The sequence below is a fragment of the Shinella sp. M27 genome, from assembly GCF_049199905.1.
GTDB lineage: Bacteria > Pseudomonadota > Alphaproteobacteria > Rhizobiales > Rhizobiaceae > Shinella.
Window position 1 is genome coordinate 59005 of sequence record NZ_JBLZPK010000003.1, and the last position, 57671, is coordinate 116675.

Annotated in this window: 48 protein-coding genes and 2 pseudogenes (1 of these 50 running past the window's edge); 29 read left to right on the top strand and 21 right to left on the bottom strand. The window is 63.0% G+C overall.

Annotation, left to right across the window (positions count from 1 at the left end; translation table 11 throughout):
• Positions 1-170: 170 nt before the first annotated feature.
• From gfa to ACOZK4_RS00770, 10 genes and pseudogenes are all read right to left on the bottom strand, one after another.
• Positions 171-743 carry an S-(hydroxymethyl)glutathione synthase gene (gene gfa, locus ACOZK4_RS00725; RefSeq protein WP_421589899.1) on the bottom strand — a complete coding sequence of 191 codons (573 nt, stop codon included), beginning with the start codon at positions 741-743 and terminating at the stop codon, positions 171-173.
• A gap of 116 nt (positions 744-859) precedes the next feature.
• Positions 860-1987: an S-(hydroxymethyl)glutathione dehydrogenase/class III alcohol dehydrogenase gene (locus tag ACOZK4_RS00730; RefSeq protein ID WP_421589900.1), complete on the bottom strand. Its 1128-nt coding sequence runs from the start codon at positions 1985-1987 to the stop codon at positions 860-862.
• Between the two features lie 41 nt (positions 1988-2028).
• Positions 2029-2715: an ABC transporter permease gene (locus tag ACOZK4_RS00735; RefSeq protein ID WP_421589901.1), complete on the bottom strand. Its 687-nt coding sequence runs from the start codon at positions 2713-2715 to the stop codon at positions 2029-2031.
• A 3-nt stretch (positions 2716-2718) separates the two neighbouring features.
• Positions 2719-3426 carry an ABC transporter permease gene (locus ACOZK4_RS00740; RefSeq protein WP_421589902.1) on the bottom strand — a complete coding sequence of 236 codons (708 nt, stop codon included), beginning with the start codon at positions 3424-3426 and terminating at the stop codon, positions 2719-2721.
• Positions 3427-3504: 78 nt separating this feature from the next.
• Complete coding sequence (locus ACOZK4_RS00745; protein WP_421589903.1) at positions 3505-4302, bottom strand: transporter substrate-binding domain-containing protein; 798 nt, start codon at positions 4300-4302, stop codon at positions 3505-3507.
• A 52-nt stretch (positions 4303-4354) separates the two neighbouring features.
• Positions 4355-5164 carry an ABC transporter ATP-binding protein gene (locus ACOZK4_RS00750; RefSeq protein WP_421589950.1) on the bottom strand — a complete coding sequence of 270 codons (810 nt, stop codon included), beginning with the start codon at positions 5162-5164 and terminating at the stop codon, positions 4355-4357.
• Positions 5165-5314: 150 nt separating this feature from the next.
• A pseudogene (locus tag ACOZK4_RS00755) lies at positions 5315-6367 on the bottom strand (DUF2817 domain-containing protein); the annotation flags it as partial.
• A 69-nt stretch (positions 6368-6436) separates the two neighbouring features.
• Entirely contained in the window at positions 6437-7546 is a 1110-nt protein-coding gene (gene hisC / locus ACOZK4_RS00760; RefSeq protein ID WP_421589904.1) for a histidinol-phosphate transaminase, read from the bottom strand.
• Between the two features lie 62 nt (positions 7547-7608).
• A complete protein-coding gene (locus ACOZK4_RS00765; RefSeq protein WP_421589905.1) occupies positions 7609-8709 on the bottom strand; it encodes a 2Fe-2S iron-sulfur cluster-binding protein in 1101 nt (366 codons plus the stop codon).
• Positions 8710-8720: 11 nt separating this feature from the next.
• On the bottom strand, positions 8721-9767 hold the full coding sequence (locus tag ACOZK4_RS00770) for a Rieske 2Fe-2S domain-containing protein (RefSeq protein ID WP_421589906.1): 1047 nt from the start codon (positions 9765-9767) through the stop codon (positions 8721-8723).
• Between the two features lie 124 nt (positions 9768-9891).
• On the opposite strand from ACOZK4_RS00770, the gene ACOZK4_RS00775 reads away from it, so the two are divergent.
• The gene (locus ACOZK4_RS00775) at positions 9892-10836 is read left to right on the top strand and encodes a LysR family transcriptional regulator (protein ID WP_421589951.1); all 945 of its coding nucleotides are present in this window, start codon (positions 9892-9894) and stop codon (positions 10834-10836) included.
• A gap of 107 nt (positions 10837-10943) precedes the next feature.
• Here the strand turns inward: ACOZK4_RS00775 and ACOZK4_RS00780 are convergent, their stop codons facing one another.
• The 3 genes from ACOZK4_RS00780 to ACOZK4_RS00790 are packed head-to-tail and all read right to left on the bottom strand — an operon-like array spanning position 10944 to position 13808.
• Positions 10944-11642 carry a 4-hydroxythreonine-4-phosphate dehydrogenase gene (locus ACOZK4_RS00780; protein WP_421589907.1) on the bottom strand — a complete coding sequence of 233 codons (699 nt, stop codon included), beginning with the start codon at positions 11640-11642 and terminating at the stop codon, positions 10944-10946.
• A 4-nt stretch (positions 11643-11646) separates the two neighbouring features.
• Positions 11647-12645 carry a 4-hydroxythreonine-4-phosphate dehydrogenase PdxA gene (gene pdxA, locus ACOZK4_RS00785; protein ID WP_421589908.1) on the bottom strand — a complete coding sequence of 333 codons (999 nt, stop codon included), beginning with the start codon at positions 12643-12645 and terminating at the stop codon, positions 11647-11649.
• Positions 12642-13808, bottom strand: a complete 1167-nt coding sequence (locus tag ACOZK4_RS00790) for a four-carbon acid sugar kinase family protein (protein WP_421589909.1) — start codon at positions 13806-13808, stop codon at positions 12642-12644. Before ACOZK4_RS00790 ends, pdxA begins: the two co-directional genes overlap by 4 nt.
• A gap of 75 nt (positions 13809-13883) precedes the next feature.
• Between ACOZK4_RS00790 and ACOZK4_RS00795 the strand changes: the two genes are divergently transcribed.
• A complete protein-coding gene (locus tag ACOZK4_RS00795) occupies positions 13884-14792 on the top strand; it encodes a LysR family transcriptional regulator (RefSeq protein WP_421589910.1) in 909 nt (302 codons plus the stop codon).
• Here the strand turns inward: ACOZK4_RS00795 and ACOZK4_RS00800 are convergent.
• Positions 14721-15767: a LysR family transcriptional regulator gene (locus tag ACOZK4_RS00800; RefSeq protein WP_421589911.1), complete on the bottom strand. Its 1047-nt coding sequence runs from the start codon at positions 15765-15767 to the stop codon at positions 14721-14723. The two genes, ACOZK4_RS00795 and ACOZK4_RS00800, sit on opposite strands and share 72 nt — an antisense overlap.
• Positions 15768-15879: 112 nt before the next feature.
• Between ACOZK4_RS00800 and ACOZK4_RS00805 the strand changes: the two genes are divergently transcribed.
• The 18 genes and pseudogenes from ACOZK4_RS00805 to hisN all read left to right on the top strand — a co-directional run bounded on the left by ACOZK4_RS00805 (position 15880) and on the right by hisN (position 36625).
• Positions 15880-16239, top strand: coding sequence for a cupin domain-containing protein (locus ACOZK4_RS00805; RefSeq protein WP_313524594.1), 360 nt, complete (start codon positions 15880-15882; stop codon positions 16237-16239).
• Positions 16240-16247: 8 nt separating this feature from the next.
• On the top strand, positions 16248-18002 hold the full coding sequence (locus ACOZK4_RS00810; protein ID WP_313524596.1) for a choline dehydrogenase: 1755 nt from the start codon (positions 16248-16250) through the stop codon (positions 18000-18002).
• Positions 18003-18042: 40 nt separating this feature from the next.
• Complete coding sequence (locus ACOZK4_RS00815) at positions 18043-19164, top strand: ABC transporter substrate-binding protein (RefSeq protein ID WP_313524599.1); 1122 nt, start codon at positions 18043-18045, stop codon at positions 19162-19164.
• A 45-nt stretch (positions 19165-19209) separates the two neighbouring features.
• Entirely contained in the window at positions 19210-20337 is a 1128-nt protein-coding gene (locus ACOZK4_RS00820; protein ID WP_421589912.1) for an ABC transporter substrate-binding protein, read from the top strand.
• Entirely contained in the window at positions 20334-21386 is a 1053-nt protein-coding gene (locus tag ACOZK4_RS00825) for an ABC transporter ATP-binding protein (RefSeq protein ID WP_421589913.1), read from the top strand. The genes ACOZK4_RS00820 and ACOZK4_RS00825 overlap by 4 nt, the downstream gene beginning before the upstream one ends.
• On the top strand, positions 21383-22246 hold the full coding sequence (locus ACOZK4_RS00830; RefSeq protein WP_421589914.1) for an ABC transporter permease: 864 nt from the start codon (positions 21383-21385) through the stop codon (positions 22244-22246). Before ACOZK4_RS00825 ends, ACOZK4_RS00830 begins: the two co-directional genes overlap by 4 nt.
• Positions 22239-23081 (top strand): ABC transporter permease, encoded by an 843-nt coding sequence (locus tag ACOZK4_RS00835; RefSeq protein WP_313524611.1) that lies wholly within the window; start codon positions 22239-22241, stop codon positions 23079-23081. Before ACOZK4_RS00830 ends, ACOZK4_RS00835 begins: the two co-directional genes overlap by 8 nt.
• A 43-nt stretch (positions 23082-23124) precedes the next feature.
• Positions 23125-24792: an amidohydrolase gene (locus tag ACOZK4_RS00840; protein ID WP_421589915.1), complete on the top strand. Its 1668-nt coding sequence runs from the start codon at positions 23125-23127 to the stop codon at positions 24790-24792.
• Between the two features lie 377 nt (positions 24793-25169).
• Positions 25170-26639 carry an amidase gene (locus ACOZK4_RS00845; protein WP_421589916.1) on the top strand — a complete coding sequence of 490 codons (1470 nt, stop codon included), beginning with the start codon at positions 25170-25172 and terminating at the stop codon, positions 26637-26639.
• Positions 26612-28177: an ABC transporter substrate-binding protein gene (locus ACOZK4_RS00850; RefSeq protein WP_421589917.1), complete on the top strand. Its 1566-nt coding sequence runs from the start codon at positions 26612-26614 to the stop codon at positions 28175-28177. Before ACOZK4_RS00845 ends, ACOZK4_RS00850 begins: the two co-directional genes overlap by 28 nt.
• A gap of 63 nt (positions 28178-28240) precedes the next feature.
• The gene (locus ACOZK4_RS00855) at positions 28241-29221 is read left to right on the top strand and encodes an ABC transporter permease (RefSeq protein ID WP_313524622.1); all 981 of its coding nucleotides are present in this window, start codon (positions 28241-28243) and stop codon (positions 29219-29221) included.
• A 10-nt stretch (positions 29222-29231) separates the two neighbouring features.
• Positions 29232-30140 carry an ABC transporter permease gene (locus ACOZK4_RS00860; protein ID WP_421589952.1) on the top strand — a complete coding sequence of 303 codons (909 nt, stop codon included), beginning with the start codon at positions 29232-29234 and terminating at the stop codon, positions 30138-30140.
• Complete coding sequence (locus tag ACOZK4_RS00865; RefSeq protein ID WP_421589918.1) at positions 30140-31963, top strand: dipeptide ABC transporter ATP-binding protein; 1824 nt, start codon at positions 30140-30142, stop codon at positions 31961-31963. Before ACOZK4_RS00860 ends, ACOZK4_RS00865 begins: the two co-directional genes overlap by 1 nt.
• Positions 31953-32711, top strand: a complete 759-nt coding sequence (locus ACOZK4_RS00870) for a DeoR/GlpR family DNA-binding transcription regulator (protein WP_421589919.1) — start codon at positions 31953-31955, stop codon at positions 32709-32711. Before ACOZK4_RS00865 ends, ACOZK4_RS00870 begins: the two co-directional genes overlap by 11 nt.
• Positions 32704-33972 carry a Zn-dependent hydrolase gene (locus ACOZK4_RS00875; RefSeq protein ID WP_421589920.1) on the top strand — a complete coding sequence of 423 codons (1269 nt, stop codon included), beginning with the start codon at positions 32704-32706 and terminating at the stop codon, positions 33970-33972. Before ACOZK4_RS00870 ends, ACOZK4_RS00875 begins: the two co-directional genes overlap by 8 nt.
• A 163-nt stretch (positions 33973-34135) precedes the next feature.
• A complete protein-coding gene (locus ACOZK4_RS00880) occupies positions 34136-34888 on the top strand; it encodes a phosphotransferase (protein ID WP_421589921.1) in 753 nt (250 codons plus the stop codon).
• Between the two features lie 11 nt (positions 34889-34899).
• Entirely contained in the window at positions 34900-35838 is a 939-nt protein-coding gene (locus ACOZK4_RS00885) for a phosphotransferase (protein ID WP_421589922.1), read from the top strand.
• A gap of 13 nt (positions 35839-35851) precedes the next feature.
• Positions 35852-36625: pseudogene (hisN, locus tag ACOZK4_RS00890) on the top strand (histidinol-phosphatase).
• A gap of 448 nt (positions 36626-37073) precedes the next feature.
• Here hisN and ACOZK4_RS00895 read toward each other — a convergent pair.
• Positions 37074-38027, bottom strand: a complete 954-nt coding sequence (locus tag ACOZK4_RS00895; protein WP_421589923.1) for a LysR family transcriptional regulator — start codon at positions 38025-38027, stop codon at positions 37074-37076.
• 100 nt (positions 38028-38127) lie between these two features.
• Here ACOZK4_RS00895 and ACOZK4_RS00900 point away from each other — a divergent pair, with 100 nt between their 5' ends.
• From ACOZK4_RS00900 to ACOZK4_RS00930, 7 genes are read left to right on the top strand one after another with little or no spacing between them, the layout of a single operon-like run.
• The gene (locus tag ACOZK4_RS00900; protein WP_421589924.1) at positions 38128-39537 is read left to right on the top strand and encodes an amidase; all 1410 of its coding nucleotides are present in this window, start codon (positions 38128-38130) and stop codon (positions 39535-39537) included.
• Positions 39537-40385 (top strand): branched-chain amino acid ABC transporter permease, encoded by an 849-nt coding sequence (locus ACOZK4_RS00905; RefSeq protein ID WP_421589925.1) that lies wholly within the window; start codon positions 39537-39539, stop codon positions 40383-40385. The genes ACOZK4_RS00900 and ACOZK4_RS00905 overlap by 1 nt, the downstream gene beginning before the upstream one ends.
• Entirely contained in the window at positions 40382-41362 is a 981-nt protein-coding gene (locus ACOZK4_RS00910) for a branched-chain amino acid ABC transporter permease (RefSeq protein WP_421589926.1), read from the top strand. The genes ACOZK4_RS00905 and ACOZK4_RS00910 overlap by 4 nt, the downstream gene beginning before the upstream one ends.
• Positions 41359-42048 carry an ATP-binding cassette domain-containing protein gene (locus tag ACOZK4_RS00915; protein ID WP_421589927.1) on the top strand — a complete coding sequence of 230 codons (690 nt, stop codon included), beginning with the start codon at positions 41359-41361 and terminating at the stop codon, positions 42046-42048. The genes ACOZK4_RS00910 and ACOZK4_RS00915 overlap by 4 nt, the downstream gene beginning before the upstream one ends.
• The gene (gene urtE, locus ACOZK4_RS00920) at positions 42048-42743 is read left to right on the top strand and encodes an urea ABC transporter ATP-binding subunit UrtE (RefSeq protein ID WP_421589928.1); all 696 of its coding nucleotides are present in this window, start codon (positions 42048-42050) and stop codon (positions 42741-42743) included. Before ACOZK4_RS00915 ends, urtE begins: the two co-directional genes overlap by 1 nt.
• A gap of 52 nt (positions 42744-42795) precedes the next feature.
• A complete protein-coding gene (locus ACOZK4_RS00925; RefSeq protein WP_421589929.1) occupies positions 42796-43965 on the top strand; it encodes a substrate-binding protein in 1170 nt (389 codons plus the stop codon).
• Positions 43962-45230: an amidase gene (locus ACOZK4_RS00930; RefSeq protein ID WP_421589930.1), complete on the top strand. Its 1269-nt coding sequence runs from the start codon at positions 43962-43964 to the stop codon at positions 45228-45230. Before ACOZK4_RS00925 ends, ACOZK4_RS00930 begins: the two co-directional genes overlap by 4 nt.
• Positions 45231-45347: 117 nt before the next feature.
• On the opposite strand, the gene rsgA is transcribed toward ACOZK4_RS00930, so the two are convergent.
• Positions 45348-46370: a ribosome small subunit-dependent GTPase A gene (gene rsgA, locus ACOZK4_RS00935; RefSeq protein WP_313524664.1), complete on the bottom strand. Its 1023-nt coding sequence runs from the start codon at positions 46368-46370 to the stop codon at positions 45348-45350.
• Positions 46371-46833: 463 nt separating this feature from the next.
• Complete coding sequence (locus ACOZK4_RS00940) at positions 46834-47763, bottom strand: GlxA family transcriptional regulator (protein WP_313524666.1); 930 nt, start codon at positions 47761-47763, stop codon at positions 46834-46836.
• A 72-nt stretch (positions 47764-47835) separates the two neighbouring features.
• Between ACOZK4_RS00940 and ACOZK4_RS00945 the strand changes: the two genes are divergently transcribed.
• Together ACOZK4_RS00945 and ACOZK4_RS00950 are read left to right on the top strand one after the other, a co-directional pair.
• A complete protein-coding gene (locus tag ACOZK4_RS00945) occupies positions 47836-50319 on the top strand; it encodes a CoA transferase (protein ID WP_421589931.1) in 2484 nt (827 codons plus the stop codon).
• A gap of 4 nt (positions 50320-50323) precedes the next feature.
• The gene (locus ACOZK4_RS00950) at positions 50324-51952 is read left to right on the top strand and encodes a N,N-dimethylformamidase beta subunit family domain-containing protein (RefSeq protein WP_421589932.1); all 1629 of its coding nucleotides are present in this window, start codon (positions 50324-50326) and stop codon (positions 51950-51952) included.
• A gap of 90 nt (positions 51953-52042) precedes the next feature.
• Here ACOZK4_RS00950 and ACOZK4_RS00955 read toward each other — a convergent pair whose 3' ends face one another.
• From ACOZK4_RS00955 to ACOZK4_RS00970, 4 genes are all read right to left on the bottom strand, one after another.
• A complete protein-coding gene (locus ACOZK4_RS00955; protein ID WP_421589933.1) occupies positions 52043-52786 on the bottom strand; it encodes a siderophore-interacting protein in 744 nt (247 codons plus the stop codon).
• Entirely contained in the window at positions 52783-54765 is a 1983-nt protein-coding gene (fhuB, locus tag ACOZK4_RS00960) for a Fe(3+)-hydroxamate ABC transporter permease FhuB (RefSeq protein WP_421589934.1), read from the bottom strand. The genes ACOZK4_RS00955 and fhuB overlap by 4 nt, the downstream gene beginning before the upstream one ends.
• Entirely contained in the window at positions 54762-55616 is an 855-nt protein-coding gene (locus tag ACOZK4_RS00965) for an ABC transporter substrate-binding protein (RefSeq protein WP_421589935.1), read from the bottom strand. Before ACOZK4_RS00965 ends, fhuB begins: the two co-directional genes overlap by 4 nt.
• 64 nt (positions 55617-55680) lie before the next feature.
• On the bottom strand, positions 55681-57671 hold the 3' portion of the coding sequence (locus tag ACOZK4_RS00970) for a TonB-dependent siderophore receptor (RefSeq protein ID WP_421589936.1). The gene runs 442 nt beyond the window's last position; only the last 1991 of its 2433 coding nucleotides appear in the window; its start codon lies beyond the right edge, outside the window; it ends in the stop codon at positions 55681-55683.

Genomic DNA, 57671 nt, shown 5'->3' on the forward strand with positions numbered 1-57671 from the left:
GCGCCACGCCATAATCGATCGTAGTGACCGCCTCTCCTTCCTTGAAATTTCCCTCACCGACGATGTCTCGGATTTTGGCAGTGAATTCGGGTTTCAGGCGGTGCATTGGACAGATCCTGGCGATGGCATCGGGAAGGAGGGAGAGGCCGGTCTTGGAAGGTTCAGGGCATTTAGGCGTGAAGCGTGCCGTTTTTCTTCGCCGTCCAGGTGGCGATGTAGTCCATCAAGGCGGGGTTGAGGCAGTCGTAGGGCGCGAGATCGAGCTCCCGCAGCCGGGTCCGAACGCCGTCCATCTGCGCCGGGTCATAGCCGCTTTCGATGATCGAGGAGACGAAGGCAGCAAAGCCAGGTTTTGCCCAGCCCTGCTCCTTAAAACGCTCCGGGTGCACGAATGACAGGCCCTTAAACGGATGATCACGCTCGACCGGGCCGTACATATGCACGCCGCATGCCTTGCAGGCGTGGCGCTGGATGAGTGCGGCCGGATCGACGACCGCGAGCTTGTCGCCGTTTTCGACGATCTCGACATTGTCCGTCGAGGCGACGGCGACGACCGAGAAGACGGCGCCTTCGGGCTTCCAGCACTTGGTGCAGCCGCAGGCGTGGTTGTGGGCAATGTCGCCCTTGATGCGGACTTTGACCGGGTTGCTTGCGCAGTTGCAGACGAGCGTACCGCCGGAAAAGGCGGCATCAGTCGCTTTGAACCCGCTATCGACGGACGGATGTATCGCGATGCTTGGCATGGGTTTCTCCTCCTTCATAGCCGTCGCGGTATGCGCGGCCGATAACAGGCACCGCCAGCGTTGGCGCGGCGGTGCAATGCATGGATTGCGAGGTGCAGGCGGTCTTGAACCCGCCCTCAGTATACCACGACGCCGCGGATGCTCTCACCCTTGTGCATGAGTTCGAAGCCATGGTTGATGTCCTCAAGCGGCATCGTATGCGTGATCATCGGGTCGATCTGGATCTTGCCGTCCATGTACCAGTCGACGATCTTGGGAACGTCGGTGCGGCCGCGCGCGCCGCCGAAGGCGGTGCCCATCCAGTTGCGGCCGGTGACGAGCTGGAACGGGCGCGTCGAGATCTCCTGGCCCGCGCCGGCAACGCCGATTATGACCGATTTGCCCCAGCCGCGATGCGATGATTCCAGCGCCTGGCGCATCACCTTGGTGTTGCCCGTGCAGTCGAACGTGTAGTCCGCGCCGCCGATCAGGTCGTTGCCCCGCTTCGTCATGTTGACGAGATAGGGCACGATGTCGTCGCCCACTTCCTTGGGATTGACGAAATGCGTCATGCCGAATTTTTCGCCCCATTCCTTGCGGTCGGGGTTGATGTCGACGCCGATGATCATGTCCGCACCTGCAAGGCGCAGACCCTGCAGTACGTTGAGGCCGATGCCGCCGAGGCCGAAGACGATCGCCGTCGAGCCGATTTCGACCTTGGCCGTGTTGATGACGGCGCCGATGCCGGTCGTGACACCGCAGCCGATGTAGCAGACCTTGTCGAAGGGCGCGTCCGGATTGATCTTGGCAAGCGCGATCTCCGGCAGAACGGTGAAGTTCGAGAAGGTCGAGCAGCCCATGTAATGGTGGATCTTGTCCTTGCCGATCGAGAAGCGCGAGGTGCCATCGGGCATCAGACCCTGGCCCTGGGTGGCGCGGATCGAGGTGCAGAGATTGGTTTTGCGGCTGGTGCAGGAATAACATTCGCGGCATTCCGGCGTGTAGAGCGGAATGACGTGGTCGCCTTTCTTGACCGAGGTGACGCCCGGGCCGACATCGACGACGATACCCGCGCCTTCATGGCCGAGAATGGCGGGGAACAGGCCTTCCGGGTCGGCGCCCGAGAGCGTGAAATCGTCGGTGTGGCAGATGCCCGTCGCCTTCACCTCGACCAGCACTTCGCCGGCGCGCGGGCCTTCGAGCTGTACGGTCATGATTTCAAGCGGTTTTCCGGCCTGAACGGCAACGGCGGCGCGTACGTCCATGGTCTTTTCCTTCCAGAGTGTCCGTCGTTTCAGAGGTTTGGCTATCGCGGCAGGTAGCGCGTCAGGCGGGCTTCCAGCAGCCGGACGAGGGTGATCAGCACCAGATTGATCAGGAGGTAGAGAACGCCGGCGATGGCGAAGACCTCCAAGATCGCATAGGTCTGACTCATCAGGCGTTTTGCATGGCCGGTGATTTCCAGAACGGTGATGGTCGAGGCAAGGCTCGTTCCCTTGACGACGAGCACGAGTTCGTTGCCGTAGGCCGGCAAGGCTTGCCTTATGGCGAGCGGAAAGGTGATCCGGCGAAAGCATAGGAGCCGCGACATGCCGCAGGCCTGCGCCGCCTCGACCAGCCCGCCCGGGATCGACAGGAGGCCGCCGCGCAGGATTTCCGACGTATAGGCGGCGGTGTTGAGCGCCAGCGCCATCACGGCGCAATGAACGCCATCGCCGATGACCCACCATAAGATAGGGTTGTCCCGCACGAAGGGGATCTGGCCGAGGCCGTAGTAGAAGAGGAAGAGCTGAACCAGAAGCGGCGTGCCGCGGAAAACGGTGCTGTAGCCCTTGGCGAAACCGCTGACGAACCGGTTTTTCGACAGCCGCATGACGGCGAGCGCAAGCCCGAGATTGAAGCCGACGGCGACCGAGGTGAGCGTCAGCAGAGCGGTTAGCCACAGTCCCTTGGCGAGCGTTGGCACGGCGAGCCGGATGAGGTCGAGATCCATGGCCTATGTCCTCGTATGGGGGCGCAGAAGGCGCTCGATCCGGTCGAAACCACCCTGGCTGACCAGCGTGATGGCGAGATAGACGACAGCCGCGATCAAGTAGAAAATGAAGGGATGGCGGGTGGAACCGGCGCCGACGAAGGCCGCACGCATCAGTTCCTGCAGGCCGACGACGGAGACGAGGGCTGTATCCTTGATGGTCGTCTGCCAGACATTGTTCATGCCGGGCACGGCAATCCTCAGCATCTGCGGTGCGATGATCCGGCGGAAGATGCGCCGGCCGGGAATGCCGAGCGCCCGCGCCGCCTCGATATGACCGCCGGGAATGGCGGCAAGCGCGCCGCGCACGACCTCGGTGGAATAGGCGCCCGATATGGCCGCGATCGCGATGACGGCGATGATGAAGGCATAGCCGTTGCCGGCCAGTCCTTCATAGCCGAAGGCGGCGGCGACCTGCGCCACGAATTCGACAGAGGAAAAGAAGAGCAGATAGATGATCAGGAGTTCCGGCACGCCGCGAACGATCGACGTGTAGAAATCCACCGCCAGCGTCAGCGGGAAGAGCCGCGCCCATTTGATCAGGCCGCAGGCAATGCCGATGACAATACCGAAGGCCATGCTCGCGACACCGACGGCGATGGTGATCGCCGCGCCGCGCAGGATTGCGGCGATCCAGCCGCCCTCCCATACCTGCCATAATCCAAATTCCATCGGACCCGCCCAAACCTGTCTGTTGTCCTGTCGGAGGCAATGTCTCCCGGACGATATCCGGGAGACACCATGTCGGCGTTACTTGCAGGGGCGGGAAATGTCCGTCTTGAACCAGGTCTGGCTCGCCTTGCCGATCGAACCGTCGGCGACCAGTTCGCAGAGCGCCTTGTCGATGCGGGCCTTCAGTTCGGTGTTTTCCTGGGCGATGCCGACGCCGATGCCTTCGCCAAGCGTCGGATCGGACGAGCTGGCGATCTTGACGTCGACCAGCTGGAAATCCTTGCCCTCGGGCTTGGCGAGGAAGTCATCCAGCGCCGACTTGTCGGAGAAGGCCACATCGATGCGGCCGCTGGCCAGGTCGATCTGCATCTGGTCGAGCGTGTCATAGGTCTTCAGGTCGGCGTTCGGCACGTTCTTCTCAAGATAGTGGGCGTGGGTCGTACCGGCCTGCACGCCGACCTTCTTGCCGTCGAGCGCCTTGATCAGGCTGTCGAAATCCTTGATGCTGGCAAGGTCGGACGTCTTCGGGGCGACGAACATGTTGGCGAGTTCGGCGTAGCCGATGGAGAAGTTGATCTCCTTCTTGCGGTCTTCCGTGATGGACATGCCCGAGATGATGATGTCGAAGCGCTTGGCCTTCAGCGCCGGAATGAGGCCGTCGAAGGCCTGGACGACGAACTGGCATTTCATCTCCAGCTTGGCGCAGAGCAGGTTGCCGACATCGGCGTCGAAGCCGGTGACGTTACCGACCGCATCGGCCATGCTCCACGGCGGATAGGCGCCTTCCGTTCCAATCGACAATTCGCCTTCCGCGGCCTGCGCCGTCGTGAGACACGCGGCAAAGGCGGTGGCGAGCAACATACTTTTCAGTTTCATGTTCTGGTTCCCCATGTTGAGCTTCGTTGTGGGCGGGTGAGGCCGGCGGCAGTCAGAACGTCCGGGCCAGGAACTGGCGCATGCGTTCGGAGCGCGGATTGGTGAAAACCTCCGCCGGGGCACCCTCTTCCTCCACCTTTCCCTGATGGAGGAAGAGGATCTTGTGCGAGACCTCGCGCGCGAACTGCATTTCGTGCGTCACGAGGATCATCGTGTTTCCTTCTTCGGCCAGTTGCCGGATCACCCGCAGCACCTCGCCGACCAGCTCGGGATCGAGCGCGGAGGTCGGTTCGTCGAGCAGGATGAGTTTCGGGCGCATCGCAAGCGTGCGGGCGATGGCGGCGCGCTGCTGCTGGCCACCCGAGAGCTGGCCGGGATATTGGGCGTGCTTGTCGGAGAGGCCGACCTTCTTCAGCAGAGCATGGGCATGATCGACGGCCGCCTGCCGCTCTTCCTTCAGCACATGCAGCGGCGCCTCGACGATGTTCTCGAGCACGGTCATATGCGGCCAGAGATTGAAGTTCTGGAACACCATGCCGACCCGCGAGCGGATGCGCTCGACCTGCCGCATGTCGGCCGGAACAGCACCCCCGTCCGCCGTCTTCTTCATGCGGATTTCCTCGCCGTCGATGACGATCCGCCCGTCGTTCGGCTGTTCGAGCAGGTTGATGCACCGCAGGAACGTGCTTTTCCCCGAGCCGGAGGAGCCGATCATCGACACGACCTCGCCCGGCTGAGCGGAAACGCTGACGCCGTTCAGCACTGGGAGATTGCCGAAACGCTTGTGGATGCCGTGCACTTCGATCGCCGGTCGTTCGGCAAGCCGCGGGCCGTTGACGTCGGGGTGGGCGACGACGGTCACCGTTGCCGCGGCCGGAACGGGTTTTTCAAGGCTGGCACCGTCAACCGCCTTGAGATCGGCGAAGGCGCGGTCGAAATGGCGCAGCGACGCGGCAAGGCACGTGCGCTGCCAGTCCGCATCCTCGGGAATGAAGGCAGCACGCAGGGTTTCCTTGATCCTGCCGCCGAGCGGCGTATCGACCTTGCCGAACAGGTGAAGCCAGTTGTCCGCCTGGACCGCGTCTGAAACGGTGGCGCCGTCCAGCGTGCCGCACTCGACCACCATCGGCAGGACGCGGGCCTTGGGCAGCGCGGTCCGCACGGCCGCCGAAACGTAGCCGGTCGCCGTCGCGGCAATGCCGGTATCGGTCGTCGCATTCGCGCCGGTGACGACGACGGAAAGGGCGGGGCCGAAGATGCTCCGTCCCCGGTCCAGTCCGGCATGCTCGCTTTCGGCGACCGACAGCAGCGCCGGATAGCCGTAGGGACCGGCACCGGTGTGCAGGTCGAAAACGACGACTTCGGCCGCCTGCTGCGCAAAGGTTGTGAGGATGTCGATCAGGGTGCGGTTGGACCAGACGGGACCATCGCCGCCATAGAACAATCCATCCGGAAAGTCGTATTGGCCGGCCTCGATGATCGGAGCAAGGCCGGCATAGCCGCCGGAACGCCGCTTGGCCTCCTCATAGGCCTCCCTTGCCGCGTCGTGCGCCGGCCCTTCCAGGGCGGGACAGACGAGCGCGGCGTGCAGGGCGCGATACCGCTCGTTTTTCGGCGGCGCCTTCTGCCAGTCGATGAAGTTGCGGTTGAGGTCGACATTGTCTTCATTCACCCGGCGCGACCATGCGGTGCCCCAGGGGTTGATGAGGTGGATCGCGAGGACTGCGGTGTCGTCAGGAAGCTGCCAGGGCGTGTTCTGGGCGAGCCAGGCGGTCTGGCAGGCCGAACCGAACGGACCTTCGACCCCGTGGGTGCCGGAAATCAGCACCATGAGCTTGCGGGCATCGTTGCGTCCGAGATAGGCGACATCGGTCGCAAGCCGCTCACCGTCAGGGCCATGCAGCGGGTGCAGATATTCGACGAGGCTCGCCCCGGCGGCGCGCGCAGCAGTGAGGAACCGGGCGCGCAGAGCGGAATAGTCGCCGGAAAAGAGACCGGATGGCGTCAATGAGGACATGCGATGTGGCTCCCGGTTCGCTTTGGGCAGACTGGCGTTTGCGCTCATGGTTCGTTCCCTTGGGCCGTTGATCGGCCCCTGTTCTGTCCTGTTCGGTTGGCGTGGCGCTGCGGCGTGTCACTCCTTGGCGAGAGCGGTCAGCGCCTCGATGAAACGGTCGTTTTCGGAGCGGCTGCCGATCGTCACACGGATGAAGGTTTCGTAGCCGGCTTCCTTCCACGGCTTGATGATGATCCCCTTCGACAGGAAGTGATCCAGCGCTGCCCGGCTGTCCCAGCCGACGTCGATGAAGAGGAAATTCGTCTGCGATCCGGCGACGCGAAAGCCGAGGGCCGTGACGATCCGGGAAACGCGCTGCCGTTCCTGCTTCAATGCGGCGACCGATGTGCGCATCCACGCTTCGTCCTCCAGCGCGGCAAGGGCGGCGATCTGTGCGGCGGCATTGACGTTGAACGGCGTCTTGGCGGCGGTCATGGCACGCGCCAGGCGCAGGTCCGACGTCACGGCATAGCCGACACGCAGGCCGGCAAGCCCATAGGCCTTGGAAAAGGTCCGCAGTACCACCCAGGAGAGGTCTGTCTGCGCGAGGGCGGCAAGCCCGTCCGGTATTTCGTCGTCGGTGAATTCGAAATAGGCCTCGTCCAGCACGAGCAACGTTTGTGGCGTAACCGCCGCGAGAATGCGCTTCAGGCCGTCACGGTCGAGCGCCGGCCCGACGGGATTGGACGGCGACGAGAGAAAGAAGATCGCCGGTTTGCGCGTAAGCATTGCCACGATCGCGGGGATATCGAAATTGAGGTCCGCCCGCATGGCGACCTTCTCGACCCGCGCGCCGTTGGCAAGCGCCTCGATCTCGTGAAGGCCGAAGCCGGGACAGAGCGTTGCGACGGTGGCGTCGGGGCGAAGGATGGCGCGGCACACCGCAGCTATCATCTCCTCCGAGCCGTTGCCGACGACGATGCGTTCCGTGGGAACGCCGAGCTTGTGGCTGAGTGCCGTGCGCAGCGTCGTGCAGGCCGGATCGCAATACCGCGCGGGATTGAGGCCGGCGAGGGCGGCGGCGACCTTCGGCGAGCAGCCGTCCGGGTTCTCGTTGCTGGCAAGGGCGGCGATGTCCTGCCGGCCGCTGTGCTTCTGCGCGGCGGCGATGTTCATGCCGGCATTGTAGGGCGGCAGTCCGGCGACATGCGGATTGAGCGGAATTTCCTCTCGGAGCAGTTTCGTCACGCGTTCTCCTTCGGGTGGCAAGGCACCCCTTGGTTCAAGCTGCGGCCTGTTGTTCAAAGCCGCTACAGATCGAGCACGAGCGATGTTTTCGGCCGGGTGCAGCACAGCAGCACTCGATCCTGCGGCACCACGTCGAGCGGTTCCTCGAAATAATCGACTTCTCCGGAGACGAGCCCCTGTTCGCAGGTTCCGCAGACCCCCGCGCGACAGGAGAATTCCGGTTCGATGCCCTGCGCTTCCAGAAATGCGAGGATGGATTCACTCGTGCCGTCCCAGGCGAGCCGGCGCCCGGATTTCTGAAGAACGATATGGGGTCCGTCGCCTGCGGTGGAACTGTCGGCCGCGGGCGGCTTCACACGTTGCACTATTGTCTGCGCGGCTTCCGTGAGGAGGCTTGCCGGGCCGAAGAATTCATAGGCGATGCGTTCCTTGCGGACGCCGAGACCGATGAGGATGGTGTAGAGCGCCTGCATGAAGGGCGGCGGGCCGCACATGTATATGTCGTAATCGTCGAGCGGCAGAAGCTGCTGGAGCGTGGCGCGCGTCAGGAACCCTTGCGAATGGCACCGCGTCGCGTCGAGGCTGGCGCTTTCTGCGAAGCGGTAGCAGAAATGCACGGTAACGCCGGGCCTGAGGGCGGCAAGTTGCTCGACCTCGTCGCGTAACGCGTGGACGGCCCCGCTGTCGCAGGCGTGGATGAACCAGACGGGCCGGTCGCTTTCCCGCGCCAACACATCGAGCATCGAGACCGTCGGCGTCAGCCCGACGCCACCGGAAAGCAGCACGACGGGCCGTGTGCTCGTCGCGTCCAGCTTGAACGCGCCGCGCGGCAGGTCGATCTCGACAACGGCGCCAGGCTCGATCTCGTCATGCAGCCAGCACGAACTCACACCCGCCGGAACATCCTGCGAGGGTGCGGCCTCACGCTTCACGGTGATTCGGTACGTGCCCTCCTCGCGCGGAGACGAGGAGACCGTATAGTTGCGCAGGACATGGCCACCCTCACGGTCGGGGACCCGTATCGTGAGGAACTGTCCGGCCTCGAACGGCCGCCAGTGCTGCCGGTCGAGAGGGGCAAGGCGGAAAGACGTGATGGTAGAGCTTTCACGCACCTTCGCGATGACTTCGAAGGGGCGGAAGCGCGAGGCCGCGGCGTCCTGCATTCGGGCAATCCTTACTCTGCCGCTTCGCTGGCAGGCCCGGCTTTCGCCTCGGCGGCGATCATCTGGGCCAGCTTGCGGCGGAAGCGCATCGGGCCGACGTCGATCTTCAGGTCGAGGTTCGGCGTCTGCTTGTTCGCCATCCCTTGATGGACCGCTTCCAGCACGACGCGGTCTTCCTCGAAGGCGCCGCGCACGGACTTGGCGAAGCGCGCCGAGACCTCGGCGTCGTCGGGCGCGAAATTGCGCATCTGGAACCAGTAGTATTTGGTGCGGTTCTCATCGACCGGTGTCATGAAGTTGTAGCTGTCCATGAGGAAGGTGTTGTCCGGCAGTGCGCGGCCTTCGCCGCCCGTGTGGGCCGGCGCGAAGATTGCCTTGATGATGGCGTTGCTCGGATAGCGGACTTCATAGTGCTGCTTGCGGTCCGTATTGCCCTCGAACTGCAGGAAGGGGGCATAAAAGGGCGCCGGTTCGGAGTCGATCATCCAGCGCCAAACGGTCACTCCATCGTCTTTCACGGTCGTTTCCAGCGGCGTTTCCTCGCAGGCCGAGCTTGCGAAGGACGACTGATGGACCCAGGCGACATGGGACGGATCGAGCAGGTTGTCGGTCATGTAGAGGTAGTTGCAGTTGAGCGTCATGGACTCGCCGCGATTGATGCCCCACGCCGGGTCGTCGAAATACTCGACCTCGAAAATATCCTTCGGGTCCGCCTTGTCGGCTTCACCCATCCATATCCAGAGCAGGCCGTAGCGCTCGTGGACCGGGTAGGAACGCACCTTGGCGACATGGGGAATGCGCTCTGCGCCCGGAACGCGCGTGCAGGCGCCCGAACAGTCGAAGGTAAGGCCGTGATAGCCGCATTCCACGTCGTCGCCCTTGATGCGGCCCATGGAGAGCGGCAGCTTGCGATGGGGACACGCATCTTCCAAGGCGGCCGCCTGACCGTCCTGCCTGCGGTAGAGGACAATGTTTTCGCCGAGGACGGTGACGGGCTTCAGCGCGCGGCTTACCTCGTGATCCCAGGCCGCGACGTACCAGGCATTCTTGAGAAACATCTCGCTCTCCTTGCGTTTTGATAAGCGAATGTTCGTTGTTTTCCCGGCGCCAACAAGTTGCCAGCTTCTGCGTTCTATTTTAGAAAATCTAAATTGGGGTGCGTTGGGGGAGGAATGCGTAACGATGTCGAATCCGTCCTTGCGCGGCTTGCAGGCCTTTGAAGCCATTGGACGATGCGGCTCGGTGAGCGCCGCTGCGGAAGACCTTGGCGTGTCGCCGGGGGCTGTCAGCCAGTTGGTGCGCAATCTGGAGCAATGTCTTGGATTGACGCTTCTGGAACGACGGGGTCGGCGGGTGGAGCTATCGTCCTGGGGACGGCTGTATTATCGCGAGGTTGCGAAGGGGTTTCAGCAGCTTTCCCATGCCGCCAATGTCCTCACGCGCGCACGCAACGAAAGCGGCATCGTGCTCAGCGCCCTGTCCTCGGTCGCCAGCCGTTGGGTCAGCCGCAAGATCTTCGATTGGCAGTCGCTCTGTCCGGGCTCGAACGTGCGCATCCTCGGCCAGGAGCAGGAGCCCCGCCTCGGCGCGGAAGAGGTGGATTTCCGCATCACCTACGGCCGGCGTTCCCACGTCCACGAACACGTTGCGACATTGTTCACGGACTGGGTCGTGCCGGTCTGTTCGCCCGCGCTCATCGCAAGCGGGGCTCCGAGCTGTCCGCAGGACATCCTCACGTTTCCCCTGCTCAATGTGGAATGGGAGGCGGACTACAAGGCGTCGCCGCAATGGAAGGATTGGGCGAGCCTCATCGATGCCGACGGCCGGCAAACGTTTTCCGGCCTTTCCTTCACCCTTTCGAGCAGCGCCATCGACGCGGCGGCTAACGGCAGAGGGTTTGTTCTTGCACAGGTTTCCATGGTGCAGGACGAGATCGCCGCCGGCAGCCTCGTCGTGCCGTTCGATATCCGCATGAAGCTGTCCGAGAGCTACTATCTGGCCTGGGACAGGACCGCCCTCGAAAAGCCGTTCGGCCAGCGGTTCCACAAATGGCTTGTTGGCATTGCTCGACAGCAGGATCAACAATCGGCGCCAACCGTTCTAACTAGCGTCCTGTCATTGCCTTGAAGGGTCGAATGGAGCCAGCAATCACGATGCATGACGGGTGGGGCTTAATTTGGATTCTCATCAAGAACTCATTCAGCGATACCATCGAATGACACCTGGGAATGCCTTTACAGCTCTGTGAGCCGCTGTGCCTGCGCCGTGATTGCGGCAATCGACACAAGCTGGTGCGTGAGGCCGGGCAGTGCGGCAGGGAAACGCCCGTCGAGGGCGGCGGTCCCAACCGTGAAGCCGGCGGCCTTGCCGCTGATGACCGCGTGAATGCGCTCCGGGCGGTCGATCGATCCGGCGACGATCACCGGTTTTCCGACAGCCTCGCAGACGGCGCTAATCAGTTCCGGAACATCGACCGCGGCGCGGTAGGCAAGCAGGTCCAGGCCGTGAACGCCCTCCCGTGCGGCCAGCATCCGGGCGCTTGCGACTATGTCCTCGGGCGCGCCTTCAAGGATGCTCGGATGGCCGGTGATCCGGCCGGGGAAGGGATAGTAACGGATGCCCGTATCTTTGATCAGAGGCAGCACGTCGTCGACATGGGTGCCGCCAAGCATATAATCGACGCCGAGGCGGAGTGCGGAGCGAACGGAGGAAAGCTCGCTTTCGCGATCGAGCGAGACGACTTCGAGATAACTCGTTGCGCCTGCCGCCTTGATCGCGCGCTGCAGGGTGGCGAGATCGTCGAAGGGCAGGCCGATATCCTTGAAACCGATATGGCGCACACCGGCGGCGATGACGGCGGGGAGTTGTTCCAGTGCATCGGGAATGGTGCGGTCGTTGCTGGTCAGCATGAAGATGAAGGCGGGATGGGCCATGTCGTTATTCCTGATCGGATGAGGTGCCGGCCAGCCGGCGGGCATAGTCGATGGCGGTCTGCAGGCTTGCGGGGTCTGCGATACCCCGGCCAGCAATATCGAACGCGGTACCGTGATCCGGGCTTGTGCGAACGAAGGGCAGGCCGAGCGTGATGTTCACGCCTCTTTCCAGCCCGAGATACTTCACCGGGATCAGCCCCTGGTCGTGATACTGGGCGACGACGATATCGAAGCGGCCATTGCGGGCCTGCATGAACACCGTATCGCCGGGCCAGGGGCCGCTGGCATCGATGCCTTCCGCGCGCGCGGCGGCAATCGCCGGGCGGATGATGCGGATCTCCTCGTCCCCGAAAAGGCCTCCTTCGCCGGCATGGGGATTGAGGCCCGCCACGGCGATGCGCGGCCTTTCGATGCCGAGCGCCCGGCCGCCCTGATGGGCAAGCCGGATTGCCGCCATCTGGGCGGGGAAATCCGCACGGCGGATCGCTTCCGCAAGCGAGCAGTGGATGGTCACGAGCACGGTACGGATATCGTCATTAGCCAGCATCATTGCCACACGCCCGCCGCCGCCATGCTCGGCCAGGATTTCGGTGTGTCCGGGATAGGATATGCCGGCGGCGGAAAGCGCCTCTTTATGGATGGGGGCGGTGACAATCCCCGCGACCTTGCCGGCCTTTGCAAGCCGGATGGCCGCGATGATGGCATCGTAGGCCATCCTGCCCGCCTCGGCGCTGACGGTGCCCATTGGAGGAAGCTTGTTGAGGGTAGAGGATGTGAGGACATTCACGGCGCCCTCCTGGAGGGGCGCTTCGGAGTGTTCGACCACATTGAGATCGAGCGTGCCGCCGAGCATGGCAATGGCTCGCGACATCGCTCTGGGATCGCCGATGACGAGATTGGCCCGCAGTTCGGGTTTCTCCAGCATCGTCCTTGCGATGATCTCGGGACCTATGCCGGTCGGATCGCCCATGGTGAGGGCGAGAGGTTTCAACAGCGTCGTCATGAATGCTTCCTTCCAATATCAAGGATGGTGTCGGCCGCGTTGCAAAGCGTCTCCGCAGAGCCGAAACCGCCGGCCTTCATGGCCAGCAGAAGGACGCGGCCGCTGGGGAATTGCGCCCTGCCGAGCGGGAAGCCGGGCTCGATTTCGCGCAAAAGCGTGAAGCTGCGGATCGACAGCCGCTCCATCAGGGCGTTCATCGTTTCCCCGCCGGTCGCGATGACCGCGTCGTAACGTTGCCGGGAAAGCGTCGTCAGGGCTTCGTCGATCAGCGTGGTCAGTACGGTTGCCGGATCGCTGGAGCGGTTTTGCGGCGCGCGAAGGCAGGCGACGGAAGCCTCGGTGTCTATCTCCACCGAACGGTCGGCGATCGCAACGCCCGTCGCCGCTAGCCTGCCGCACTGCTCGTGGCTGACCGGGTTTGCGCTGCCCACGAGCACGAGAACACGGGCGAGGGCATTTGCCTGGGGTGTATGTGTCGCCGGCGCCGAGGGTACGATCGTCGCCAGAGCCGCCGCCATGCCGGGCGAACCGACCCAGAGCGTGGATCCGCGCGGGGCAAGCGTTGCCACCCGGCGATTGAGCGTCGTTTGGCTGGTCGCGTCGAGGATGACGACCGGAGCATCCGCGATGTGCCGGCCGATCTCGGCTTCGGCAAGGTCGGCCGGAACGATGACTATCCTGCCCAGTTCCGGCTCGATCAGGTCCCTGATGGCCGATGTGCCTGCGGGGTGCACGGGATCGCGGCCATAGGCGGTCTCTGCGACGGGCATGCCATCCAGCAGCTGGATGCCGCTTATCGTGGTGCGGCCGGCCGCCGGAAAGGCCGGGGCGATGACCAGATGTTTCCGGCCGCTTGCCCGGAAGGCCGCGGCGATCTCTGACCGGATATGGCCGCGCAGTGTTGAATCGATCGTCTTGTAGAGCGTAGTGCGTTTGGCGAGTGCCGCAACGGCCCGGCCGGTCGCCTGTCCGGCCGCCGCTTCGTCCAGCATCCGGCTGCCGGTGTCGATGGACACCAGCAGCTCCCGGGTTGCCGGGTGTTCCTGCCGGCAGATGAGGGGCGCATAACCGCGCGCCAGGAAGGCGGCGGCGCCGTCCGCTGCACTCGTCAGATCGTCGGCGACGATTCCAATTCGTTCTCTTCTGTCAATTGTCTGTTCCATGCGTGAACAGTAGGCCACGGTGAAACAGGAAAAAATCGATATGATCTGACGAATATCGGTGATAAAAAATCACCAATGAAACGAGCCGAGCTTCCCTCCCTGGACGATCTGCGCGCCTTCGAGGTGGTGGCGCGTCTGGGCTCCGTGCGCGCCGCTGCGGAAGAGCTCAATCTCACCCACGGGGCCGTCAGCCGCCGGGTGGCGAAACTCTCGCTCGATACGGGTATCAGGCTCATCGAGCCTTCGGGGCGCGGGATCAGGGTGACGGTCGCCGGCGCGGAGCTTGCCGCCGCTGCGACGGGTGCCCTGTCAATGGTTTCGTCGGCACTCGTTCGATTGCGCGCGACACGTGCCGAAGCTCCCGTGGTCGTTTCCAGCGAGCGCTCGGTCGCCATGCGCTGGCTCATTCCGCGGCTCGCCGCGTTCCAGGGGCAATATCCGGAGGTGGACCTGCATCTGTCCGTCGGCGGCGGAGCCTTCGATTTCACCCGGGACCATATCACGCTGGCAATCCGGCGGCTGGATTTCTCCATCGACGCGAACTGGAGGGTCGAGGGGCTGTTCGAGGAAGCGGTCGGCCCCGTGATGCATCCCGATATGGCCGAGCGTTTCGCGGCTGGCCACTATGTAGCCCTGGCGGCGCGGACGCGGCCGGACGCGTGGCAAAAGTGGCTGTCGGCCCATCCTGATCGCGACAGGCCGGAATCCACGCGGTTTCTCGACCACCATTTCCTCATGGTGGAGGCCGCACTTGCGGGGCTTGGCGTCTGCATGTGTCCCCGGATCCTCGCGATCGACGATGTTTCCAAGGGCCGCCTCGTCGCACCGCTGGGATTTACCCCCGACGGATCGCGTTATGGCCTGATCAGCCCCGCCGCGGCGCAGGAAAGCCCCTCGGCATCCCTGTTTCGGTCATGGCTTGCCGAGACCATCGCGGCCGATCTTTCCGGTGAAGGCATGCCTCTCGCCGGCTCTTGCGGCTAGGGGTGCGTTTTCGTGCGCCGGCGGCCCGGCGCGCTCGATGATCCGGATTCCCTTGTCGGCGAGAACCTGCAGCAGCGATGACTGGTAGTCCTTGATGGCGCCGCGCAGCCAGGTCTCGAACTTACGATGCGCGACGGTCGGTGGGCGGTTCCTGTGCTTGAAGAGAAGGTAGCACTGTGCGCTGACGAGGCCGACCCGATAGGGCACGACGAAGCTGCCGGACTGGATGGGCGGCAAGGCGAGGAAACTGTCGCCGATCGTCAGCCCTCCACCCGATGCCGCGACGGAGAGGCAGAGCGTCGTTTCATTGAAGACGGTGATGTGTTGCCGGGCGCCGCCGGCGTCGATGCCGGTCAGGCCGCACCATTCCTCGAACATGTCGTAGTTCGCATCAGCCAGATAGGGCGCCTCGCAGAGCAGCTTTTCAGGCCCGAGATGGTTCGTCGCAAAATCCGGGGTGCAGACCAGCATGTCGATCCAGCGGCAGAGGACGCTTTCCTGAAATGTCTTTGAGGCAAGCGCTCCTTCGTTCGCATAGAAGATACGGAAGTCGAAATCCTCATCCTGCCGGAACACGCCGTTCCTTTCCGCGGTGATCTCGACCGAGATGCCGGGATTGGCAACGAGGAACGTGCCGATCTGGCTGGCAAGCCAGCTTGATGCGAAGTCGCGGCAGACCAGCACACGGATATGCCGCTCGTCCGGCGCCCGCCGGCTGACGGCTTCCGTCGTCGAATAGATGATCTCAAGCCCCTGCCGTAGCCCGGCGAAAAGTTCGCCGCCGGCGGGCGTCAGCTCGATTGCGTTGCCAACGCGCAGAAGCAGGGAGCGTCCGATATCGGCTTCCAGCAGCGTCACCTGCTTGGAGACGGCAGGTCGCGTCACGTGCAGTTCCTGCGCTGCGGCCGAGATGCTCTTCAGTCGCGCTACGGCTTCGAAGGCGCGCAATGCGGTCAGGGAATAGTGCCGGCGCATCGTCTTCTCCGTTACTTCAGGTTACTGAATCGGGAAAACTTGTCACTTGTCAACGGGGGAGGGGTGCCACAGTCTGGACCCATTCGAAACCACTGCATTCCGGAGACTTCCCGTGCCAAAACCCGTTCGATTTTCATCAACCGGACCAGATGGTTGGCTTGGCCTTCCCGATCTTGCGCTCGAGCATGCGGAGCTGCTTTCGGGAAAGCCGCTGGGTCTTGATCACGCCTATTTCTCGCGGCCCGAGAAGGGTGTCCGCGCCGGTATCTGGCGGTCGACGGCCTATACCGAGCGTTACGAGAACTATCCGACCGACGAGTTCATGGTCGTCCTGGAGGGCGAGGTCTCGCTGGAGGCGGAAGACTTCCAGGAGACCTATCGCAAGGGGGACAGCTTCCTCGTGCCGAAGGGGTTCAAGGGCGTGTGGCGCCAGCCGGTCGACATGCTGAAATTCTACGTGATCATCGAATAGGTCCGGCCGTGCTGAACGAAGGACGATACGACTATATCATCGTTGGCGCGGGGTCGGCCGGTTCGGTGCTGGCGAACCGTCTCGGGGAGGATCCCGCCACACGCATCCTCGTCATCGAGGCGGGTGGCAGCGAGAAGTCGATCTTCGTCGATATGCCCGCGGCTCTGTCGATCCCCATGAACACCGCCCGCTTCAACTGGGGCATGAAGACCGATCCCGAGCCCCATCTTGGCGGTCGCGAGGTGAACCTGCCGCGCGGCAAGGGTCTCGGCGGCTCCTCCTCCATCAACGGCATGTGCTGGGTTCGCGGCAATCCGATGGACTACGAACTGTGGGATGCGTTCGGCGCATCCGGCTGGCGCTGGTCGAACGTCCTGCCATACTTCCAGCGGCTGGAGGCTGTCGAAGGCGGCGGGCCGCTGCGGGGAACCGATGGTCCGGTCATGGTCCGGCGCGGCGCGGCGGCAAATCCCCTCTATGGCGCCTTCGTGGAGGCCGGCTGCCAGGCCGGGTATGCGCGTAGCGCAAACATGAACGAGCGTCAGCACGAAGGTTTCGGGCCGATGGAGATGAATGTCGGCGGCGGTCGGCGGATGGGTGCGGCACGTGCCTATCTTCGCCCGGCCGAGGCGCGCGGCAATGTCCGCATCGTCACCGGCGCCTTGGTCAATCGGGTCGTGATGGAGGGGCGACGTGCGACGGGCGTTGATTTCATGGTCGCCGGCGAACTTCGATACGCGACGGCTACGCATGAGGTCATTCTTTCCGCCGGCTCGATCATGTCGCCGGCGATCCTCAAGCGCTCGGGCATCGGACCGGCGGGGGAACTTGCCCGGCATGGCATCGCAGTCGTGGCTGATCTGCCGGAAGTCGGCGAGAATCTGATGGACCACCTGGAACTCTATCTCCAGATGGAATGCACGCAGCCTGTCAGCCTCTTTCCGACGCAAAGCCTCTGGGGCAAGGGGCGCATCGGAATCGAGTGGCTGACGATGAAGCGCGGCCTCGGCGCGACCAATCATTTCGAGACAGGCGGCCATATCCGTAGCCGCGCGGGCATCGTCTATCCCGATATCCAGTTCCATTTCCTGCCGCTCGCCATCTCCTACGATGGCAAGACGCTGGCCTCCGGCCATGGCTTCCAGGTGCATGTGGGCACCAAGCGCTCGAAGAGCCGTGGCTGGGTGCGCCTGCGTGACGGGCGGCCGGAGAGCCTGCCGCGCGTTCGCTTCAACTATATGAGCCATCCCGACGACTGGGACGAGTTCCGCGCCTGCATCCGCCTGTCGCGGGAGATTTTCGACCAGCCGGCCTTCGCGCCCTATCGGGGCCGGGAACTGGCGCCGGGGGCCGCGGTGGAGGATGACGAGGCGCTCGATCATTTCCTCAAGGCGAAGCTGGAAAGCGCCTATCACCCTTGCGGCACCTGCCGCATGGGAACGGACGACGGCGCGGTCACCGACCCGCAAGGGCGCGTTCGCGGCATCGCGTCACTACGGGTGGTCGATGCTTCCCTGATGCCGCAGGCGACCGCCGGCGATCTCAACGCGCCGACCCTCGTTCTGGCGGAGCGGATGGCCGACCTGATCCGCGGCCGGCATCTGCCGGAGGCGACGGATGCCCCGCTATTGGCCGATCCGCACTGGCGCACCCGCCAGCGGGGCGCCGCCATTACCCGGGATTATGCGCGGGAGCGGGACGCGCTCGCGGCGGCGCTGCTGGCAAATGCTCGCGGCGAGCCTGTACCGGCCGACGCCATGTGATGTGCATGCCATCGCGCGCAAGGAACAGAGGGAGGAAAGCATGAAGGGCATTGAAGGAAAAACCGCATTGTCGCGCCGGCAGTTCCTCGGCGCCGGCGCCTTCGCGTTCGCCATGCCCGCCATCATCGGGCGTGCTTCCGTGGCTTCGGCCAAAACGAGTTTTGCGGGCGAGGAACTGATCGTGGTCCCCTGGTCTGGCAATTACGAGACCGTCTTCAAGGAGACGGTGGTCGACCCGTTCAACGCGCAATACGGCACCCGCGTCGAAAGCGTCGGCGGCTGGGACCAGATGGTGCCGCAGATCCTCGCCGCACCGGCCGACAATCCGCCTTTCGACATCACGATCACGGAAGAGGCCATCACGCTTCAGGGTGTTGCGGAGAAGATCTGGCTTAAGAACAACAGGGCCGCCCTTCCCAACCTCGATGCGGTTTATCCCTATTTCGCCGAAACACGGCCGGGAGCCGAGGACTACGGCGTGCCCTTTGCCGGCGGCACCTGCATGCTGATGCTGCGCAAGTCCCTCGACCTTTCTCCCAGCAGTTGGTCGCTTCTGTGGGAGGACAGGCTTGCGGGCAAGACAACACTGGACGGCTCCTCCTGGTGGTGGACGCTTTCCGTGGCGGCCCTGAAGCAGGGCGCGAAGCTCGATGCGCTCTATTCGACGACGAGCGCCGAACCTTTCTTCGCCGAACTCGACAGGCTGAAGGTCGCCCGCTGGTACATGACCGGCGCGGAGCAGGCGGCCGTGCTGAACCAGGGCGAGGCGGATGCTGCACTCACCTATTCGTCTGATGCCTTCACTTTTCTGCAGGACAGTCCCGACGAGTACATCGCCGCGGTGCCGGACGAGGGCACATCGGCATGGACGGACTGGTTCGTGAAGGTCCGCGGCACGCGCCACGGCGATCTCGCCGACCTCTTTTCCAACTACCTTCTGGCGAAGGAAACCCAAGACCGCTTCCTCGCGAAATCCATGGTCTTCATGTCGCGCCGGGATGTCGCCGTGCCGGCCCATTGGCACAACTATCCGCGCTCGAATGAAGATCTCCATCGCATGTTCCAGCTCATCACCATGAAGGGCTGGGGCGAGATCAACGCGGATTATCAGGCCTTCGACAGCAGGATGAAAATGACAATCGCCCGGTCGTCCGGCCGCTAGCGGCCGTTCGGCAAACGCTCATCGCTAAAAAAGGGGAACACCAGAATGAGCAATGACCTCAAAAGCATCCCGCTCTCCCGCCGGAGATTTCTGGGCGCGGGCGCCGCGCTGATCGCTGCGCCGGCCATCATAGGCCGCGCATCCGTCGCCTCCGCCGAGAAGAGCTTCGCGGGGGAAGAACTGATCGTCATGTCATGGTCCGGAAACTACGAGACCGTGTTCAAGGAAACCGTGATCGACCCATTCAACGCGCAATATGGAACTGCGGTAGAAAGCACCGGCGGCTGGGACCAGATGGTACCGCAGATTCTGGCCGCGCCGGCAGACACGCCGCCTTTCGATATCACCATAGGCGAGGAATATGTGTCCATCCAAGGCATCGCCCAGGGTCTGTTCCTCAAGAACGAAGTGGCTGCTCTTCCCAATCTGGGTGCCGTCTATCCCTATTTCGACGAAACCCGGCCGGGTGCGGAGGGTTTTGGCGTGCCCTTCGCCATCGGCACCTGCATGCTCCTCATGCGCAAGTCGCTCGACATCGCGCCGGACAGCTGGAACCTCCTGTGGGACGAAAGGCTCGCGGGGAAGGTGACTGTGGATGGCTCCGCCTGGCACTGGCCGCTCTCCCTGACGGCATTGACCAAGGGAGCGAGCCATAAGATCGACGAGATGTATTCTTTGGCAAGCGCTGAACCTTTTTTTGCCGAGATCGACAAGCTGCGCCCGGCGCGCTGGTACATGACGGGTGCGGAACAGGCGACCGTGCTCAATCAGGGCGAGGCGGACGCTGCGCAGACCTATTCCTCCGACGCCTTCGGTTTCCTGCAGGACAGCCCTGACGAATATGTCGCCGCCGTGCCGAAGGAGGGCACCTCGGGCTGGACGGACCGCTTCTTCAAGGTCCGCGGCACGCGGCACAACGATCTCGCCAATCTCTTCTCCAACTATCTTCTGGAGAAGGAGACGCAGGACCGCTTCCTGTCGAAATCCATGGTCTTCATGTCTCGCAAGGACGTCACCGCTCCCGATCACTCAAAGGACTATCCGCGCACCAATGAGGACGTTCACGGCCGCTTCCAACTCATCACCATGAAGGGCTGGGAGAAGATCACCGCCGACTACGCGACCTTCGACAGCCGCATGAAACTGTCCATCTCCCGGTCGGCCGATCAATGATCCGCTCCGAACCAGCTCTCGAACTCGACCGGCTCCACCGTGCTTATGCCGCGGTGGTCGCGGTCGATGATGTCACTCTCTCGCTTGCAAAGGGCGAGTTTCTGACCCTGCTCGGCCCGTCCGGCTCGGGAAAGACGACGACGCTGCGGATGATCGGCGGCTTCGAGGCGCCTGATGGCGGTGAAATCCGCATTAATGGCGCCCCGGCACAGCACCTGCCGCCTTATCTGCGCGACACGGCGACGATCTTCCAGTCGGGTGCGCTTTTTCCGCACAAGACCGTGGCGGACAATATCGCCTTCGGCCTGCGGATGCGGGGCGTGCCGCGCGACGAGATCGCACGCAGGATCGCTGAATCGCTCGATGTCGTAAGGCTCACCGGCAAGGAGGATCGGTATCCCGAACAGCTCTCGGGTGGCCAGCGCCAGCGCGTCGCGCTTGCCCGCTCGCTTGCGGTCCGTCCGTCCGTGCTGCTCTTCGACGAGCCGCTCTCCGCGCTGGACCTGTCGCTGCGATTGCAGCTGCGCGCGGAAATCCGCCGTCTCCACCAGCAGATCGGTTTCTCCGCAGTTTACGTCACGCATGACCAGGACGAGGCGATGGCCCTGTCCGACCGGGTAGCCGTGATGAACCGTGGGCGCATCGAGCAGATCGATCGCCCGGATGTCGTCTACGGCGCGGCCAGCACGGAATTCGTCCACGGCTTCGTTGGCGAAAGCTCCTGTCTCGACATCCTCGCCGACGCGGAGGGGTATCGTGACAGCGGCCGTGTGCCTCTTCCCTTGGCCCTCGCCGAGCGCCTGCCGCCGGGATCGCACCGGCTCTATTTGCGTCCTGCGCGCCTTCGCCTCGGGCCGGATGCGGACGCCGCGCCCAACCGGCTGCAAATGCGCGTCGATACCGTCGAATATCTCGGCGACAGCTGGCGCTACCACCTGGCTGCCGGCGAGGTTGCGCTGGTCGCCGATCATCATGCGGATCTGGGTTTCGGTCCCGGTGCGGATGTTACCCTCGGCTGGGAGGCCGCGGCGATGCGGATATTCTCATGAGACGGCCCGGCGAAAGCCGCCTGGCGGCCTGGCTTGTGATGGCTCCTGCGCTCTGTCTCTCCGTCGCGGGCTTCGGGATTCCGGCGCTCTACATGGCGCGCATGAGTTTCAACGAGCACGAGCCGCAAACCGCCTTCTTACCCGGCTTCACCTTCGAAAACTATCATCGGCTGGTGTCCGATCCGCTGATCCTCACGGTCATCTGGAACACGGCGCGCCTTGCGCTCGTCGCCTCCGTCGCCACGGTGGCCATTGCCTATGCCTTCGCGCTGCTGGTCTGGTTGCGGCCGGGGCGCTGGCGTCTCCTTTTCGTCGGCGTCGCGCTGCTTCCCATGCTGGTTTCGGAAATCGCGACGATCTTCGGCTGGTGGACGATCTTTCCCAAAAACGGCCTGCTCAGCTATGCGCTGGTTTCGTCCGGGCTCTTCCAGGACAAGATCAGCCTGATGTACACCGAGAGCGCCGCGCTGGTGGGGCTCGTCTATGTCACGCTGCCCTATTGTTTCTTCATCCTGCTGTCCGTCTTTGACGGGCTCGATCGCCGCACGCTCGAAGCCTCGGCCGACCTCGGCGGCCCGCCCTGGACGACCTTTGCCGAGATCATCCTGCCGCAGACGCGGGTCGGCTTGCTTGCTGCCTTCGCGCAGGCCTTCATCTGGACGATGGGCGCCTACGCGACGCCGCTGGCACTCGGTCCCGATACGCTTTGGACGCTCGGCTATTTCATCCAGGACCAAATGCTGGGCAAGCACCACTGGCCGATGGCCGCAGCACTCTCCATGGCACTCACCCTCGCGGTATCGTTGATGATCCTGCTCGTTCGCTGGCTGCAACCTGAACAGAGGTCGCTCCATGTCTAGCCTTGTCCGTGCCTCCTCGCCGCTGGGCGGCCGCCTGCTGCGCCTTGCGGGAATTGCCTTTTGCCTCACGCTGGTTGCTTACATCCTGATCCCGATTATCGTCACGCTCGTCATGTCGTTCAGCGGCAGTCAGCAATTGCGGTTTCCCATCACCGGCTGGTCGCTGAAATGGTACGTCACGTTCGCGAGCAGCCCGCAATGGGTGCGCGCGCTGACGAACAGCCTTTTCATCGCCACCGGCACGATGGTTCTGTCCACCTGTACCGGCGTTGCCGCCGCATGGGTCTTCACCCGCCATCGGTTCTTCGGCGCGTCGGCGCTATACCTTGCCATCGTGGTTCCGCTGTTCATGCCAGGCGTTGTGCTCGCACTCGGCATCGCCATGACCTTCAGCAGGATAGAGATGTTCGGCGCGTCGCCCTTCGGCTCGCCCTATCTGGTGATCCTTTCCCATTCGCTCTGGGCGATGCCGCTCGTCTTCCTGTTGATGGAGGCGGTGTTTCGCACCCTTGACCAGCGCCTTGTCGAGGCCGCCTTCGATCTCGGCGCGCGGCCGCTGCGCGTCTTTGTCGAGGTCGTTTTGCCGAGCTGCCTGTCCGGCATCCTCTCGTCGGCGCTCTTCGCCTTCGTCATTTCGCTTAATGAATTCATCATGGCGCTCTTCCTGACGGACCGTGATAGCCAGACTTTGCCGGTTCTGATGTGGCTGTCGCTGCGCTCGGCCGCCACGCCGCAACTCGCCGTCGCCTCCATGACGCTGACCGCCGCCGTTCTCCTCGGTCTGGCGCTCATCGCGATCCTCACCACGACAAGGCTGCGTCCGCAGTCCCGCTGACCGCCGCGCCACCCCGCATGACAACCAAATGGAGCTTTGCGCCATGTCCGCCGATATGATCATCGAGAATGCCAGAATCCTGACCATGGACCCGTCTCTTCCGCGCGCGGAGGCCATCGCCGTCAAGGACGGCGAGATCCTGGCCATCGGCGAGCGGGCCGCGATTCTCGGCCTGTGCAACGGCTCGACCGAGATGGTCGATGCGCGGGGCGCAACCGTCCTGCCTGGGTTCATCGAGTCGCACATGCATCTTGCCTGGGGTGCCATGGGACTGGGCGGTCTCGATCTGGGAGCTGTGCGCGGCTTCGATGCGCTGGCGCAGAAGATCGGCGACCATGCGAAGGCCAATCCTGAGGTTACGGTGCTTCGTGCCAACGGTGCGGATCACGAAATACTACCCAATGGCGAGCGGATCACGCGGCATCATCTCGACCGCATCGTTGCCGACCGCCCCTTCGCCATGACCGCGGCGGAGGGGCATACGATGTGGGCCAACACCCGTGCCTTGGAGGCGGCCGGCCTGCTGCATGGCAGGGATCTGCCGCCCGGCAACGAAATCCTCATGGGCGCGGACGGGCTTGCCGGCGGCGAGTTGCGGGAATGGGGCGCCTTCGAGCCCGTGCTGGAGCTGAGCGGTGAACTGCGCCTGTCGCTCGGTCTCATCACGGGCGGGGAGCCGGATCGTCCACCGACGGACGCCGAGCGCGCGGCCGACAGGCAGATGACCAAGCGCGGCCTTGACTATTGCGCGAGCCAGGGCATCACGTCGCTGCACAACATGGACGGCAATCTCTACCAGCTCGAACTGCTGGCCGAGATCGAAGCCGAAGGCGCGCTCTCGGTGCGGGCCCAGATTCCCTTCCACTACAAGAATTTCATGACGCCCGATGTGCTGGAAAAGGCCTCCATCATGGCCGAGCGCTACCGGTCCGAATGGCTGTCCTCGGGCATGGTGAAGGCCTTCATGGACGGCGTTCTGGATAGCTGGACGGCCTACATGGACGAGCCCTACGCCGACCGCACCGATTGGCACGGCGAGCCGCTGTTCACGCAGGAGCGTTTCAATGCCTTCGCCGCCGAGGCTGACCGGCGAGGCCTGCAGATAGCGGTGCATGCTTGCGGTGACGGATCCGTGCGCTCCATCCTCGATGGCTACGAGCATGCCCGCCGCATAAACGGTGCGCGCGACAGCCGTCACCGCATCGAACATGTCGAGGTCATCCGCCCCGCCGACATCCAGCGGCTGGTCGACCTCGGCGTCATCGCCGCCATGCAGCCGCAGCATCCGCCGGGCGCAATGAACCTGCCGCTGGAGCCCACGCTGTCACGCGTCGGCCAGGCACGCTGGCCCTATGCCTGGGCCTCACGCACCCTGCGTGAAGCCGGCGCCCACATTCCGTTCGCCTCCGACTGGCCTGTCTCACCGATCTCACCGATCCTCGGCATCCAGGCCGCTATCCGCCGCAAGCCTTTTGCTCCAGGCTATCCCGCCCAGGATTGCACGCTGATGGAGGCGATCGCGGCCTATACGGTTGAGGGTGCTTATGCCCAATTCATGGAACACCGCAAGGGCCGCCTCAAATGCGGCTATCTCGCCGATATCGTCGTGCTTTCCCACGATATAGAGCTGATGCAGGCGGATGTTCTGCACGAGGCGGAGCCTGCGATCACGATTTGTGGCGGCAAAGTCAGCTATCGCAGAGGCGCTTAGTCGGCCATTAGATCCGCGATTAGAATCTCGAGTCCGTGCGCATTCTGCAACAGCGGGGCCGCCGGTTCGCATCCGTTCAAGAGCTTTTTTCAAACCTAAGACTGTCGGCGGCGTCCTGCTGACTTTGAGATATGCGGCGATGACCTCGTTGGCCATCAGCAGGGCGATGGACATAGAAGCGACGTGGGCGAGTTTCGCCCTACCGCGTCCAGCCTTCGTTACTGGTAGACCAGTTCAACAAGGTCAGACGACAACAACACGTACGATAATCAGTCCGCATCACATGGTGCGCGCTTCGTTGTGCATTTTGTGGGTTTTTTGCATATTGACAATTTCCACAAATCCAACATAAATCCACATAACTGGAGATGAAGGTCGTGGATTTTTCGGTTCTTGCACTCAGATCGGCACTTGCTAACGGCGGCCTCACGTCCGAGGCGCTTGTGCGCGAAAGCCTTGAGCGCATCCGGCGATTGAACCCGATCCTTAACGCCTTCAGTCAGGTCTATGAAACGGAAGCGCTGGACGAGGCGCGTGCCTGCGACCGGGAGCGGACACAAGGCCGGTTGCGTGGCCCGCTTCATGGCATTCCGATGGGCGTGAAGGATCTTTTCTTCGTCGCTGACAGGCTCTGCCAACGCGGCTCTGCCGCCTACAAGGATTTCGCTCCCAAGGCGACGGCGCCGATTGTCCAGCGGATGATCGATGCCGGATCAATCATGATCGGCAAGACGACGACAACGGAGATGGGGTGGTCCGGCTCCGGATACTCGCAATTCTATGGGCCGACGCGCAACCCTTGGAGCCCGGAACTGACGAGTGGCGGCTCGAGTTCCGGTTCCGGTGCGGCGCTTGCTGCGCGCATGGTCCCCTTCACGCTGGGGTCCGATGGCGGCGGCTCCGTGCGCATCCCGGCGGCCTTTTGCGGCGTTTTCGCCATGAAGGGTTCGCTGGGGCGCGTACCGGCCTGGCCGTGGAGTGCCACGGAAATGCTGTCTCATGCCGGTCCGATGAGCCTTTCGGCCAAGGACAGTGCCGTCCTGTTCAACGTCGTCAAGGGACCGGATCCGCGCGACCATCAGGCGCTGCCCGATGACGGCGCCGATTATACCGTGCCACAATCTCTCGGTTCGTTGTGCATCGGCTTCGCGCCGAGCCTGTTCGGCTTTTCGGTCACGCCTGAAATCGACCGGGTGGTGCGGCAAGCCGTTGCGACCCTTTCGGCGGCGCTTGGTGTTGATATCCACACGGTCGTTCCGGACTGGCAGGATCCGATCCGGATTTTCGAAACGCTCTGGGTCGCTGGCCGTGGCGTCGCCTATGGTGCGCAGGCGGATCTCTCGGCTTTCGGCAGCGGTTTCCGCGGTCTCGTCGAAGCTTCGGCACGCTACAATCTCGCCGACTATCTCTGGGCGGCCAAGGCGCGCGCGGAATTCGCCGGCAGCGTCCACGCACTTTTCGAGGATATCGACCTGCTGCTTCTGCCCACCGTGCCGGTCGAGCCTTTCGCCGCCGACCGCGAGGCACCGGAAGGTTTCACGTCGCCGTCCGAGGTGCTGGCCTGGACCGGTTGGACGCCCTTCACCTATCCGTTCAACCTGTCCGGCAACCCTGCGGCCTCGCTGCCCTGCGGATTGACGGTGAATGGCCTGCCGGTCGGCCTTCAGGTCGTTGGCCGGCGGCATGCCGATGCGCTTGTCATGGCGTTTTGCCAGCAGGCCGAAGATCACCTTTTCCAAAATAAAATACCTCCGCTTGTCGTTGCTGGCGACAAAGCGGGGTGGGGAACACCCAGCAATCCAACTGCGGAGAAATCGTCATGCAATTCAACAGGAGAGCATTCCTAAAGAGTTCCGCGCTCGCTGGCGTCGCCGTCGGCCTTCCGGTCCTCAACACTGCCTTTTTCGTCAATCCGGCGCATGCCGCCGAGGGCAAGGTCCTCAATTTCATGTCGGCGGAGAACCTGACCGGCAACTGGGATCCGTCCTCGCACACCACGCTCGCCCAGATCAATCTGGAGAGTTTCGTCTTCGGCTATCTCACCCGTGCGCCGATGCGGCCTGACAAGCCGGACGAGCTGGTGATGGAACTGGCGACCGACATGAAGCTCGTCGACGAGCACACGCTCGAATTCACGCTGCGCGAGGGGGTGACCTTCCACGACGGCAAGCCTTTCACCGCCGAAGACGTGAAGGCGACTTTCGAATATGCCAGCCAGCCCGACCGGCCGGCAGCCTGGTATCCCGGCCCCTGCGAGGTCGAGGTGGTGAGCGATAATGTCGCCCGCATCAAGACCGACAAGGGCGGTTACCCGGCGAGCCTCTTCTGGTTCCTCTCCGCCTTCCTGCCGATCATGTCGGCAAAGGATGTCGCCGATCCGAAGACGCTGTCCTCCCGTCCGAACGGCACGGGTGCCTTCAAATTTGCCCGCCAGGACGGCAATACCACGGTGCTTGAAGCCTTCGACGGCTTCTATCTCGGCAAACCGGCCATTCCCGGCATCAATTTCAGCTTCGTCGGCGATGCGACCACGCGCACGCTGGCACTGCTCAACGGGGAGGCGGATCTCATCGAACGTCTCGAGGCCGAGCAGGTCCAGACCATTGAGGAAACCGGCGGCTACAAGCTGAACAAGGCGGTTTCCGTCGAGAACAAATATCTCTGGTTCCGCTGCTCCAAACCGCCCTTCAACGATCCGCGCGTGCGCAAAGCGGCCGCCCATGCCATCGACCGCGCCGTGTTGCTCGATATCCTCGGTGTTTCCGGCCACGCCTCCAAAGCCTGGATTTCGCCGGTCAAGTTCGGCTACGTCGATACGCCGAACTATCCGGAATACAATCCGGAGGAAAGCCAGCGGCTTCTGGCCGAGGCGGGCTTCCCGAAGGGTGAGGGCCTGCCGGAACTCGAATACATCACCTCGGTCGGCTTCTATCCGAAGACCAAGGAGTATGGCGAGGTCATCACGGCCATGCTGCAGGAGCAGGGCTTCCCGGTGAAGCTCAATGTCATGGAAGTGGCGGCCTGGAACGAGCGGCTCTACGACCGTCCGGGCGGAGGACCGGGGCACATGATCGACTGCGGCTGGTCGACGGGCTCGCCGGAACCGGACCTCGTGCTGCGCACCCATTTCCATTCGATCTCGAAGCGCATCTGCGGCATTGACGACAAGGATCTCGACGCGGTGCTCGACAAGGAGCGCAACACGCTGGATCCTGCCGAACGCAAGGCGGTGATCCAGAACGAGGTGATGCCGATGCTGGCCGACAAGGTGCCGGCGCTGTCGCTTTTCACCTCGGTCTTCATCCACGCCATGCGCGAGGGTCTGGACGGCATGTACTTCTATCCGAACGGCATGATGGACGCGAACAAGGCGACCCTCGCCTGATGGCAAGCGGCGGCCGTCCCTGAGGGGCGGCCGCTCCATACCGATCAGTGCAAGGGGAGACGCATGTTCGTCCTATCGTTCCTGGTGAGACGCGTCCTGCAGGGAGCGCTCATCATTCTGCTCGTGACCTTCATCATCTTCACGCTCCTGCGCGTGGTGCCGGGCGATCCCGCGCGCCTCATCGTCGGCGGCATGGCGCCGGACGAGGTGGTGGCGATGAAGGCCAAGGAGCTCGGCCTCGACCGACCCATTCCGGTCCAGTTCGTGTCCTATCTCGGCGATCTCGTGACCGGCGATCTGGGCACGTCCTTCGTGCGACCGAAGAGCGGGGCAAGCCTCGGCGGCGCATCCTTCGATGATGCCACTCGTGAGGAGCGGGCCAAGGTGCTGGATCTTATCCTCGCCACATTGCCGATGACGCTTCAGCTGGCCGCCGTCGCCCTTGCTTTGGCTCTGCTGGTAGCTGTGCCGCTCGGTACGCTCGGCGGACTCTATCCGGGAAAGTGGCCGGACAAGCTGGCGCTTGCCATCGGCTCCATCTGCGTATCGACGCCGAATTTCTGGCTCGGCATCGTCCTGACACTGTTCCTGTCGGTGAAACTGAAATTGCTGCCGGCCATTGGCTATCGCGGCTTCAGCTATACGATCCTGCCGGCGATCGTGCTGGCCGTCGAGATCGTGCCGTTCATCCTGCGCACGCTCACCGTTTCGGTGGCGCAGGTGATGCGCGAGGATTTCATCCAGCTGGCGCCGATCCGCGGCCTTACCCGCAGCCGCACGATCTTCTCCCATGCGCTCGGCAATTCGGCGATCCCGCTCATCAACCTGCTCGGCGTCCAGCTCGGCATGCTGCTCGGTGGTGTCCTCGTGATCGAGTTCATCTTCGACTATCCCGGTCTTGGCCTCCTGACGATCAACGCCGTGCTGCAACGCGATTTCCCGCTCATCCAGGGCATCGCCATCTTCATTTCCGTGATGTTCGTGATGATCAACGTCCTCGTCGACCTCATCGCGATGACCATCGATCCGAGACTGGAGTATTGACGTGGCCGATATCGCTCATGAGACCGTTGCCGCGCGTCCGGCGGTAAAACGGGGTGTCACCCCCACCCGGCGCATGCTTCAGATCGCGGCCGCACGCACGGATTTCCGCATAGGCCTGATCGGTTTCGGCCTGCTCGTCGGGTTGGCGATCTTCCTGCCGCTGATAAGCTCGATCGACCCGATCAAGATCGCCTACGGTTCCAAGCTCCTGCCGCCGTTTCCGGCAGAGGGCTGGAAGTGGCCTTACCTTCTCGGGACTGACCAGCTCGGCCGCGACGTGCTGATGCGCTGTCTGGTGGGCTTACGTTATTCGCTGCTGATCGGTATCACCACCGTTGTCCTGATGTTCGTCGTCGGCTGCAGCTTGGGCCTCTATGCCGGGTTCCGCGGCGGCTGGGTGGATGCCGTCATCATGCGGCTCACCGACGCGCAGCTCTCGATCCCGATGATCATTCTCGCCATCACCATTCTCGGCGTTTCCCGCCCGACGGTGCCGGCGATCATCCTCGTGCTCGGCCTTTCCGGCTGGCCGCTCTATGCTCGCGTCGCCCGCTCCGTGGCGCTCGGCGAGCGAAGCCGCGGCTATGTTCTGGGCGAGCGGGTGCTTGGGGCTTCGGATTTGCGTATCATGCTGCTCTTCGTGGCGCCCGTCGTTCTGCCGCCGATCGCCTTCGTCGCGGTGCTCGACATCGCCCGCATGATGATCTTCGAATCCATTCTCGGTTTTTTGGGCCTGGGCGTGCAGCCGCCCACGCCGACCTTCGGCAATGTCATCGCCGATGCGCGGAAGTACCTTCTGAATGCCTGGTGGATCGCCACCATGCCCGGCGTCTTTATGCTGGTTTCGCTGACCTGCCTCAACCTGATGGGGTCGGCGCTGGAGCGCGCGCGCAATGCGGTTCTGCGAGGAGAAGCGTAATGCCCGGTCCCATTCTCGCCGTCTCCAATCTCAGTGTCGACCTCGATCGGGAAGGCCGCAAACGGCGCATTGTCGATGATGTCAGCTTTTCTCTGGCGCCCGGCGAAGTGCTTGGCCTTGTCGGCGAGGCCGGATCCGGCAAGTCGGTGCTGGCTCGTGCGCTGGTGCGCGCTGTGACGACACCCCTGGAGATCGCGGCCGGCAAGGTTGTCTTCGAGGATAAGGACGTCCTGGCGCTGCCGCCGCGCGCGCTCTCCGCCATCCGCGGCAACCGCATTGGCTTCATCGGATCCAATCCGATGGGCTCGCTCGATCCGCGCTTGCCCATCGGCCAGCAGATCGTCGAGAAACTACGCTGCGTGCGACCGGAAATCGGTCGGGCCGAGGCGCGCGAGAAGGTGCTGGACCTGCTTGCTCGTGTGCACATTCCGTCGCCGGTTGCTCGCTTCCACGAGGCGCCGTTCCAGTTCTCGGGCGGCATGATGCAGCGCGTGATGATCGTGGATGCGCTCGTTTCCGATCCCTCGCTGGTGATCGCCGACAATATCACCCAGCCGCTCGACGTGACGGTGGCCGCCCAGATCATCCGTCTCATCGACGGCTTGCGGCAGAGCCTCGACACTGCCTTTCTCTTCATCTCGTCGTCGTTGCCGGTGGTGGCGCAGATCGCCGAGCGTACGCTCGTCATGCAGCGCGGCCGTATCGTGGAGGAAGGCCGCACGGTGGAGCTCGCAGCAACTCCCCAGCAGTCGTATACGCGCGCGCTGATCTTACGCATCCCGTCGATCTGGAAGAATGTGGCGGCCCCGCCGGCGCGAGAGGGCGAGGCGGTGCTGACCGTCGACAACGTCATGCGCTCCTACCTTGTGCGCCGCCGTGGTTCCTTTAACGCCTATAACGAGGTGAAGGCGGTGCGCGACGTCTCCTTCACCGTGAAGGCCGGCGAGAATTTCGGCATCGTCGGCGAAAGCGGTTGCGGGAAATCCACCCTGACCCGCCTTCTCGCCTGGCTGGAGCAGCCGGATGGCGGCCGCATTACTTTTCTCGGCAAGGACCTCTCTCATCTTTCCGCTCGCTCGCTGACCGAAATGCGCCGGTCTTTCCAGCTGCTTTTGCAGGATCCCTATGGGGCGCTGCCGTCGGGCATGCCGCTCCAGCGCATGATCGAGGAGCCGTTGCTCATTCACGGTGTCGACCGGGCGGAGGTGTCGCGGCGAGCACAGGAGGCGATGGCCGAGGTGGGGCTCGACATGGAGCTTGCCGATCGTCTGCCGGTGGGCCTGAGCGCCGGCCAGCGCCAGCGTATCAACATCGCCCGCGCGCTGGTGTTGAAGCCGCGCCTGCTCATCCTCGACGAGACGCTGTCGGCGCTCGACCAGGTGGAGCAGGCGGAGCTTCTGGATCTCTTCAACCGGCTGCAGGCAACACACGGATTTTCCTATGTGTTCATTTCGCACGACCTCGCACTCGTGCGCCGGATGTGCCACCGTATCGCCGTCATGTATCTCGGGCGCATCGTGGAGTTGGCCGACAACAGCACGCTTTTCGAAAAGCCGCACCACCCCTATACACGGGCGCTGCTGAGCGCCATGCCGACGCTGGAGGATAACCGTTTTCCGCGTGTTCGATACCTGCTCGACGGCGAGCCGCCGAGCCCGATCGACTTGCCGCTTGGCTGTTCGTTCCGCTCGCGCTGTCCGCGTGCGCAGGGCGACTGCCAGAAAACCGACCCGCCGCTGCTGGCTCTTGCCGGGGGCAACTACGCCGCCTGCCTGCATCGGCACGAGGCGCTGCATGAGGAGGAAGCCGTTCATGTCGAGTGAGATCCGCAAGGAGGTCATCCTGGAGCGCCTGGACCGCGATCAGCGTGTCAGTGTGCTCGAGCTTTCGGCTGAATTCGGCGTTTCCGGGGAAACGATCCGGCGCGATCTGAAGGATCTCGAGGCCGAAGGAGCCGTGCGGCGCGTGCATGGCGGCGCCATCCCGGCAGGCCGTACCGCCGATACGCCGATCACCGAACGCATCAAGCTGAACGCGCTGGAAAAAGACGGTGTGGCGAGCCTTGCGCGCGATCTCATCATCGACGACTGCGTCATCTTCCTCGACACCGGCACGACGACGCTGGCGCTCGCCCGCCGGCTCGTCGGCTTCAAGAAACTCAGGCTCTACACGAATTCTCTGCGCATCGCGCAGGCGGCCTGCGAGCATTTCGGCGTTCAGGTGCTGATGACGCCGGGGCATCTGCGCCCGGTGGAGCAGGATCTCGTCGGCTATGACACCATCGCCTACATCCAGCAGTTCCATTTCGACATGGTCTTCATGGGCGCGGCGGCGGTGAATGCCGATTATGGCTTCATGGACTTCGAAGAGGACGAGGCGCGCATCCGTCAGGTGCTGCTGAAGCAGACAACGCGAAGCGTGATGCTCGCCGACCATTCCAAATTCGGCAAGGTCGGCAATGTCATCACCGCGCCTTTCAGCCGGGTTCATACGCTGGTAACGGACCGCCGCCTGCCGGATGCTCTCATGTCCGCCGTTCAAGCCGAGGATCTGGAGATCATCCATGGATAGCGCGACGGTGACGGCCGGCTCCAATGTGATCGAGATTTTCGACCGGATGTCGGCGATTGGCGCGCATCCGGGGCAGGGGATCACACGGCTGGCGGCGAGCGCGGAAGATGGCGCGGCGCGTGGTCTTTTCGCTGACTGGATGGCCAAAGGTGGCGCCCGCATTGCGACGGATGCGATCGGCAACCAGTTCGCCTGCTTCGATTGGGCGGGGGAAGGAGCCGGCTGGATTTTCGCCGGGTCGCATCTCGACAGCCAGCCGCGCGGCGGGCGTTTCGATGGCACGCTTGGCGTTCTTGCGGCCGGCTGCGCCGCGCTCGATCTCGATGCGCGGGTTCGCACCGGCGGTTTTCGGCCACGCCGGAATCTCGCTGTCGTCAACTGGACGAATGAAGAGGGCGCGCGCTTCCAGCCGAGCCTCACCGGCAGCGGGGTCTTTTCAGGCGCCTTGCCGCTGGAAGAGGCGCTCGCTCTCGAGGATGGAGCTGGCGTGGCGTTGCGCGATGCTCTTGGTGCCATCGGTGTGACCGGTGAAACGGGCAAAGTACCGCCGCGCCCCGACGCCTATGTAGAATTGCATGTCGAGCAAGGCCGTATTCTGACGGAGGCCGTGCGGCGTATCGGCGTGGTCGAGGGAACCTGGGCCGCGCGCAAGATCACCGCAGCCTGGATCGGCCGTGCGGCTCATACGGGGCCGACCCCGATGGCGGATCGGCGCGATGCCCTTCTTGCCGCAGCCCAGGGCATCGCGGCCTTCGAGGCCCTTGTCGCTGCGCATTATCCCCATCTCCATCGCTCGGCGGCGCGCCTCGTCATCGAGCCGAATTCGCCGAATGTCGTGGTCGAGCGCGCAATGGTCTGGTTCGAACTACGCGGTCTCGATGTTGCCGAACTGGGGAATGCGGGGGCAGTAGCAATCGCTGCGTTCGAGAAGGCGGCGCGGGAAACCGGCACGCGATTGGAAATCGCCGCCGACGTGCTGCGCGCGCCTGCCGGCATGGACGATCGTCTGGTGACGCTTGCCGGCGAGACGGCGCGTCGCTGCGGCTTCGAGCCCTTAAGCATGCATTCCGTGGCCGGGCACGACGCCGTCGCTTTGCAAAATACGGGCATTCCGTCGGCCCTGATCTTCATTCCGAGCGTCGATGGCGCCGCGCACCATCCTGACGAATTGACACGCCCGGAGGATGTCGAGGCCGGCCTCACGGTTTTGACGGAGATGTTGCGGCGGCTCGCCGAGGGAGAGTTTCATGCAGAACGATGAGGCGATACACTCCGCTCTTGCCGCCGTCGGCCTGTCCGGTGCGGTTCTCTCTGCACCGCTCGCGGGTGTTGTGTCTCCCGTCCATCGAGCCGTCGAGAACATCTGCTGTCTCGCGACGGTGCCTGACCAGCCTCCGGTCTTCATCAAGCACCGGCATGATGACATGGCGGACTTCATCGCGCCGGAGCGCGTCGCCGAAGCCAGCCGGAAGGCTGGAGAAATCGGGATCGCACCACGGTTGCTGCATGCTGATACCGCGCGGGGTGTTCTCGTCTTCGAGGCGCTGGGCGAGGAATGGGCATGGGGTCATGCCGACGTGCTCCGCCGCCCCGCCGTACTCGAAAACCTGCTCGCTGCCAAACGTCGCTTCCAGACCGCAGCGCCGCTAGCGGAGGAGCGTAGCGTATTCGATCTTGTCGCGGCGTATAGAGGGCTTGCCGAAGGGGCTGGCGCCATCCTGCCCGCGCCGGTGGGAACTGTGGCAGCGGCGGTCGGGCGGATTGGTGCCGCAATTGCCGCGGCAGGCGTCGATCGTGTTGCTTGCCATGCCGATGGTGCATCGTCGAATGTCATGGTCGGGCCGGCAAACGCTGTCCGACTGGTCGATTTCGAATGGGCGAGACAGGCGGATCCCGCGCATGATCTCGGAACGGTGCTGGCCGAACTGCTTCCCTTCGATGGCGACGCCTTGCTCGCAATCGAGATCGCTACTGGTCGGCCGGATGCGCGGACCCTTGCCCGTGCGCGGCTCTACGGTGCGGCTGATGATCTGATGTGGGCGCTGTGGGGCTTCATCAGCGCGGCGCGCTCGCCGCGAAAACACGTGGAATTCTTCAAATACGCCGAATGGCGGCTGCTTCGGGCGCGGACCGTGATCGAGGGGCCGCGCTTCGAGACATGGCTGAAACAGGTCTGACGGAGGGGCGAATGCGACGCAGTTTGGGTGAAGGCGTATCTCCCGGCGAGCAGGCGATCGAGGCTGCTATCCTTGCTGTGGCGGACTGGCGGGAGCGCCCGATTTTCTACGAGTCGGTGCCGGGAGGCATCAGCAATCCGAACTGGCGGGTGCATGTCGAAGGGGCGCCGCACAGTTTCTTCATCAAGATTCCGGGCGAAGGCACGGAAATGTTCATCGATCGCCGCACGGCCAACGAGGCCGGCCGCAAGGCGCATGCTGCGGGTGTCGGCGCGCGCATCATCGACTTCTTTCCGGAAACGGGTGTGGAGGTCAGCGAGTTCGTCGAGGGGCTGCGCACCTCCACCAATGCCGATTTCCTCGACCCGGTCGTGCGTTTCAACGGTCTGCGCGCCTTGAAGGCGTTCAACGACAGTACACCGCTCTCCCAGCGCAAGACGACATTCGACATGATTGACGAGCATTTCGATCAGGCTCTGGTGCTCGGCGGCGAGTTTCCGGAGGACTTCGGCTGGCTGAACGCACGCTACCGGGAGGCGCGGCAGGCCCTGGAGGCATCCGGTCTCGACCTCGCACCTTGCATGAACGACACGCTCGCCGGAAATTTCCTGCTGCATGCCGATCAGCGGGTCATGCTGGTCGATTTCGAATATGCCTCGACCAATGACCGCGCGGCCGAGCTTGCTTTGTGGTTCAGCGAGATGTGTTTCTCGCCGGAGGTGGAGGCGGAGATGATCGAGGAATATTACGGCCGTTTCGATCCGGCGCTTCTTGCGCGTGTCTCCCTGTTCAAGGCGTTGGTCGATCTCAAATGGTCGACCTGGGCCATGGTGCAGAACCGGATCTCCCGTCTCGACTTCGATTTCTTCAAATACGGCTTCTGGAAGCACATGCGGGCGCGCTTCGTGATGAGCGATCCGCGCTGGGCAGAATGGCTGAAGGCGGTTTGAGGAAGGCAATGCAATGATATCAGTTGACTTCATGCACAGGCCCGCCGCGGTGGCGGCGCGCGAGGCTTTGCCGCGGTTCCGGCAGGCCGGTCTGGTTTCCAACAAGCTTGCGGAGGGGTTCGATCCCGTGACGGAAGCTGATCGGGAAACGGAAAACGCGATCCGTGCGCTGACCCGGGCCGAGTTCCCGGGTCATGGCATCCTTGGCGAGGAGTTCGGTGCAGAAGGTTCGCAGAAGCGGTTTGTCTGGGTTATCGACACAATCGATGGAACCCGCTCCTTCATTTCCGGGATTCCGCTCTGGTGTACGCGTGTTGGTTTGACGGAACACGGCAATGCCGTCGCCGGCATGATGGTGCAGCCTTTTATCGGCGAGTTGTTCTATGCGGCCGGGCAGGGTTCTCACTACGAAGGGCCGCATGGCGGCAACCGGCTTGCGACGCGAGCAACGAAAGATCTAGCCGATGCCACGCTTTGCACGACCACGCCCGCGATTTTCGATCCGGCCCAGCGGGCTGCTTTCGACCGGCTGGAACAGCGGATTCGCCTGTCGCGCTACGGCACGGATTGTTACGCCTATTGAATGCTAGCCGCTGGCCAAATCGACCTTGTCGTTGAGGCTGGTCTGCAACCCTATGACATTGTTGCCCTCATTCCGATCATCGAACAGGCCGGCGGTGTGGTGACGGATTGGCGCGGCGGGCCAGCGGAAAGCGGTGGCGCCATTGTCGCGGCAGCGACGGCCGAACTGCATGCACAGACGCTGGCAGCCCTGGCGACGGCTTGACTTCCCCTGCAGAGCGTCCCTTGTCTCTGCGGCTTGGCCGGCGCCACGGGCGCCGGTCTTTTTTTGCTCGCTCGGCCGATGATTGCCGACGTCCTCAATTTCCAACATGCCCCAGGTAAACGAGGAAGCATAGATGGATGCCCGTCGTCACAACGATATCAAAGCAAAGTCCCAGGGGTTCCCAGACTGACCGAAACCGTTTCCGCAATCATGATGTGAGCATTGCAAGCCCATAAAACACTCCGGTGCGGGGTCGTCAGTTCACATCCTTTTAAGGCGAAGTAAGTGCACGGCTTTGGCAGCTTTGCGCCTCCACTCCGGCCGTTCACGCGGGCCGCAAATTTCTCCAAAGCAGCCGCTCGGCCTGTTTGGGCGTCAAGGCGACGCTTAATGGGAGTTTTCAGACGGTCTACCCCCGTTGCACGAATTCGTTTATCTATCGTTTTCATCAATTCGCCACGAGGCTGTGATATCGATCTGGTAGGGCGACGGCGTAACGTTCGGGGCCGATTTCCGCGAAGAAATCACGCGCCAGCTCGGTAAATCGGCGGAGGAAGACCGGCTTTGCGCCTCCGTATCGATCCGCGATCATCAGGCGTGGCGTCGGCAGGATTTCAATCAGGGGCCGGCGTACGAGCCGGTCGCTGTCTGGACTTCCAAGCCCGATTGGGCGCATATTGAGGATCGACATGCCAAAGCCTGATGCCACGGCGGCGCGAACGGTGTCGTAGCCGCGGGTGCGAAACGAGATTCGCGGTCTCTGGCCTGCGAGATCGAAAAGCGTCACGAGATATCCGGAGGTCTGCGGAAGGTCGAGCAGCACCAGGGGGCGCGTCACCAGTTCGGCGAGGTTGAGGCATTCCTTTTGGGCAAGGGGGTCGTCGGCATGAAGCAGGGCGTGCGCCGGCACATGGGCGAGGGTGACCGCATCCGCGGGGAGGCCGGGGCCGATATCGTAGGCGACGATCGCATCGACCATGTTCGTTTCAAGCCAGGTCAGGAGCTGCGGCTGCTCGCCCTCGAAGAGCTGGATTTCCGTATCGTACCCCGCGACGAACCGATGCAGGAGCTCCGGCATGAACAAGGCGCCAAAAGGCTCGAAACAGCCGATCTTCAGGACCGGCGGCATGCCGGATGTGTATTTGTCCATCGTGCGCTCAAATTCGGCCTCGGCGGAGAGCAGGCGCCGGGCTGACGCGATGAAACGCTCACCGGCCGGCGTGAGCGTGACGCCCTTGGAGGGGCGGCGTTCGAAGAGCCCCGAGCCCATCTCGCCTTCCGCCTGGCCCACGGCAGCCAGAATGGATGATTGCGCAATGCGGCAGGCGCGCGCCGCAGCCGATATCGATCCCGTCTCCGCGACAAGCACGAGATAACGAAGCTGTCGAAGGGTCAGGTTCATTCATCCATTCCATGTAGCAATCAGCATCATATTTTGCATTTTATAGACTGCACTATTTCGGCCATGCTGTCTTCACTGGTTTTCAGGAGGGAAGACGCCGTTGAACAGCAGCCGCCAGTCCATATCGCCAATCTCCGATGCGCCGGACCTCTGCCGCGTGGATGTCGCCGCCCTGACCGCCGCCTTCGGGGCCGGTACGCTTTCGCCGGTGGAGGTCGCCCGCGCGGCCCTTGCTCGAGCCGAGGACGTCCAGCGGCGTTTCAATGCCTTCACCCTAATCGATCATGCGGGCGCGCTGGAGGCCGCCCGCGCGGCCGAAACCCGTTGGCGGGTCGGCGCGGCGCTTTCTGCCATCGATGGCGTGCCCACCACGCTCAAGGACATCGTGTATGTCGAGGGGTGGTCGGTGCGGTACGGAAGCCGGGCAACCGATGCCGCGCCGATGACCAGAGATGCGCCGTGCGTTGCGGGCATGCGTGCGGCCGGGGCCGTCTTCATCGGCCAGACCACGACGCCGGAATTCGGCTGGAAGGCCGTGACCGACAGCCCGGCCTTTGGGATCACGCGGAATCCCTGGAATCCTGAGCGGACGCCCGGCGGTTCCTCCGGTGGCGCGGCTGTTGCGTCTGCGACCGGCGCTGGCGTCCTCCACCTCGGCACGGATGGCGGCGGATCGATCCGGGTGCCGGCGGCCTTCACCGGAACCTTCGGCCTGAAGCCGACCTTCGGCCGTGTCCCGGCCGATCCGCCAAGCGTCTTCGGAACGGTCGCCCATATCGGTCCGATGACCCGCAGCCCGGCGGATGCGCGGGCGATGCTGTCCGCCATGGCGGGACGAAACCTGCGGGACTGGAGCCAGCCCTGGGGCGAGATGCCCTCGCTCGATCCCCGGCCTTTCGGCTGGAAGGGGCGGAAAATTGCTCTTTGGATGACGCCGCCGACGGGATCGCTGGATCCCGCCATCGAACGGGTTGTCCTGGATTCGATCCGGCAGATCGAAGCTGCAGGCGCAATCGTCGAGACGGTTCGGCTGCCAGGCGAAGATCTGCACGAGATGTTCCACGCGCACTGGATGACGGGGGCCGCAACCCGCCTCGCGCAAATTCCGGCCGACATGCATGGGGACCTCGATCCCGGCTTCCTCGAGGCCGCGGCGGAAGGATCGCGCTTCAGCCTGGTCGATTACATTCTCGCCCAGCAGGCTCGCGCCCGCTTTGGTGCGGCGATGGACCGTCTGCTCGCAGACTATGATCTGCTTCTTTCCCCCACCACCGCCTGCCTGCCCTTTGCGGCCGGGCGGGAGGTGCCGGAGGGTTCCGGCCTGTCGCGGTGGACCGAATGGGCAGGTTTCAGCTACCCGATCAACCTGTCGCAGCAGCCGGCCTGCACCCTTTCCTGTGGAATGGCCGAAGGACTGCCGATCGGCCTGCAGATCGTCGGCCCACGCGGTGGAGACGGCTTCGTGCTCGATGCCGCCGAGGCGGCCGGCCGCTTGATGGGGGGAGAGTGATGCCGGATATCGTCTCACTTTCCCTCAATGCGCTGACGCTGATGAGCATCCTGATGCTCGTCGCCTTGGGGCTTGCGATCATCTACGGCCTGATGGGCATCATCAATCTCAGCCACGGCGAGTTCGTGACCATCGGGGCCTATACGCTGTTCACGGTACAGGCGGCCGGCGGCTCTTTCTGGCTGGCGCTCATCGTTGCGCCGGTTGTCGGCTATCTTCTCGGCACGGTCCTTGAGGTTACGGTGATCCGGCGCCTCTACGATAGACCCATCTCCACAATTCTCGCCACCTGGGGGCTGAGCCTCATCCTGCAGCAGGCGATCATCCTGATCTATGGCGCCGCACCCCGGCCGGTGACCGCGCCGTTCGAGGCCTCGGTGCAAATACTCGGCACCACCTATCCGGCCTACCGGCTCTTCCTCATCGTCTTCGCCTTTGCGGTCATGGCGGGCTGTGTGCTGGCCTTCCGGAAGACCCCCTTCGGCCTTGATGTCCGCGCGGTGATCCAGAATGCGGGCATGGCGCGGGCGCTTGGCGTGAATGCCGAGAGGGTCTATCGCCGAGCCTTTGCAAGCGGAGCGGCGCTTGCGGCCCTTGCCGGCGTCCTCATCGCCCCGCTCGTCGCGGTGACGGCGCTGATGGGCGTCAACTATCTTGCACGGTCCTTCTTCGTCGTCCTTGTCGGCGGCGCGGGTTCCATCCCCGGCGTCGTCGCCGGGTCGGCCTTCGTGGGAGGGCTGGAATCGCTGCTTTCCACCACCGTACCGATCACCGTGGCGCAGGCCAGCGTGCTGATCCTTGCGGTCGTCATCGTGCGGTTCCGTCCGCAGGGGCTGGTGCCGGGATGACACAACGCGACAAGACCTGGCTTTTCATCACCCTCGCCATCATGGCGGCGCTCGCGGCCTACCCGGCATTCGGTTCGTTTTCCGGGGTCTCCGGCCTTCGCGACATATTGCTTTTCGCGCTCTTTGCCGTCTCGCTCGATCTTTTCTGGGGGCGTACCGGCGTCCTCTCCTTCGGCCACGCCACCTTCTTCGGTGCGGGCGCGTACGGTATGGCGATAATGACGATCCACGTGGCGCCAGGCGCGGCCTGGGGCAGTCTTGCGGGGCTTGCCTTCGGTGTCGGCCTTGCCGGCATGATCGCGCTCGCCGTCGGCTATTTCGTCATCTTCGGCGGGGTGCGCGGAGCCTATTTCACCATCGTCACGCTGGCCTTGACCCTGATCGCACAGCAGATCGCCATCGGCTGGTCCTCCATCACCGGCGGCGATGCCGGTCTGATCGGCGTGCCACCGCTCACCATCGGCATCCCGATCACCGGCAAGGTCTTCTACTATCTCGTGGTTGCCGTGCTGTTCGGTATCGTGCTTACCCTTTGGGCGGGGCTGCGCGGCCGGAGGGGGCTCGTTCTGAGAGCAATCGAGGATGACGAGCGCAAGGCCCAGACGCTTGGCTACAACACGTCGCTTCACCTGCTCGTGGTCTTCGTCCTGTCTGGGCTGATCGCGGGGCTTGCAGGCGCGCTCTATGTCACGGGAACCGGCTTCGTCGCTCCGGACATGATCGCCCTTCTTCTCTCGACCGAGGTCATCATGTGGGTCGCGGTCGGCGGTCGCGGTTCCCTCATCGGCGCCGTCGCCGGAACGATGATCGTCTGGCGGCTGCAGCAGGAGGTCTCCACGCTCAGCGCGTCGGCCTGGCCGCTGTTCATCGGCGCGTTCTTCCTCGCCATGGTGTTCTTCTTCCCCGATGGCCTGCCCGCTGCCGCGCAGAAACTCTGGACGCGCTGGAAGACAATGAAGGAAGGGAGGGCGGTATGATGGTCGGCGGAGAATTGCGAACCGAAGGTCTCGGCCGCCACTTCGGCGGGCTGGTCGCGGTCGAAGGTGTCAGCGTAACCTTTGCCGCAGGAGAGGTCTCCTGCGTGATCGGACCCAACGGAGCCGGAAAATCCACCCTGCTCAACATGATATGCGGTGCGATCGCGCCGAGTTCCGGCTGCATCCTGTTCGATGGCAAGCCGATCGATCGGCTCTCGCGCCATGCGATCGCCCGCGCCGGCATCGCCCGCAAGTTCCAGGTTCCGTCGGTCTTTGGTTCTTTGACGGTCGCGGAAAACCTGGCTGTGGCTGGCGGTGGCGACACGGAAGAAGTGATGGCGCGCACCGGGCTTGCCGCCGAGCGCGATATCCGCGCCGAGGTGCTGGCCCACGGCAAGAAGCAATGGCTGGAAATCGCCATGGGGCTGATCCGCAAGCCGCGCCTGCTGCTGCTCGACGAGCCGACGGCGGGTCTTTCGCCGGAGGAGACCCAGGCCGTGGCCGACCTCCTCCTGTCGCTTCGCGGCACATGCACGGTGGTGGTGATCGACCATGACATGCATTTCGTGCGGGCGCTTTCCGCCCGGACCGTGGTGATGCATCAGGGCCGGCTCGTCGCGGAAGGCGATTTTGCGACAATCGAGCGCGACCCGATGGTGCGCGATATCTATCTGGGGCGTGCGTGATGCTGGATGTGAACGATCTGCGCGCAGGCTACGGCAGCACCGAGGTTCTGCAAGGTGTCACCCTGTCGGTCCGAAAGGGCGAGGTCGTATCGATCCTCGGCCGCAACGGCGTCGGCAAGACGACCCTGATGAAGGCCTTGATCGGCCTCAACCGGCCCTGGGCGGGACAGGTTGCGCTTAGCGGCAGCGCCGTTGCCGGCTTGCCGCCGGAAAAGATCGCGCGGTCCGGCCTTGCCTATGTGCCACAGGGTCGCGGCATCTTCCACAAGCTCTCGGTGATAGACAACCTGACGATGGGTACGCGTGCCCGCCGGGACCGCAGTGCGACGGTGCCGGCCGAGATCTTCGAGATGTTCCCTATCCTTGCCGAGCGCCGCAACCAGCTGGGCGGCACGCTTTCGGGCGGGCAGCAGCAGCAGCTGGCGCTTGGCCGGGCGCTCGCCGCCGCGCCGGATTTCCTGCTTCTGGACGAGCCGTCCGAGGGTATCCAGCCGAACATCGTTCAGATGATCGGCGATATCTTGCGCAAGCTCGCGGCCGAAAAGGGTCTGGGCGTGCTTCTGGTGGAACAGAACCTCGATCTCGGCCTCTCGGCGGCCGACCGGGTGCTGTTCATGGAGAAGGGGCGCATCGTGCACGAAAGCGCACCGCAGACGCTCGAAGAGGAGACGCTTCACCGGTATCTGGCCATCTGAAGACGCCCGGGTGGCCGGGATTGCATCAAGGCGAACCAAAAGGGGAACTACAATGACGCTTATCACCCGCCGCCGCGCGCTCCAGGGCCTTGCCGGCATCGCCGCCGCCTCGGCGCTCGGAGCACCGTCCATCCTGCGCGCTGCCGACACGATCAAGCTCGGCTTCCTGTCGGGTCTCACCGGCCTTGAAACCATTCTCGGTGAAACGCAGCTCCACTGCTTCGAGCTCGCGGTGGAAGAACTGAACGCGGCCAACGGCATTGGCGGCCGCAAGATCGAATATGTCGTCGAGGACGACCAGACCACCACCCGCGGCGCGATCGAGAAGGCGCGCAAGCTGGTGTTCGAGGACGAAGTCGCCGCGACCATGGGCATGATCGCCTCGCTGGAGCATGTCGCCGCCCGCTCGGTCACCAGCCCGGCGAACCATATTCTGATGTACTCGACCTATTACGAGGGCGGCGTCTGCGACCGGAGCTTCTTCTCGACGGGCCAGGTGCCGAACCAGCAGATCGTGCCGTCGCTCGGCTGGCTGACAAAGAATACCGGCAAGACGGTCTATGTCATCGGTTCCGACTACATCTGGCCGCGCAATTCGGCCGAGGTCATCAAGACGGAGATCGAAAAGCTCGGCGGCAAGCTGCTCGGCGCCGAGTTCGCACCGTTCGGCACGCAGGACTTCGCACCGATCTTCGACCGCGCGCGGGCGGCCAACCCCGATTTTATCTGGATGATGGTGGCGGGCGCGGATGTCATCACGGCCCTGAAGCAATACCAGTCCTTCGGCTTCAAGCAGCAGCTCTTTTCCAATGCGCTGGACGAGCTGTTCTCCTTCGCCCACCCGGAATTGACGGCGGGCGCGCTTTCCAACCAGGCCTATTTCATGAAGCTCGACACGCCGCGCAACAAGATCTTCACCGAGGCCTTCGCCAAGAAATACGGTGCCGACAAGCCGATCAACGCCATCGGCGAGGCGGCCTATGACGGTGTATACCTTTATGCCGCCGCCGTGGAGAAGGCCGGATCGACGGACAGCGAGGCCGTGATCAAGGCGCTGCGCGAGGTGGAGTTCGACGCCCCGCAGGGTAAGGTGAATTTCGCCGCCAACAACTGCCTGCGCGCAAATTCCATCCTCGCCCGCGGCACGCCTGACGGCCATTGGGAAACCGTCGAGAATTTTGGCCAGATCGACCCGGATGTACCCGGATGCACCCTGAATTGAACGACATCCTCACCTCGGCGAAGGCGGCAAGGGCCGCCTTCCTGTCCGGCGCGGCAAGTGCCGAGGAGATCGCCCGGGCGATGCTAGCGGGCATCGTCCGGGAGAATCCCCGGATCAACGCCTATCGCGAGACATTGGAAGCCACGGCGCTCGCCGAGGCTCGCGCTGCCGATGCTGCAAGGGCGGCAGGCCGCGACGCGGGGCCGCTTGCAGGGCTCTGCGTGGCGGTGAAGGAAAACATCGACACGGTGCCGGCGCATGCAAGCGCCGGCATGCGCTTCCTGCGGAACCGGAAAGCATCGGCGGATAGCTGGGTCGCCGGGCGGCTGCGCGTGCTTGGCGCGACGATTGTCGGCACCACGATCAGCGACCCCGGCGCCTTCGGGGTGCGGACCGCCGAGGTGGTGCACCCGGTCGATCCCGGTCTCTCCGTCGGCGGCTCGTCGGGCGGTTCCGCTGCGGCGCTGGCGGCGGGGCTTTGCCATGCGGCAATCGGTACCGATACCGGTGGATCGATCCGCATCCCTGCCGCGCTGTGTGGCGTCGCGGGTTTGAAACCGAGTTTCGGCCGGTGGTCTCTGGCAGGTGTCTGGCCCCTCGTGCCGTCGCTGGATCATGTCGGTCCGATGGCCCGCACGCGTGAGGATCTATCGCTGGTGGCCAACGCGCTTGCGCCCGACCTGTCGCCCAGCCCTGCGGCACGGCATGTCGTCTTCGATCCCGATTGGATTGCGGAATGCGTGCAAGACGTACAAGAAACGTTTGCTCAAACGCTGAAAGCGTTGGAACGCGCCGGCATCACGCTGTCTGAAACCCGCCTCCCTGCGCTCGATCGGGTGAGCGGCGTTCACAGCACGATCTTCTGCGTCGAGACGGCCGCCTTCTACCGCGGCTTCGTCGTCCCCGGCGCCGAATTGCCGCGAGAGGGACGGGGTGCCGTCGATCATGCTGAATCGATCGGCATGTCGGCATACCTTGCCGCCTGCCGCGACCGCCAGCAGATGCGGGCGGCGGTCGATTCGATCCTTGAAGAAGGCGTGGCAATCGTGAGTCCCACGACTGCAATGGCCAAGGCACCGAAAGCCGCGGCAACCCTGGATGTCGGTGGAAAGAAGCGGGATTTCACCTATGGACTGGTCCGGCTGACCTGCCTCTTCGACCATACGGGCCATCCCGCCGCGGCCTTGCCGGCACATGGCGGTAGCTTACAGGTCGTCGCCGCCCGAAATGACGACCATGGAACGCTGGCGCTGCCGCTTGTGTAACGGTACGCGCCTGGAGTTAGCGTGTCGATTACGTGACGCCGGTGCCAATGCGGCCGAATTCATGGTGCATTTCTGCGATCGGTTGCCCGTTCGTATCCCATCAAAGTGTGCTGACCTTCAATATTTCTGCTTTCGAACAATTTTGTTGCCGCGAGGGCCGCTGATGGTCGGTGTTCTATCCCGGTTCTCAAAAACAAGGCTTCGCCACCGTTCAACGCGGTCGGCGGCCAAAGTGCCGCTTTTGACAGAAGCCTGAACTGCGCAGCCCGGTTCATGCACATGGGTACAATTTCGAAATCGGCAAAGCGGCGCCAGTTCCACGATGTCGGCAAAAAGCGTGTCGATGCCATCGGTGACATCGCTGACGTAGAGCGTCCTAATTCCTGGCGTATCGATAACCCAACCGCCACCGGGAATGGCATGCAGGGATCGCGCGGTCGTGGTGTGACGGCCTTGCGCATCATGTTCGCGAATACTGCCGGTTTTCTGCTCCGAGCCATAGGCAGGACCGGTCAGCGTGTTCACCAGCGTCGACTTTCCGACCCCGGATGATCCAACAAGGGCGATCGTTTGGCCAGCACCGCACCAGCGACGCAGAAGAAGGCTTACATCGGTGGAGCGTCCATTCAGTGCAATGACAGGCAGGTCACGCTGTAGAGCCTCGGCCTGCGTCTGGAAAAGGCCAACGTCGTCAGCGGTGTCAGCCTTTGTCAGCACGACGACCGGGTTGCTTCCTGCCTGGTTGGCCATGACGAGATAACGTTCCAGCCGGTCAGTGTTGAAATCGGCATTGCACGATGTCACGATCAACAGTGTATCGACGTTGGCAGCAACGAGTTGCTGGCCACGTCCGACCTCCGGACGTCTCTGAAAAACGGTTTTTCGATCGAACCGGCGAACAAACATGTCAGACGACGGATCGGCTAGTACCCAGTCGCCTACCGCAAAATCCGCCGTGTTGGCATTGGCTGAAAGTTCCAGCTCGACTGGCCCTGCAACACCGATTGCCTCGATGCGTGCCCGGTGGACTGATGCGACACGCCGTGGCACGAGGTCTTCCTCGGCAGGCTTGATCTGATCTGCGAAGAAATCAGACCAACCAAGCAACTCCAGGGATGTGGGAAGAGGTGCGTTTGTCAAATTCCGCTTCGCATTCACTGAGGGAGCTTACTGATGGTTTTCACAGGCCTTCTACCTAGCCGCAGTGCCGTTCTCGCTTTGGCAAAGAGTTCGCGTAAGCAGCAGCCTCGCCGGAATAGGGGAAAGGCTCCCCCAAGTGACTGTCGCCGTCGGAAACCTGGAAGGCAGGCCCATCGATCTCGATGATCTTATACCCATTCACGTATTCAAACTTTGGCGTTTTCCAACCCATAAATACTCTCCAGCTTCGGTCCAATGTTTCCAAACCTGAAGATGATGTCCGACCGTCATTCTCAGCATGCTATTGCTCTAACAGGTATTCGCACAAAAAACGAATTCGTCGCCGCCGGTTCGGTCCCGCTCAAGGCGGCGGACGGAGATTAGCAGATGGGCGGACTGCATTTCCGCTGACAACAGGTGCCAGAGGTTTACATCCCATCAAGAGCTTTGCGGCAACCGAAATTTAGCCAAGCGCTCGCCTCAACGCTCGCGACAAAGAGGCAGCAGATGAAAACCCGCACATCGCCGCGACTTCGGCTTTGGTAAGCCCAGGTTGAAGCAAATGTTCCCGCGCCCGCGCCAACCGCATGTGGAGGTAGCAGCGGCCCGGTGACAGTCCCAGCTCTTCCTCGAAAAGTCGGGCCATGGTGCGCAAGGTTAAGCCCGCGGTAGTGGCAATCTCCGGTAAGGCAAGAGGCCGCTCGATATGGGCCGTCATCTGGTCCAGTGCCTGGCGCAGGCGCGCGTTGGGATGGGATGGAAACGCCCCGAAGGCGGGTTCGGCGGGCCTCGTCATCCGCGGGCCGTTCAGGAACATCGCTGCGGCATCGAAACGCGCGGTCGCTCCGAACCTGCGCGTGATTTCCTGTAAGGCCAATTCCATCGCCGCGGCCGCGCTGCCGCACGTCATCCATCGTCCGTCGACCACAAAAGGCGCGGAGACAACTTGCACGTCGGGGAAGGTTTCGGAAAACTCCGCCAGCAGTTGCCAATGCAACGTCACACGACGGCCATGCAGGTAGCCGGCACGCGCCAGAAGCCACGCTCCGGTATCGGCGGCGATGACGGCACCCGCCTTTCTGGTCAGCCGCAAGGCACGGCGCACGGCGGGATCGTTTGCGTCGCTGCGAAACCGGTCGCCGCCGATCAGTATCAGGAGATCGCAAGAACCCGTCTCCGCAAGCGGCTGCTCCGGCGCCATGGCCAACCCGCTGGACGAACGCACGGCCTCGTCATGAGGTGTCAGCACCGTCCAGGTGATCTCCGCGCCATGTTCGTCGCGGACCACGCGCATGGGTTCGATGAGACAGGCGAGCAGCATATTCGAGAAGGCCTCGAACAACAGAACGTTGATGCGCAGCGACTTCTGTGCGTTTGGCAGATCGTGCTTCATATTTGGCAGATTATGATGCTCGGGATGCAATGATCAAGGTTAGTTTGGCCCAAACCCGTTCTGGAGACCCTCATGACGAACCGCCGTCCGCTCGACCACATCCGCGTTCTGGACTTTGGCCACTACCTTGCCGGACCGATGGTCGGCATGATGCTTGCCGATCTGGGCGCCGAGGTCATCCGCATCGATCCGCCGGGCGGGCCGCGTTGGCACGATCCTGCTTTCGAAATGCTGTCGCGCAGCAAGCGAGCGTTGACCCTCGACCTCAAGACGGAAAACGGTAGTCAAACCGCTTTGGCGATGGTCGCTCGCGCCGATGTCGTCATCGACAATTTTCGGCCGGGCGTTATGGCGCGGCTGGGTCTGGGGCCAGCCGATCTGCGCGCGGCAAATCCTGGCATCATCTCGCTTTCACTGCCCGGCTTTGCCTCAACCGACACCGAGCTTGCGCCACTGGCCGCCTGGGAGGCGGTGATCGCCGCCCGCACGGGGCAGTTCACCGATATGGGGCTGAACCGGCAGTTGATGGGGATCAACCCCTCCTTCACGCCGCTCGGCCTCGCCTCCGCTTATGGCGCAGCGTTTGGTGCCATGTCAGTTCTGTTAGCACTCGGGGCAAAAGACAGGATGGGTGGCGAGCATATCGAGGTGCCGCTGGCCTCGGCCCTGTTCGAGGGACTGGTCTATAATTGCGAGCAGATCGAGGACTACCCGGAGCGCTACAAATCCCCGCGCGAGGTGGAACTGGATCGCCGTCGCGCGGAAAATCTACCGCTGAACCTCAGCTATGCCGATCTTGGTGAGTTCCTAGACCCCTTTTACCGAACCTATCGCTGTGCCGACGGGCGCGGCTTCTATGTAGTGTCCTGCTCCATCGTCACGCATCCGCGGCGGGTCCTGCATGTGCTGGGTCTGGACGACCTTGCCGAGACGCTACCGGATTTCGACGCCTATCTCGACCGGAAGGACTGGCCCGACGACTGGGCGATGCGCAACTACCCCGTTGGGTCGCGCGACCGCAAGCGTGTGGCTGAGGCCATGCAGGCCGCCTTTCTCACACGGCCCTCGTGGGAATGGGAGGAGCTTTTCGGTGCAGGAAAGGCGCCGGCCTCGGCGCAACGCAGCACGCGGGAATGGCTGGATGATCCGCATGCGCGCGCCTCCGGTCTGGTGTTGGAGGTCGACGATCCGCGCCATGGCCCGATGCGGCAATTGGGGAACCTGGCATGGCTGCTGGGCGACGATGGCGCCCTGGAGAAACGGCCCGGGCCAACACCTGACGAGTTCCGCGGCGATCTGCCTCGTCTGATGGCCGAGCCGCCGCGTCCTCACCCGCAAGGCAAGAAAAAGGGCGGGTGGCTTGAGGGCCTGAAGGTCGTTGATCTAACGAATGTGATCGCGGGGCCGACAATCGGGTCGACGCTGGCGCGCTTTGGAGCCAAGGTCACTTCGGTACAGCCAGTCAATCCCTCGGTCGATCCGTGGAATGCGATCGTGTTCGGCTTGCATGCCCACCGTGGCAAGGAGAGCGTGCTTCTCAATCTGGGCAGCGATCAGGGACGTGCGGCTCTGGAACGGCTGATCGTCGATGCACATGTGGTGACGATGAACGGCACAGACCAGCAGCGCGATGACCTGAACCTCTCGCCCGGGAGGTTGGCGGCGCTCAATCCCCAGGCGATCTTGGTGCAACTAGACGCATGGGGCGGACCGCGGCGAGGGCCGAAGTCCGATCATCTGGGCTATGACGATCTTGCCCAAGCGGCGACGGGAGTGATGGTGAGGTTCGGCGGCGGGCTGGATACTCCCGAGGAACACGCCCATTTTGGAACCATCGATGTGCTGACAGGCTATATGGCCTGTGTTGCGCTCGGCGCGGCGCTGGAGCGGCGACGGGTTACCGGCAAGGGCGGTGTCGCCCGCGCCGCGCTGGCCGGCTGCGGCGCGATGATCCAGGCGCAGTTCATGTATGATTTTGACGGCCGTGCGCCGTTTGACGAACCCGCCGGGCGGCAGGCGCGTGGATGGGGGGCGTTTTATCACTGCTATCGCGCCGCCGAAGACTGGATGTTCTTCGCGGCGCCCACCGAAAGGGGCGCGGCACTCGCCCGGGTGCCGGAGCTGGAAGATTTGGCCGGACTTGGCGAAAACGAGCTGATCGAGAGATTGGCGGAACGCTTTGCCTTTCACCCGGTCTCCCATTGGCAAGGACGATTCCGCGAAGGGTCGGCCAGCGTGGTTCCGCTTGGCTCCCTCTCGGGCAATCGCGAGGCCGGTCTGCATCATGAAAGCGAGGGGCCGGCCGACATCCGGCAAGCGACCTATCGCGCGATCCGCCATGACGCCCACCCGATGGGTCGCTGGGTCGATCTGGTCGCACCCAATGCCGTGCGGCCCGAGCACGCGACGATCACGGTTCCCGCAGCAGCCCCGAAGCCTGGCGCACAAACGCGGGCGATCCTGTCGCGTCTCGGCTATAGCGAAGCCGAGATCGCGGCAATGATCGAGGCGGGCGTCGCCGGCGAAAGCTGGTCCGCGCGATATCTTCCGGAGTGATGTGATGACCACCGAAGGCAAAGGCCCCGCCATAACCCCACGGACGCGCGCCCGCGCGCGTCACATCCTTGATCACTACTATATCGGCCCGTCGCGGGACGCCGCAGTGCTGGAAATCTGGGGCTACACCCCTCGCATGACCTATGCGCCCGGCGAGGAAGTCGTCTTGCACGTCTCGACGACGGCAGAGCGCTGGTCCTACGAAGTCGGGCGTGACGGTTCCCGGTATGAGCCGGTCCTTGCCGTCGAGAACCTGCCGGGCCATCACCACGATACGCCGGCCGATTGCTCCGTTACGGGCTGCGGCTGGCCGGAGAGTGCGCGCTTCATCGTGCCGACGGATTGGCGGCCGGGGGGATACCTGATCACCTTCATTGCCGAACGCGATGGCGACTGGGTCGAGGAACACCACCTGATTCTGGTCCGCCGCGCCCCGGACCTTCCCCGCGCCCCCTATCTTCTGGTTTGCGCGACCGGCACATGGCTGGCCTACAACTGCTGGGGCGGGTCCAACCATTACGAAGGCATCACCGGGCCGGAGGGCAACGCCTTTTCCCCGGTTCTATCGACGCAGCGCCCTTGGACGCGTGGATTCTGCAAGCTGCCCGCCGGCGCCCCGCGAGCGCTGCCAGAAGGGCCGCAACGCCCCGACGACATGGTGCGCTATCCCTACATGGAATGGGCCTATGCCTACGGCTATTCCAAGAAATATGCCTCGGCCGGCTGGGCGAGCTATGAACGCCTCTTTGCTCGCTGGGCCGAGAGCGCCGGTTATGATCTCGACTTCGCCACTCTGCATGACCTCGACGCTGACCCGGGCCTTTTAGACGGCCACAGCTGCGTGATCTTCGTGGGGCATGACGAATACTGGAGCGCAGCGATGCGCGATGCCGTCGACGCCTTCGTCGCTGGTGGAGGCAAGGTCGCCCGGTTTGCGGGCAATTTCCTGTGGCAGACCCGGCTGGAAGACGAGGGGCGCCGGCAGATTTGCTATAAATATCTGGCTGAAGATGACCCGCTTTCGGGAACCGAGCAGGCTCATCTGGTCACCGGGGCCTGGGAGGTCGCACCCGTCGATCGGCCCGGCGCGCTGACCTTTGGGGTTAATGCGTTGCGTGGGATCTACACGGGACTCGGGCGATGTGTCGGCCTCGGGTCGGGTGGCTTTACTGTGTATCGATCCGGACATTGGGCCTTTGCCGGAGCCGGACTGGGCTACGGGGACCAGTTGGGCGCCGCCTCGCGTGTTTTCGGCTATGAGGTGGACGGGCTGGACTACCGCATGGACGACGGGTTGCCGTTTCCCACGGGGACTGATGGCGGCTCCCTCGATATCACCATCCTCGCGATGGGCCTTGCGACCAACATCGAAACCGACAATCGGATTTGGGGCGAGACGCAGTATATCGGGGCGTCGGATGCCGCCTTTAAAGCGCAATCCCTCTATGGCGCGGTAACTCCCGAAACTGTGGATGCCAGCGCCCGCGGAAACGGCATGATTGTGCACTGGGCGAAGGAGCGCGGCGAGATATTTACCGCGGCGACCTGTGAGTGGGTGGTGGGTCTCGCGCGTGGTGACATGCAAGTTCACACCGTTACGCGAAACGTGCTCGACCGGTTCGGCGGGCGTTAAGGGGTCATTCGGGGCTTATGATCGCCGAGTTGCACTGCCCTGCAGATATTCTGTAGTCAGCCCATATCGTGCATTTGAACCAGGTTCAGATCATCCATCATTTTTCCCCCAATATGGGACGCACAATAGGCGGTTCTTGCGTGTTAAGGAGAGGAGCGGGTTAAGGGCGCGAACGAGCGTCCGTTCCCCGGCAATCCAGATAAAGTGCGGATCGTCAGGTGAATAGTGCGCACTTCGGAGTTCGTCGAGGCGCGAAAGGAACGACTGTCGTTCTTCACCCGGTATCCAAGCATTTTTTGGGCTCACAGGGTTTGTCACGCTGGATCGAAAGTATTCCGGCTCTGCGAAAATAAAAGTGTGCACTGCGGGAGTGTCTCCCAGATTCTCCGTGATCCGGGCGATTGCGGGAAGTGCCGTTTCATCCCCGACCAACAGATATCGGTTTGCCCTTTTTATGCCCAATCCGCACGGGCCAGAGAGACCGCAGATATCGCCCGCCTTTGCCGTGCAGGCGAAACGGCAGCCTGGTCCCTCGGTGTCATGAAGCGCAAAGTCGATGTCCAGCCAACCTGCGTCCGCGTCTATCCGACGGATCGTATAATAGCGGGTTGCGACGAGCTCGCTTCCCTCGCAACTTTCGGCCGCGATGAAGGCCCGAAACGTTTCTAGGCTATCCGCATCCCATCGCGCCGGAATGTGCGCGCGGGCATGGAGGTTGGCGTCGGTATCGAAATGATGCAGGTCGTTGCCCGTGAGACGGAGGCGCTGCATTCTCGGTGCGATTCGTGTCGAGGAGAGCACGTGCATCGCCCGGAAACTGCCATTTCTCCTCATGCCCTTCGTCCGATCAAGAAGAGGAGGAAAGGCCCGCCGATGAGTGTTGCCAGCAGACCTGCCGGGATTTGATACGGAAAGATCATGTTTCTGCCGGCCCAGTCGGCAATAAGGAGAACAAGCCCACCCGTCAGAGCCGAGGAAAAAAGATGGATCGAGGGGCGCCGAAAGCCGGCGAGGCGAGCGAGATGTGGTCCCATCAAGCCCGAAAAACTGAGCGGGCCGACCAGCGTTGTTGCCACAGCCGTCATAACCGCTGCGATCGAAAACAGGATCGAGCGGCTTTCAATCAGGGGTATGCCGAGGGACGATGCCGCGGGTTCACCTAGTGACAGAAGTTCAAGCCAGCGGGCAATTAGCGGAATGGTGAGGCAGCCGAAAAACAGCACGACGGCGGCGGCGACGGCATCAGAGGGGGTGACAGCGTAGGTCGACCCCGAAAGCCAGCTCAGGACCTGCCCCAAGCGAGGATCCTGGCTCGTCATCAGCAGCGCGATGATAAAGCTGGAAATCGAACTCAACGAGACGCCAAGCAGGAGCAGCCGGTTTCCGCCATACGCGGGTCGGCGCGACAGGATCAGCATGACTACGAGCACAATGAAAGCACCCGCTGCCCCGGCGCTGATCTGTCCCCATCGTGTCGGCTGTGCGACTGCCATGATGAACAGGATTGTGCCGACTAATGCGCCGGAGGAAACGCCCAGAATTTCCGGCGAGGCCAGCGGATTTGATGTCATGCGCTGCAGAATGGCGCCGGCCAGCGCCAGCATCGCACCTCCGGCAAAGGCGCACACTGCCCGTGGCAATCGCCAAGTCGAAAGTTTGAGGAGGGTGTCACCACTGGAGAGTTCCCAGCCACCCAATCCACGGCCGAGGGCAACTGCAAGCCAGAAAAGTGGGAGGCTGACAAGGATCAGCGCAGCCAGCAACAGGATAGGATGCCTCTTTCGAGCACCCTCTTGGCGAGCCCGTTGCTCCGGCACATTCGCCGGTCTCAGCCGGCGGATCATCACAATCAGCAGTGGTGCGGCCAGCAGGCCTGTAATTGTCCCAACCGGGAAGAGCCGATAGGTGACGGGAAAGGAGAGCACGACCTGATCCGTCAGCAGCAGAAGTAGTGCGCCGATCAGGCTCGACCACACAATCGCTCCACCGGTACGTCGCATACCGAGGCCACCCGCAATCGCCGGTGCGGCGAGGCCGATGAAGCTGATGATACCGACCTGTGCCGTTACAAGCCCGGTGAGCGCGGTCACCAGAACCAGCGCGATAATGCGGAAGGTCGTGGTGGAGAGACCCAGGCTGCGGGCGCTCCGGTCGTCAAGCGAGAGGATCGTCAGTGGGCGCAGAATGAGCGCTACGGCGATTGCCAGACACGCAAGACGGGGTGCCAGAAAAAGCACGCCGGTCCAGTCCTGCTGATCGAGATATCCCGCGCCCCAGATGAACAGTCCGAGAAGCAGGTCATGGTTGAACAGCGTCAGCACGGCGCTGGCTGCCCCACAGTAAAGGCTGACGATCAGGCCGGACAGGGTCACGGTCTCCGCTGAGAGGCCGCCTCTCCAGGAGAGGCCGAGAACGGCAAGAAGCGCAAGCGCTGCGCCGGCAATCGCGATCCATGTCTGGGCAACGAGCAGGATGGAAGGTGCGAAAACGCCGGCAATTGCAAGTGTCAGGTACGCACCCGCCGAAACGCCGATCGTAGCGGGTTCTGCCAGCGGGTTTTTCAGGATCCGCTGCATAAGCGAGCCGGAGAGGCCGAGTGCCCCGCCGGCCATTAGGGCCATCACGATGCGCGGCATAACGGTATATTGGAGCAGCAGTTCCGCCGTGCTCGACGGGTTCGGAAACAGGATCGTGCTGATGCCTGCCCCTTGAGGCAGCACGGCATAGATGTTTTTCAGGCAGACGGCTGCAGCTGATATCGCCATTATGCCGAGAACGGTCGAAGGATGGCGTAGTATGTCGCCCGGCCTCATGGCGCAGTGGTTTCCGTCAACGCGAAGGATGCCAGTCGCGCAAAACGTCGCGCCGAAGGCAGGCCCCCGTAAAATAGCACGTCGTCGATCGCAACGGCCCGGTTTTCCCGAACATAGGGAAGGCTGGCTATGACTGGAGATCGCAGCGCCGTTTGCAAAAGCAATCTGCTTTCGCGCCCGACTGACAACAATCTTGCATGGGGCTGCTGCGCAAGGGCATCGATCGTGATCGTCGCATGTCCATAAAAAGAGGTCGGGCCATCCCATGCATTTTCGATAGAAAACTGGTCGAACAGGCTTTGAAAAAGGCTGTTCTTTCCGAAGACGAGGGCACGGCGTGTGTCTAGTAGGGTGACGATATAGACCGCCCTCCCATCATAATCTCGCAATCTCGCCGCAGCCTCTGATATCCCTGCTTCGTAGGCATTCATGTAGGAGGAAAATGCACTAGGCCTTGCAATCTTGCCGGCTAGCCTTTCAAGTTTTATGCGGGCATTGGTAAGCCTGTCGATGCGTTGTGGGTCGTCATTCGCATCGGGATCGAAGAGAATTGCCGGCGCGATCGCATTCAGTTCCGGCCGAAGCATGTCGAGTTCCGGATGCAGAACGATCAGGTCCGGGAACAGGCTGTCAAGCAGCTCAAGATTTGGCTCTGAGCGAAGACCGAGATCGTGGGTGTGGGGCAGTGCTTCCGGCTCCACCACGCGCTCGCCGTAACGTGTGCGCTCGGGCAGCGTGATGACGTTTGCACCGAGCGCCAGCAGGTTTTGCGCACTGGTCCAGTCCAAGGCGGCAATTTGCTGCGGTGGAGGCTTACGGGCACCCGCTGTCGATGGAAAAGCAAAAGACATCAACCCGCCGAGAAATGCCCGGCGGGAGATGATTTGGCGTGACGTCCGTCGCCGGATCACGCGTCTACCATTTGTAGGCGAGGGTGGCGTTGATGGCGCGCCGATTGCCGTAAACAACGGTGTTCGAGTAGAAGCTGGGCGTGAAATACTTTTCGTCTGTAAGGTTTGTGCCGCTGATCGCTAGCGTCAACCCATTCAGATCGGCGTTTTTCGCGCCGAAGTCATAGGCGATCGAAGCGTCCAGAAGTGTATGGCCGGGAACCTTGACCTGCGATCCTGTCGTCGTGTCCATCACTGCCATCGAACTGCCGACGTAGCGTAATCCCGCGCCAAGTCTCAGGCCGTCGAACGTGTCGTCCTGAAGAGCGTAATCAAGCCAGAACGATGCAGTATGATAGGGAACAGACGCTGAGCGGGATCCGATCGCGCTGACGCCGCTCGTGTTCGGGTTGTCCTCCGTGACACGCGCATCCGTGTAGGAATAGCCGGCTGTAAGACTGAGCTCGCCGGTCAGGTTTGCCTTGGCTTCGAGTTCGAAGCCGCGCGAGCGTATCTCGCCTTGCTGCACGGCATAACCGACATGCAGAGGGTCGGCCGTCATGACATTCTGCTGTGTGATCTGGAAAACCGAGGCGGTCAACAGAGCATTCCAGCCAATTGGCTGATATTTTACACCGGCTTCGTATTGCTGCCCCGTTGTCGGCTCGAAGGGGCTGCCCGAGAAATCGATCGTTGAGTCGGGCTGGAAGGAGGTCGCGTAACTGACATAGGGCACGATGCCGTTGTCAAACATGTATCCAAGGCCGATCCGGCCGCTGAAGGCGGCATCGTCTGTCTTTGTCACGCTGTCGGAGAGATTGTCGTAGATCTTACCGTTGACCCAATCATACCGTCCGCCGAGCGAGAGAATCAAGTTGTCCCACTTGAGCTGATCCTGCGCATAGATGCCGAACTGCGAAGTGACGGTCCTTTCATCCGACCAGAGCGGATCATAAGTCAGGGCAGGGCCGCCATAGACCGGGTCGAGAACATCGATCGTGATGAAGTTGGAAGAGTTGGCGCGGCTTTCCTTGCCGGAATAATAACCGTAATCTGCGCCGAGCGTGATCGTGTGGGTCACAGGACCTGTCTCGATCTCGCCGCTGACATTGTTGTCGAAGAGGAAGCTGTTGATGCTCTTCGGGCGCTTCTGCGTGCCGATATTGGCGAAATGGCCATTAACCAGCGCCGTTGGCCAGTCCCAGATGAAACCGGCCGTATAATCCACCTTAGAATGGCTGAACCGGGCATTCTGGCGATAGGTCCAGCCATTGTCGAATTCATGCTTGAACTCGTTGCCAACTGACTCTCCTTCCACCTTCCATTCGGTGAGCCCGGGCACGCCGAGATAAGTGCTGGACGGAATCCGCACGCCGTTGTTGAAGATCGTGTTGTCCATCGGCAGGCTCTGCTCGCCGCCGCCCTTTGTCGTCTTCTGGTAATTGGATAGCAGGGTAAAGCTCGTCGCATCGTCCGGCTTCCAGGTGAATGCCGGCGCGATGTAGAAGCTGTCGTCGGGCGAGTGGTCGATTTGCGTACCGCTATCGCGGTAAAGACCAGTCAGGCGATAGAGGAAGGTGCCATCGTCATTGGCGGGACCACCGAAATCGAGAGCTGTCTGCTTTCTGTTGAAACTGCCATACTGGAACTCGACTTCCCGCAAGGGCGTCTCGGTCGGGCGCTTGGTCGTCGCATTGACGAGGCCTCCCGGTGTCGCCTGGCCGTAAAGGACCGAGGACGGCCCCTTCAATACGTCGAGACGGTCGAAAGCATACATCTCGATATCGCTGTCATAGCTATTGAAGCCGTTGCGCAGGCCATCGCGATAGTTGGCGAACTGGCCGATCGCCCTGAAGCCGCGCAAATAAATGTCCGGCATTCCCTGGCCGCCAGGATAATCGATCATGCGCACGCCGGGCGTATAGGCGACGGCGGAGTTGAAATCGGTAACGCCGCGATCGTCCATCTCCTTGCGCGTCACGACGTTGATCGTTTGGGGTACTTCAAGGATCGGCG

Bases quoted from the DNA above. Each gene is read 5' to 3' on its own strand.
- gfa (WP_421589899.1), bottom strand. From the start codon at position 743: ATGCCAAGCATCGCGATACATCCGTCCGTCGATAGCGGGTTCAAAGCG.
- ACOZK4_RS00730 (WP_421589900.1), bottom strand. From the start codon at position 1,987: ATGGACGTACGCGCCGCCGTTGCCGTTCAGGCCGGAAAACCGCTTGAA.
- ACOZK4_RS00735 (WP_421589901.1), bottom strand. From the start codon at position 2,715: ATGGATCTCGACCTCATCCGGCTCGCCGTGCCAACGCTCGCCAAGGGA.
- ACOZK4_RS00740 (WP_421589902.1), bottom strand. From the start codon at position 3,426: ATGGAATTTGGATTATGGCAGGTATGGGAGGGCGGCTGGATCGCCGCA.
- ACOZK4_RS00745 (WP_421589903.1), bottom strand. From the start codon at position 4,302: ATGAAACTGAAAAGTATGTTGCTCGCCACCGCCTTTGCCGCGTGTCTC.
- ACOZK4_RS00765 (WP_421589905.1), bottom strand. From the start codon at position 8,709: ATGCAGGACGCCGCGGCCTCGCGCTTCCGCCCCTTCGAAGTCATCGCG.
- ACOZK4_RS00770 (WP_421589906.1), bottom strand. From the start codon at position 9,767: ATGTTTCTCAAGAATGCCTGGTACGTCGCGGCCTGGGATCACGAGGTA.
- ACOZK4_RS00775 (WP_421589951.1), top strand. From the start codon at position 9,892: ATGTCGAATCCGTCCTTGCGCGGCTTGCAGGCCTTTGAAGCCATTGGA.
- ACOZK4_RS00780 (WP_421589907.1), bottom strand. From the start codon at position 11,642: ATGGCCCATCCCGCCTTCATCTTCATGCTGACCAGCAACGACCGCACC.
- pdxA (WP_421589908.1), bottom strand. From the start codon at position 12,645: ATGACGACGCTGTTGAAACCTCTCGCCCTCACCATGGGCGATCCGACC.
- ACOZK4_RS00790 (WP_421589909.1), bottom strand. From the start codon at position 13,808: ATGGAACAGACAATTGACAGAAGAGAACGAATTGGAATCGTCGCCGAC.
- ACOZK4_RS00795 (WP_421589910.1), top strand. From the start codon at position 13,884: ATGAAACGAGCCGAGCTTCCCTCCCTGGACGATCTGCGCGCCTTCGAG.
- ACOZK4_RS00800 (WP_421589911.1), bottom strand. From the start codon at position 15,767: ATGCGCCGGCACTATTCCCTGACCGCATTGCGCGCCTTCGAAGCCGTA.
- ACOZK4_RS00815 (WP_313524599.1), top strand. From the start codon at position 18,043: ATGAAGGGCATTGAAGGAAAAACCGCATTGTCGCGCCGGCAGTTCCTC.
- ACOZK4_RS00820 (WP_421589912.1), top strand. From the start codon at position 19,210: ATGAGCAATGACCTCAAAAGCATCCCGCTCTCCCGCCGGAGATTTCTG.
- ACOZK4_RS00825 (WP_421589913.1), top strand. From the start codon at position 20,334: ATGATCCGCTCCGAACCAGCTCTCGAACTCGACCGGCTCCACCGTGCT.
- ACOZK4_RS00830 (WP_421589914.1), top strand. From the start codon at position 21,383: ATGAGACGGCCCGGCGAAAGCCGCCTGGCGGCCTGGCTTGTGATGGCT.
- ACOZK4_RS00835 (WP_313524611.1), top strand. From the start codon at position 22,239: ATGTCTAGCCTTGTCCGTGCCTCCTCGCCGCTGGGCGGCCGCCTGCTG.
- ACOZK4_RS00840 (WP_421589915.1), top strand. From the start codon at position 23,125: ATGTCCGCCGATATGATCATCGAGAATGCCAGAATCCTGACCATGGAC.
- ACOZK4_RS00850 (WP_421589917.1), top strand. From the start codon at position 26,612: ATGCAATTCAACAGGAGAGCATTCCTAAAGAGTTCCGCGCTCGCTGGC.
- ACOZK4_RS00855 (WP_313524622.1), top strand. From the start codon at position 28,241: ATGTTCGTCCTATCGTTCCTGGTGAGACGCGTCCTGCAGGGAGCGCTC.
- ACOZK4_RS00865 (WP_421589918.1), top strand. From the start codon at position 30,140: ATGCCCGGTCCCATTCTCGCCGTCTCCAATCTCAGTGTCGACCTCGAT.
- ACOZK4_RS00870 (WP_421589919.1), top strand. From the start codon at position 31,953: ATGTCGAGTGAGATCCGCAAGGAGGTCATCCTGGAGCGCCTGGACCGC.
- ACOZK4_RS00875 (WP_421589920.1), top strand. From the start codon at position 32,704: ATGGATAGCGCGACGGTGACGGCCGGCTCCAATGTGATCGAGATTTTC.
- ACOZK4_RS00880 (WP_421589921.1), top strand. From the start codon at position 34,136: ATGGCGGACTTCATCGCGCCGGAGCGCGTCGCCGAAGCCAGCCGGAAG.
- ACOZK4_RS00885 (WP_421589922.1), top strand. From the start codon at position 34,900: ATGCGACGCAGTTTGGGTGAAGGCGTATCTCCCGGCGAGCAGGCGATC.
- ACOZK4_RS00895 (WP_421589923.1), bottom strand. From the start codon at position 38,027: ATGAACCTGACCCTTCGACAGCTTCGTTATCTCGTGCTTGTCGCGGAG.
- ACOZK4_RS00905 (WP_421589925.1), top strand. From the start codon at position 39,537: ATGCCGGATATCGTCTCACTTTCCCTCAATGCGCTGACGCTGATGAGC.
- ACOZK4_RS00910 (WP_421589926.1), top strand. From the start codon at position 40,382: ATGACACAACGCGACAAGACCTGGCTTTTCATCACCCTCGCCATCATG.
- ACOZK4_RS00915 (WP_421589927.1), top strand. From the start codon at position 41,359: ATGATGGTCGGCGGAGAATTGCGAACCGAAGGTCTCGGCCGCCACTTC.
- urtE (WP_421589928.1), top strand. From the start codon at position 42,048: ATGCTGGATGTGAACGATCTGCGCGCAGGCTACGGCAGCACCGAGGTT.
- ACOZK4_RS00925 (WP_421589929.1), top strand. From the start codon at position 42,796: ATGACGCTTATCACCCGCCGCCGCGCGCTCCAGGGCCTTGCCGGCATC.
- ACOZK4_RS00940 (WP_313524666.1), bottom strand. From the start codon at position 47,763: ATGAAGCACGATCTGCCAAACGCACAGAAGTCGCTGCGCATCAACGTT.
- ACOZK4_RS00945 (WP_421589931.1), top strand. From the start codon at position 47,836: ATGACGAACCGCCGTCCGCTCGACCACATCCGCGTTCTGGACTTTGGC.
- ACOZK4_RS00950 (WP_421589932.1), top strand. From the start codon at position 50,324: ATGACCACCGAAGGCAAAGGCCCCGCCATAACCCCACGGACGCGCGCC.
- ACOZK4_RS00955 (WP_421589933.1), bottom strand. From the start codon at position 52,786: ATGAGGAGAAATGGCAGTTTCCGGGCGATGCACGTGCTCTCCTCGACA.
- fhuB (WP_421589934.1), bottom strand. From the start codon at position 54,765: ATGAGGCCGGGCGACATACTACGCCATCCTTCGACCGTTCTCGGCATA.
- ACOZK4_RS00965 (WP_421589935.1), bottom strand. From the start codon at position 55,616: ATGTCTTTTGCTTTTCCATCGACAGCGGGTGCCCGTAAGCCTCCACCG.